This is a genomic window from Microbacterium karelineae, assembly GCF_009745985.1.
Lineage (GTDB): Bacteria > Actinomycetota > Actinomycetes > Actinomycetales > Microbacteriaceae > Microbacterium > Microbacterium karelineae.
On sequence record NZ_WFIX01000182.1, the window covers coordinates 170,471 to 227,099 of the forward strand.

The 56,629-nt window shown below is 71.2% G+C and carries 50 protein-coding genes, 1 tRNA gene and 1 other RNA gene (2 of these 52 cut by a window edge); 21 read left to right on the plus strand and 31 right to left on the minus strand.

The window, feature by feature from the left end; translation table 11 throughout:
- Window positions 1-92, minus strand: partial view of a helix-turn-helix domain-containing protein gene (locus GB932_RS09840; RefSeq protein WP_156760518.1) — the beginning only. The gene continues 481 nt to the left of window position 1, outside the view; only the first 92 of its 573 coding nucleotides appear in the window; it begins with the start codon at window positions 90-92; the stop codon falls past the left edge of the window.
- A gap of 127 nt (window positions 93-219) precedes the next feature.
- On the opposite strand from GB932_RS09840, the gene GB932_RS09845 reads away from it, so the two are divergent.
- From GB932_RS09845 to GB932_RS09855, 3 genes are all read left to right on the plus strand, one after another.
- A complete protein-coding gene (locus tag GB932_RS09845; protein WP_156760519.1) occupies window positions 220-822 on the plus strand; it encodes a DNA-binding protein in 603 nt (200 codons plus the stop codon).
- Window positions 823-904: 82 nt separating this feature from the next.
- On the plus strand, window positions 905-1,486 hold the full coding sequence (locus tag GB932_RS09850; RefSeq protein WP_156760520.1) for a hypothetical protein: 582 nt from the start codon (window positions 905-907) through the stop codon (window positions 1,484-1,486).
- Window positions 1,487-1,502: 16 nt separating this feature from the next.
- A complete protein-coding gene (locus GB932_RS09855) occupies window positions 1,503-2,396 on the plus strand; it encodes a dihydrodipicolinate synthase family protein (protein WP_156760521.1) in 894 nt (297 codons plus the stop codon).
- A gap of 112 nt (window positions 2,397-2,508) precedes the next feature.
- Here GB932_RS09855 and GB932_RS09860 read toward each other — a convergent pair whose 3' ends face one another.
- The 16 genes from GB932_RS09860 to ffs form a co-directional block, all read right to left on the minus strand.
- Window positions 2,509-2,922 carry a VOC family protein gene (locus GB932_RS09860; protein ID WP_156760522.1) on the minus strand — a complete coding sequence of 138 codons (414 nt, stop codon included), beginning with the start codon at window positions 2,920-2,922 and terminating at the stop codon, window positions 2,509-2,511.
- Between the two features lie 10 nt (window positions 2,923-2,932).
- On the minus strand, window positions 2,933-3,355 hold the full coding sequence (locus GB932_RS09865; protein ID WP_156760523.1) for a helix-turn-helix transcriptional regulator: 423 nt from the start codon (window positions 3,353-3,355) through the stop codon (window positions 2,933-2,935).
- A 151-nt stretch (window positions 3,356-3,506) separates the two neighbouring features.
- Complete coding sequence (gene galE, locus GB932_RS09870) at window positions 3,507-4,526, minus strand: UDP-glucose 4-epimerase GalE (protein WP_156760524.1); 1,020 nt, start codon at window positions 4,524-4,526, stop codon at window positions 3,507-3,509.
- A gap of 20 nt (window positions 4,527-4,546) precedes the next feature.
- On the minus strand, window positions 4,547-5,215 hold the full coding sequence (locus tag GB932_RS09875; RefSeq protein ID WP_156760525.1) for a thymidine kinase: 669 nt from the start codon (window positions 5,213-5,215) through the stop codon (window positions 4,547-4,549).
- Window positions 5,216-5,301: 86 nt separating this feature from the next.
- Window positions 5,302-6,747 (minus strand): malate dehydrogenase (quinone), encoded by a 1,446-nt coding sequence (mqo, locus tag GB932_RS09880; protein ID WP_156760526.1) that lies wholly within the window; start codon window positions 6,745-6,747, stop codon window positions 5,302-5,304.
- A 100-nt stretch (window positions 6,748-6,847) separates the two neighbouring features.
- Window positions 6,848-7,918 carry an aspartate-semialdehyde dehydrogenase gene (locus tag GB932_RS09885; protein ID WP_156760527.1) on the minus strand — a complete coding sequence of 357 codons (1,071 nt, stop codon included), beginning with the start codon at window positions 7,916-7,918 and terminating at the stop codon, window positions 6,848-6,850.
- Window positions 7,919-8,063: 145 nt separating this feature from the next.
- Window positions 8,064-8,522, minus strand: coding sequence for a GNAT family N-acetyltransferase (locus tag GB932_RS09890; RefSeq protein WP_156760528.1), 459 nt, complete (start codon window positions 8,520-8,522; stop codon window positions 8,064-8,066).
- Window positions 8,523-8,576: 54 nt separating this feature from the next.
- Complete coding sequence (locus tag GB932_RS09895; RefSeq protein ID WP_156760529.1) at window positions 8,577-9,083, minus strand: GNAT family N-acetyltransferase; 507 nt, start codon at window positions 9,081-9,083, stop codon at window positions 8,577-8,579.
- Window positions 9,084-9,085: 2 nt separating this feature from the next.
- A complete protein-coding gene (locus GB932_RS09900) occupies window positions 9,086-10,390 on the minus strand; it encodes an aspartate kinase (protein WP_156760530.1) in 1,305 nt (434 codons plus the stop codon).
- 86 nt (window positions 10,391-10,476) lie between these two features.
- On the minus strand, window positions 10,477-11,070 hold the full coding sequence (gene recR, locus GB932_RS09905; RefSeq protein WP_156760531.1) for a recombination mediator RecR: 594 nt from the start codon (window positions 11,068-11,070) through the stop codon (window positions 10,477-10,479).
- A 24-nt stretch (window positions 11,071-11,094) separates the two neighbouring features.
- Entirely contained in the window at window positions 11,095-14,400 is a 3,306-nt protein-coding gene (locus tag GB932_RS09910; RefSeq protein WP_156760532.1) for a DNA polymerase III subunit gamma and tau, read from the minus strand.
- Between the two features lie 53 nt (window positions 14,401-14,453).
- Window positions 14,454-16,967, minus strand: coding sequence for a glycoside hydrolase family 65 protein (locus GB932_RS09915; RefSeq protein ID WP_156760533.1), 2,514 nt, complete (start codon window positions 16,965-16,967; stop codon window positions 14,454-14,456).
- A complete protein-coding gene (locus GB932_RS09920) occupies window positions 16,964-17,713 on the minus strand; it encodes an HAD family hydrolase (protein WP_231916109.1) in 750 nt (249 codons plus the stop codon). The genes GB932_RS09915 and GB932_RS09920 overlap by 4 nt, the downstream gene beginning before the upstream one ends.
- A gap of 90 nt (window positions 17,714-17,803) precedes the next feature.
- Entirely contained in the window at window positions 17,804-19,033 is a 1,230-nt protein-coding gene (locus tag GB932_RS09925; protein WP_156760534.1) for an acetate/propionate family kinase, read from the minus strand.
- A 2-nt stretch (window positions 19,034-19,035) separates the two neighbouring features.
- Complete coding sequence (gene pta / locus GB932_RS09930) at window positions 19,036-21,144, minus strand: phosphate acetyltransferase (RefSeq protein WP_156760535.1); 2,109 nt, start codon at window positions 21,142-21,144, stop codon at window positions 19,036-19,038.
- A 46-nt stretch (window positions 21,145-21,190) separates the two neighbouring features.
- Window positions 21,191-21,287: signal recognition particle sRNA small type (gene ffs, locus GB932_RS09935), an RNA gene on the minus strand.
- A 100-nt stretch (window positions 21,288-21,387) separates the two neighbouring features.
- Between ffs and GB932_RS09940 the strand changes: the two genes are divergently transcribed.
- From GB932_RS09940 to GB932_RS09950, 3 genes are read left to right on the plus strand one after another with little or no spacing between them, the layout of a single operon-like run.
- Window positions 21,388-22,362, plus strand: coding sequence for an AAA family ATPase (locus GB932_RS09940; protein WP_156760536.1), 975 nt, complete (start codon window positions 21,388-21,390; stop codon window positions 22,360-22,362).
- The gene (locus GB932_RS09945; protein ID WP_156760537.1) at window positions 22,359-23,489 is read left to right on the plus strand and encodes a DUF58 domain-containing protein; all 1,131 of its coding nucleotides are present in this window, start codon (window positions 22,359-22,361) and stop codon (window positions 23,487-23,489) included. The genes GB932_RS09940 and GB932_RS09945 overlap by 4 nt, the downstream gene beginning before the upstream one ends.
- On the plus strand, window positions 23,486-25,744 hold the full coding sequence (locus tag GB932_RS09950) for a transglutaminase TgpA family protein (protein WP_156760538.1): 2,259 nt from the start codon (window positions 23,486-23,488) through the stop codon (window positions 25,742-25,744). The genes GB932_RS09945 and GB932_RS09950 overlap by 4 nt, the downstream gene beginning before the upstream one ends.
- Here GB932_RS09950 and GB932_RS09955 read toward each other — a convergent pair.
- Window positions 25,737-26,174, minus strand: coding sequence for a hypothetical protein (locus tag GB932_RS09955; protein WP_156760539.1), 438 nt, complete (start codon window positions 26,172-26,174; stop codon window positions 25,737-25,739). The two genes, GB932_RS09950 and GB932_RS09955, sit on opposite strands and share 8 nt — an antisense overlap.
- A gap of 155 nt (window positions 26,175-26,329) precedes the next feature.
- On the opposite strand from GB932_RS09955, the gene GB932_RS09960 reads away from it, so the two are divergent.
- Window positions 26,330-26,417 (plus strand) — tRNA-Ser (locus GB932_RS09960).
- 55 nt (window positions 26,418-26,472) lie between these two features.
- Here the strand turns inward: GB932_RS09960 and GB932_RS09965 are convergent.
- Window positions 26,473-27,312 carry a helix-turn-helix transcriptional regulator gene (locus GB932_RS09965; protein WP_156760540.1) on the minus strand — a complete coding sequence of 280 codons (840 nt, stop codon included), beginning with the start codon at window positions 27,310-27,312 and terminating at the stop codon, window positions 26,473-26,475.
- 99 nt (window positions 27,313-27,411) lie between these two features.
- On the opposite strand from GB932_RS09965, the gene hxlB reads away from it, so the two are divergent.
- From hxlB to GB932_RS10000, 7 genes are all read left to right on the plus strand, one after another.
- Window positions 27,412-27,990 (plus strand): 6-phospho-3-hexuloisomerase, encoded by a 579-nt coding sequence (hxlB, locus tag GB932_RS09970; protein ID WP_156760541.1) that lies wholly within the window; start codon window positions 27,412-27,414, stop codon window positions 27,988-27,990.
- A 49-nt stretch (window positions 27,991-28,039) separates the two neighbouring features.
- Window positions 28,040-28,663: a 3-hexulose-6-phosphate synthase gene (gene hxlA, locus GB932_RS09975; RefSeq protein WP_156760542.1), complete on the plus strand. Its 624-nt coding sequence runs from the start codon at window positions 28,040-28,042 to the stop codon at window positions 28,661-28,663.
- A gap of 131 nt (window positions 28,664-28,794) precedes the next feature.
- Complete coding sequence (locus GB932_RS09980) at window positions 28,795-29,715, plus strand: MurR/RpiR family transcriptional regulator (protein ID WP_156760543.1); 921 nt, start codon at window positions 28,795-28,797, stop codon at window positions 29,713-29,715.
- Window positions 29,716-29,779: 64 nt separating this feature from the next.
- Window positions 29,780-31,198 carry an N-acetylglucosamine/diacetylchitobiose ABC transporter substrate-binding protein gene (gene ngcE / locus GB932_RS09985; RefSeq protein ID WP_156760544.1) on the plus strand — a complete coding sequence of 473 codons (1,419 nt, stop codon included), beginning with the start codon at window positions 29,780-29,782 and terminating at the stop codon, window positions 31,196-31,198.
- Complete coding sequence (locus tag GB932_RS09990) at window positions 31,195-32,178, plus strand: carbohydrate ABC transporter permease (RefSeq protein ID WP_156760545.1); 984 nt, start codon at window positions 31,195-31,197, stop codon at window positions 32,176-32,178. Before ngcE ends, GB932_RS09990 begins: the two co-directional genes overlap by 4 nt.
- Window positions 32,175-33,080 (plus strand): carbohydrate ABC transporter permease, encoded by a 906-nt coding sequence (locus tag GB932_RS09995; protein ID WP_156760546.1) that lies wholly within the window; start codon window positions 32,175-32,177, stop codon window positions 33,078-33,080. Before GB932_RS09990 ends, GB932_RS09995 begins: the two co-directional genes overlap by 4 nt.
- Before the next feature lie 7 nt (window positions 33,081-33,087).
- Window positions 33,088-33,684, plus strand: a complete 597-nt coding sequence (locus GB932_RS10000) for a GNAT family N-acetyltransferase (protein WP_156760547.1) — start codon at window positions 33,088-33,090, stop codon at window positions 33,682-33,684.
- A 7-nt stretch (window positions 33,685-33,691) separates the two neighbouring features.
- On the opposite strand, the gene GB932_RS10005 is transcribed toward GB932_RS10000, so the two are convergent.
- Window positions 33,692-35,062, minus strand: coding sequence for an aminomethyl transferase family protein (locus tag GB932_RS10005; protein ID WP_156760548.1), 1,371 nt, complete (start codon window positions 35,060-35,062; stop codon window positions 33,692-33,694).
- A 97-nt stretch (window positions 35,063-35,159) separates the two neighbouring features.
- Window positions 35,160-36,194: an Rv2578c family radical SAM protein gene (locus GB932_RS10010; protein ID WP_156760549.1), complete on the minus strand. Its 1,035-nt coding sequence runs from the start codon at window positions 36,192-36,194 to the stop codon at window positions 35,160-35,162.
- A gap of 103 nt (window positions 36,195-36,297) precedes the next feature.
- Here GB932_RS10010 and GB932_RS10015 point away from each other — a divergent pair, with 103 nt between their 5' ends.
- Window positions 36,298-37,287, plus strand: a complete 990-nt coding sequence (locus GB932_RS10015) for an aldo/keto reductase (protein ID WP_156760550.1) — start codon at window positions 36,298-36,300, stop codon at window positions 37,285-37,287.
- A gap of 43 nt (window positions 37,288-37,330) precedes the next feature.
- Window positions 37,331-39,424 carry a RecQ family ATP-dependent DNA helicase gene (locus GB932_RS10020; RefSeq protein WP_156760551.1) on the plus strand — a complete coding sequence of 698 codons (2,094 nt, stop codon included), beginning with the start codon at window positions 37,331-37,333 and terminating at the stop codon, window positions 39,422-39,424.
- Between the two features lie 41 nt (window positions 39,425-39,465).
- On the opposite strand, the gene GB932_RS10025 is transcribed toward GB932_RS10020, so the two are convergent.
- From GB932_RS10025 to GB932_RS10040, 4 genes are all read right to left on the minus strand, one after another.
- Entirely contained in the window at window positions 39,466-40,794 is a 1,329-nt protein-coding gene (locus tag GB932_RS10025) for a ferredoxin reductase family protein (RefSeq protein WP_156760552.1), read from the minus strand.
- The gene (locus tag GB932_RS10030; protein WP_156760553.1) at window positions 40,791-41,099 is read right to left on the minus strand and encodes a hypothetical protein; all 309 of its coding nucleotides are present in this window, start codon (window positions 41,097-41,099) and stop codon (window positions 40,791-40,793) included. The genes GB932_RS10025 and GB932_RS10030 overlap by 4 nt, the downstream gene beginning before the upstream one ends.
- A 167-nt stretch (window positions 41,100-41,266) precedes the next feature.
- Entirely contained in the window at window positions 41,267-42,301 is a 1,035-nt protein-coding gene (locus GB932_RS10035) for a carboxylesterase family protein (protein WP_156760554.1), read from the minus strand.
- A 119-nt stretch (window positions 42,302-42,420) separates the two neighbouring features.
- A complete protein-coding gene (locus GB932_RS10040) occupies window positions 42,421-43,887 on the minus strand; it encodes an SPFH domain-containing protein (RefSeq protein ID WP_438616714.1) in 1,467 nt (488 codons plus the stop codon).
- A 243-nt stretch (window positions 43,888-44,130) separates the two neighbouring features.
- On the opposite strand from GB932_RS10040, the gene GB932_RS10045 reads away from it, so the two are divergent.
- The 3 genes from GB932_RS10045 to aqpZ all read left to right on the plus strand — a co-directional run bounded on the left by GB932_RS10045 (window position 44,131) and on the right by aqpZ (window position 46,748).
- On the plus strand, window positions 44,131-44,496 hold the full coding sequence (locus GB932_RS10045) for a YrdB family protein (RefSeq protein WP_156760555.1): 366 nt from the start codon (window positions 44,131-44,133) through the stop codon (window positions 44,494-44,496).
- A 22-nt stretch (window positions 44,497-44,518) separates the two neighbouring features.
- A complete protein-coding gene (locus tag GB932_RS10050; RefSeq protein WP_156760556.1) occupies window positions 44,519-45,916 on the plus strand; it encodes an FAD-binding oxidoreductase in 1,398 nt (465 codons plus the stop codon).
- A gap of 70 nt (window positions 45,917-45,986) precedes the next feature.
- Window positions 45,987-46,748, plus strand: coding sequence for an aquaporin Z (aqpZ, locus tag GB932_RS10055; protein ID WP_156760557.1), 762 nt, complete (start codon window positions 45,987-45,989; stop codon window positions 46,746-46,748).
- 10 nt (window positions 46,749-46,758) lie between these two features.
- Here the strand turns inward: aqpZ and GB932_RS10060 are convergent, their stop codons facing one another.
- Entirely contained in the window at window positions 46,759-47,538 is a 780-nt protein-coding gene (locus tag GB932_RS10060) for a glucosamine-6-phosphate deaminase (protein ID WP_156760558.1), read from the minus strand.
- A 147-nt stretch (window positions 47,539-47,685) separates the two neighbouring features.
- Between GB932_RS10060 and GB932_RS10065 the strand changes: the two genes are divergently transcribed.
- Window positions 47,686-49,242 carry a L,D-transpeptidase family protein gene (locus GB932_RS10065; RefSeq protein ID WP_197517416.1) on the plus strand — a complete coding sequence of 519 codons (1,557 nt, stop codon included), beginning with the start codon at window positions 47,686-47,688 and terminating at the stop codon, window positions 49,240-49,242.
- A 53-nt stretch (window positions 49,243-49,295) separates the two neighbouring features.
- Window positions 49,296-49,748 (plus strand): GNAT family N-acetyltransferase, encoded by a 453-nt coding sequence (locus GB932_RS10070; RefSeq protein ID WP_156760560.1) that lies wholly within the window; start codon window positions 49,296-49,298, stop codon window positions 49,746-49,748.
- A gap of 122 nt (window positions 49,749-49,870) precedes the next feature.
- Here the strand turns inward: GB932_RS10070 and GB932_RS10075 are convergent, their stop codons facing one another.
- The 5 genes from GB932_RS10075 to GB932_RS10095 form a co-directional block, all read right to left on the minus strand.
- The gene (locus tag GB932_RS10075; protein ID WP_156760561.1) at window positions 49,871-51,685 is read right to left on the minus strand and encodes an ABC transporter ATP-binding protein; all 1,815 of its coding nucleotides are present in this window, start codon (window positions 51,683-51,685) and stop codon (window positions 49,871-49,873) included.
- Complete coding sequence (locus GB932_RS10080) at window positions 51,682-53,574, minus strand: ABC transporter ATP-binding protein (protein ID WP_156760562.1); 1,893 nt, start codon at window positions 53,572-53,574, stop codon at window positions 51,682-51,684. The genes GB932_RS10075 and GB932_RS10080 overlap by 4 nt, the downstream gene beginning before the upstream one ends.
- Window positions 53,575-53,686: 112 nt before the next feature.
- Window positions 53,687-55,294 carry a bifunctional phosphoribosylaminoimidazolecarboxamide formyltransferase/IMP cyclohydrolase gene (purH, locus tag GB932_RS10085; RefSeq protein WP_156760563.1) on the minus strand — a complete coding sequence of 536 codons (1,608 nt, stop codon included), beginning with the start codon at window positions 55,292-55,294 and terminating at the stop codon, window positions 53,687-53,689.
- Window positions 55,295-55,325: 31 nt separating this feature from the next.
- A complete protein-coding gene (gene purN, locus GB932_RS10090; protein WP_156760564.1) occupies window positions 55,326-55,904 on the minus strand; it encodes a phosphoribosylglycinamide formyltransferase in 579 nt (192 codons plus the stop codon).
- 9 nt (window positions 55,905-55,913) lie between these two features.
- On the minus strand, window positions 55,914-56,629 hold the 3' portion of the coding sequence (locus GB932_RS10095) for a cell division protein PerM (RefSeq protein ID WP_156760565.1). Its footprint extends 577 nt past the window's final position; 716 of the gene's 1,293 nt are visible here — the last part of the coding sequence; its start codon lies off the right edge, out of view — the gene reads right to left on this strand; its stop codon occupies window positions 55,914-55,916.

A 56,629-nucleotide genomic window follows, 5' to 3' on the forward strand; every position in this document is an offset into this window, starting at 1 on the left:
GCAAGCTGGTCGAGCGTCCAGCCGCGCGACTGGCGGGCGGCGCGGACGCGGGATCCGATCGCCTGGGCGAGCTGGTGGGAGGCATCATCCATAGAGTGCAGAATAGTGCACCATGCGTGCAGTATCGACTCGACCATGACGCCCGAGGCGCACACTGGCGAAACTTGATGATGCAGATTAAACTCATCCATGCTTGCATTTTCAAACGCAAGGAGAGCGATGTTCATCGTGACGGCAGACCAGCGCGACAGCCAGGGCGGCGACGACCTCGTCCCCGCGGGCATCGCCACCGTGGAGCGGACGGCCGCAGACGGGCTCGCGCTTCCTCCCGAGCGCACGGCGGGCGACGAGATCCAGGCGGCGATCACCTCCGCCGACGCGGCCCTCGCGGTCGCGCTCGCACTGACCCGAGCCGAGAACTGGAGCGTCGGGCTCGGGGTCGGCGAGGCCGAGACCCCCTTGCCCCGCGAGGTGCGCGCCGCGCGCGGCCCCGCCTTCGTGCACGCCCGCGACGCCGTCGAGCGCGCCAAGAAGGCCCCCACACGGCTCGCGATCTCGGGCGACGGAGCCGAGGATGCCGAGGCGCTCGTGCGGCTGCTCGTCGAGCTGCGCGATCGCCGCACCGACGAAGGATGGGAGGTGCACGACCTGCTCGCAGAGGGCATCACCCAGCGCGAGGCCGCCGAGCGCATCGGCATCACCGAGGGCGCCGTGAGCCGGCGCGCCTCGACCGCCGCGTTGCGCGCAGAGGAGGCCGCGATCCCCGCCCTCGCGCGCACCCTCGCCGCGCTGGATCCCGACGCGGCCGCGGCAGGATCCTGATCGGGCCGCGCCTCGACGCCCACGCCGGCGGACCTTCGCGCGCCCCGCCGTCCGACGCGAGCGCGCGTGACAGACTGACGCCATGTTCCTCCCGGAGGCGATCGCCCGCACGGTGTTCGGAGCCCTGCTCCTCGCGGCCGTCGTCGCGGCGCTCATCCTCGTGCTCGTGCGGCACCGGCGCCCGGCGTCGGGCCCGCTGCTCGCCGCCGCGGTCCTCCTCGCGCTGAGCCTCGTCGCCGCGGCGATTTCGCCCGTGCAGGCCCCGCTGCCGATCGCGGCCGCGCTCGCGATCGTCGGCACAGCCGTCGCGGTGCTCGGGGGAGACCCCGTCGCCCGGCGCGTGCTCGATCTCGCGTCCGACGACGGCGTCCGCGAGGGGCGCCACGGCGGCATCCTGCTGCGCGCGACCACCCCCGGATCCGCGGCGACGCCGGAGGTCATGCGCGGGGGCGTCACGATCGGCTACCTCGAGCGCGCGGCCGCGGCCCTCTCGATCGTCGTCGGGTATCCCGAGGCCATCGCGGTCGTCGTCGCGATCAAGGGCATCGCGCGGTTCACCGAGCTGGGATCCCCCGAGGCGCGCGAGCGCTTCATCATCGGCACCCTCGCGAGCCTCGGCTGGGCCTGCATCGCGGCGGCCGCCGTGCATCTCGCGATCTGGTGACGCGTAATCTGAGCCCATGCCGTTCACGGGCCTCAGCGCCTTCCCCCTCACCCCGCTCGCCGACGACGAACTCGACGAGCACGCCTACGCGGCGCAGATCGGACGCCTCTCGGGCAGCGGGGTCGACTCGATCACGGCCCTCGGGTCCACGGGATCCTACGCATACCTGTCGCGCGCCGAGCGCGCCCGCGCGATCCGCATCGCCGTCGACAACGCCGGAGACGTGCCCGTGCTCGCCGGCGTGGGTGCGCTGCGCACCTCCGACGTCGTCGCCCACGCGGACGACGCCGAACGCGCCGGGGTCGCGGGGATCCTCGTCGCGCCGGTCTCGTACCAGCCGCTGACGGATGACGAGGTGTTCGGTCTCTTCCAGGACGTCACCCGCTCCACCGAGCTCCCGGTCATCGTCTACGACAACCCCCGCACCACCCGCTACGCGTTCTCGCTCGAGATGTACGAGCGCGTCGCCGATCTGCCGGGGATCGCCTCGATCAAGATCCCCGGCGTGCCGACGGATCCGGCGGAGGCGGGCGCGCACATCGCCGCGATCCGCGCCAGGATCCCCGCCCGCGTGACGGTCGGCGTCTCGGGCGATGCGTTCGCCGCCGCGGGGCTCGACGCGGGCTGCGACACGTGGTTCTCCGTTCTCGCCGGCACGCTCCCCGCGGCCGCGATGCGCATCGTGGATGCTGCCGACCGCGACGCCGCGCACGCCGAGTCCGAGCGGCTGCGCCCCCTCTGGGACCTGTACGCCGAGGCCGGCGGCGGCCTGAGAGTCATGGCCGCGATCGCCGAGCAGCTGCGCTGGGCGACGCGCTCCTGCCTGCCCCGGCCGCTGCACGGCCTCGACGACGAGCAGCGGCGCCGGCTCGCCCGGATCCTCGACGAGCTCGAGCTCCTCCCGCGCTGACTCCCGCCTCTCGCCGCAGCACAACGCAGTCAGATTTCGCGCCGGACGGTCGACATCACCGGATCCCGCCCCGGTCGCCGCAGATCGACTGCGTTGTGTTGGGCGGACGCGCTCAGACCTGACGCAGGCGCACCGTGTTGCCCGCCGGATCGCGGAACGCGCAGTCGCGCACGCCGTACGGCTGATCCGTCGGCTCCTGCACGACCTCGGCGGCCTCGTGCGCCTGGATCCGCGCGAAGTCGGCGTCGACGTCGTCGGATCCGAGCATGATCCAGCCGAAGGTGCCCTTCGCCATCATGTCGGTGATCGTCCGGCGCTCGCCGTCTGCGATGCCGGGATCCGCGAACGGCGGCTGAAGCAGGACGCACGTGTCGGGGCGGCCCATCGGACCGACGGTGATCCAGCGCATCTCGCCCTGTCCGACGTCGCTGCGCACCTCGAATCCGACGGCATCGCGCCAGAAGGCGAGCGACGCCTCGGGGTCGACGTGCGGAAGCTGCGTGGTGTGGATGGTCATGTTCGTCATGACCCTCACGCTATTGCGGGCGCAGCGCGGGCGCTTCTCGATTCCTGACCGGTCTGGCCGCCTGCTTGACGACGCAGCTCGGCAGGTGCTGCGGATCCGTCTTCGCCCGCGCGCGGAACTCGCTCGGTGACATGCCGACGAGCTCGCGGAAGCGCGTGCTGAAGGTGCCGAGGGAAGAGGATCCGACGGCGAAGCACGCCTCCGTGACGCTCACATCACCGCGCCGCAGGAGCGCCATCGCGCGCTCGATCCGGCGGGTCATGAGATAGGAGTACGGCGATTCGCCGTAGGCGCGACGGAAGGAACGGCTCAGGTGACCGGCCGACATGTGCGCGCCGCGGGCGAGCTCGTCGACGTCGAGCGGCTGCGCGTACTCACGATCGATCCGGTCGCGCACGCGACGCAGCGCGACGAGGTCCGGGTCGAGTTCCATGGTCTCCCCTATCCACACAGCACAACGCAGTCCACACAGCACAACGCAGTCGATCCTGTGGCAGAACGGCCGGAATCAGGCGGCCGGGGCGATTCTCCCTCGAATCGACTGCGTTGTGCTGGGAGACGGGCGTGTGCGGCGACGGCGGGATTCAGCCCTCGTAGCCGCCGGGGTTCTTCTGCTGCCAGTTCCAGACGTCGCGCGTCATGTCGTCGATCGTGCGCGTCGCCTTCCACTCGAGCTCGCGCTCGGCCTTCGCGGGCGTGCAGTAGGTCGCGGCGAGGTCACCGGCGCGGCGCGGCTTCACCGACTTCGGCAGCTCGGTGCCCGCGGCCTTCTCGAACGACGCGATCAGCTCGCGCACGCTCACGGGGTTGCCCGTGCCGAGGTTGTACGACACGAGGCCCGGCTCGGCCTTCTCGAGGGCCTTCACGTGGCCCTCGGCGAGGTCGACGACGTGGATGTAGTCGCGCTGGCCCGTGCCGTCGGGGGTGTCGTAGTCGTCGCCGAAGATGCCGATCTCGGGAAGCGAGCCGACCGCGACGCGGGCGACGAACGGCATGAGGTTGTTCGGGATGCCCTTCGGGTCCTCGCCCACGAGGCCCGACGCGTGCGCGCCGACCGGATTGAAGTAGCGCAGCAGCGTGACGTTGACCTCGGGGTTCGCCGCCTGCACGTCGGTGAGGACCGTCTCGTTCATGAGCTTCGACTTCGAATACGGGTTCGACAGCTCGACGAGGTTGCGGGTCGCCTCCTCCGTGAACGGAAGATCAGCGGGATCCGAGTAGACCGTCCCCGTCGACGAGAACACGAACGAGCGGATCCCCTTCGCGAGCCCCACGCGCAGCAGCGCATAGGTCGTGTCGAGGTTGTTCGCGTAGTACGACAGCGGCTTCTCGACCGACTCGCCGACGGCCTTCAGCGCGGCGAAGTGGATGATCGCGTCGAACGGGCCGTGCGCGTCGAACGCGCCCTCGATGATCTCGTCGTCTGCGGCATCGCCGACGACGAGCGGGATCTCGGTGCCCGTGATCTCGGCGATGCGGCTCGTGACGACGCGGCTCGTGTTCGAGAGGTCGTCGAGCAGCACGGGCTCGTGCCCAGCCTCGATGAGGGAGATCGCAGTGTGGGTTCCGACATATCCGGCTCCGCCGGCGAGAAGAACGCGCATGGCTCCACCCTAGCGGGGCGTCACACCCGCGACGGCCCCAGTGCGCCGCCCGACTCGTCGAGGTAGCACGCGCCGCACAACGACTCGTAGGTCACGAAGTGCTCGTCGCGCACGGCCGCCGTCGCCGCGTCGATCGCAACCTGGTCGCCGTCGAAGACGAACTCGCCGCCGATCTTCCGGCCGTTGAACATGGCCTTGCGCCCGCAGCGGCAGATCGTCTTGAGCTCCTCGAGCGAGTGCGCCACCTCGAGCAGGCGGCGGGATCCAGGGAACGCCTCGGTCTGGAAGTCGGTGCGGATCCCGTATGCCATGACGGGGATCCCGTCTTCGACCGCGATGCGGAACAGGTCGTCGACCTGCGGCCGGGCGAGGAACTGCGCCTCGTCGATGAGGAGGCACGCCACGTCGCTCGCGCGGTCGCCGGCGAAAAGCGCGTGCTCCCCCGCGTCCCGCACGCGCGCCCGTTCGCGCGCGACCAGCTCGCGCACATCATCGTCGGGCGCGATGAGGAAGTCGACGGGGCGGGTGACGCCGAGGCGCGACTCGATCTCGTCGGCGCCCTTCGTGTCGATGACCGGCTTCGCGAGCAGGACGGCCTGACCGCGCTCCTCGTAGTTGTACGCCGCCTGCAGCAGGGCGGTCGATTTGCCGGAGTTCATCGCCCCGTAGCGGAAGTACAGTTTGGCCACCGCAACAGCGTAGTCGGCGCAGGGTGAGATGCCGCACGCCCCGGCCGACGAGCGTCGAGCCGGGGCGCGCGAGGAGGCTTCCGCTCCTAGGCGAGCACGCCGAGCTTGTCGGCGGAGGTGCCGGTGACCTCGGCGGCGCGCTCCGGATCGTCGTTGAGCGAGGTGCCGAGAGTGGGGATCAGCTCACGCAGTGTGCGCTCCCACCCGCCGATGCGCTCGGGGAAGCACCTCGAGAGCAGGTCGATCATGATCGACACGGTCGTCGACGCTCCGGGCGAGGCGCCGAGCAGGCCGGCGATCGTGCCGTCGGTCGACGAGACGACCTCGGTGCCGAACTGCAGCTTGCCGCCCTTCATGACCTGGGCGCGCTGGCCTGCCTGGATGAGCTCCCAATCGGCACCGTCGGCGGTCGGCATGAAGTCTCGGAGGCTGTCGACCTTCCGCGCTCGGCTCTTCATCAGCTCGCCCACGAGGTACTTCACGAGCGACAGGTTGGTGGCGCCGACCTTCAGCATCGACAGGATGTTGGAGAACCGCACCTGCTGCACGATGTCGAACCAGCTCCCCGTCTTGAGGAACTTGGGGCTGAACGTCGCGAAGGGGCCGAACATGAGGGATCCCTCGCCGTCGACCATGCGCGTGTCGAGGTGCGGCACCGACATCGGCGGCGCGCCGACGGCTGCCTGCGAGTAGACCTTGGCCTGGTGCTGCTTCACGATGGCGGGGTCGGAGGTCTTGAGGAACTGTCCGCCGATCGGGAAGACGCCGTAACCCTTGATCTCAGGGATCTTCGCGCTCTGCAGCAGCTTGATCGCCCAGCCGCCGGCGCCGACGAACACGAACCGCGCGTTCATGCTGCCCGGCGCGCCGCCCACGCGGTTGCGATAGCGGATGTCCCACGATCCGTCGTTCTTCTTCGTGAGCTTCTTCACCTCGTGATTCAGGCGCATCTCGGCGCCGTTCTCCGTGAGATGGTCGAAGAGCTGGTGGGTGATCGCGCCGAAGTCGACGTCGGTTCCCGCGGGCACGCGCGTCGCGGCGAACGGCTCGCCCTTGCGGCGCTTCTTCATGAGCAGGGGCGCCCACTGGTGGATGACGCGCGAGTCCTCGCTGTACTCGATGCCGGCGAACAGCGGCTCCTTGCGGAGCGTCTCGTAGCGCTGGCGCAGGTACGCGACGTCCTTCTCACCTGTCACGAACGTCATGTGGGGGGTGGCGTTGATGAACGTGCTCGCCTCATCGAGGATCCCGCGGTCGATCAGCGACGACCAGAGCTGGCGGCTCACCTGGAACTGCTCGTTGATGGCGATCGCCTTCGACGGGTCGTCGGCGTTCGGCATGTAGTTGAGCTCGCACAGCGCGGAGTGGCCGGTGCCGGCGTTGTTCCACGGGTTCGAACTCTCCTGCGCGACGTCGCCGAGGCGCTCGAAGACGACGATCTTCCAGTCGGGCTGAAGTTCTTTGAGGAGTGTGCCCAGCGTGGCGGACATCACTCCGCCGCCGATGAGCACGACATCTACGGATTCGCTCACGATCCTCCACCCTACTCTCGGCGCCTGGGTGCCCCGTACCGCGCGCGCACCGCAAGAACCGCCGTTCTTGCGGCGATGTCATGCCCGCGGCGGCCCGGGTTCAGGCGGGCTGGCCGACCTTCGCCGCGACGAGCTCCGCGATCTGCACCGTGTTGAGCGCGGCGCCCTTGCGCAGGTTGTCGTTCGAGACGAACAGCGCGAGGCCCTTGCCCTCGGGCGCGGCCTGGTCGGCGCGGATGCGGCCGACGAAGCTCGGATCCTTGCCAGCCGCCTCGAGCGGCGTGGGGACGTCGGCGAGCGCCACGCCGGGGGCGTCGGCGAGGATCTCACGGGCGCGCTCGGGCGTGATGTCGTCGCGGAACTCGGCGTTGATCGTGAGCGAGTGGCCGGTGAAGACCGGGACGCGCACGCAGGTGCCCGAGACGCGCAGCTCGGGAAGCTCGAGGATCTTGCGACTCTCGTTGCGGAGCTTCTTCTCCTCGTCGGTCTCGCCGAGGCCGTCCTCGACGATGCTGCCCGCGAGCGGGAGCACGTCGAAGGCGATCGGCGCGACGTACTTCTCGGGCGCCGGGAAGTCGACCGCGGATCCGTCGTGCACGAGACGCGAGAGGTCTCCCTGGGAGACGACCTGTTCGACCTGTCCGCGCAGCTCCTCGACACCGCCGAGGCCCGAGCCGGACACGGCCTGGTACGTCGAGACGACGAGGCGTTCCAGCCCCGCCTCCGCGTCAAGGACCTTCAGCACGGGCATCGCGGCCATCGTCGTGCAGTTCGGGTTCGCGATGATGCCCTTGACGGCCTCGTCGATCGCGTGCGGGTTGACCTCGCTGACGACGAGGGGGACCTCGGGATCCACCCGCCAGCCGCTCGAGTTGTCGACGACTGTGGCGCCGGCGGCCGCGAAGCGAGGGGCGTGCTCCTTCGAGGCTGTCGCCCCCGCGGAGAACAGCGCGATGTCGATCCCGCCGAGATCGTCGCTGTTGACGTCCTCGACCACGACGTCCGTGCCTCGGTAGCTCAGTGCCTTCCCCGCGGACCGAGGCGACGCGAACAGGCGCAGCTCGCGAATCGGGAAGTCGCGCTGCTCGAGGATCTCGAGCATCTTGCCGCCGACCTGGCCGGTGGCGCCGACGACGGCGAGCGAGACTCCGGATTCTGCGATGCGAGCCATGAGGATTCCTCGGGGTGTGTCGGGGTTGCACGGATCACCGTGCGCAGGATTCCGAGAAGTCTACCGGGGAGCGAAAGCGCGCGCCTCGCCGCCGCAACGGCACGTCACGAACGCGCGAGCCCGGCTTTTCGGCGTCGTCGTTCTTCTAGGTCGCCGCCGGCGGGGCGATATAGGTCAGGAACGGCACCCGGTCGGCGACGCGGTCGTACAGGCGCTGCGCGTCGAGGTTCGTCTCCGACGTGATCCAGCGCACCTCCATCAGCCCCTCGTCCGCGGCGATCCGCTGGAGATCGGCGATCAGCGCGGATCCGGTGCCCGCGCCGCGCTCGTCGGAGGCTGTGAACAGGTCGTCGAGGAAGATCGCGGTGCCGCCGCGCGACGGGCGGGCGAAGCGCCGCCAGTGGGCGAGAGCGATGGGGCGGCCGGCTCGCACCGCGAGACGGCCCTGCAGCTCGTGCCGCGGATCCATCAGCCACGCCCACACGGCCTCGATCACGCGCTCGTCGTGCTCGAGTCGGTAGAAGTCTCGGTATCCGCGGAACAGCGCGCCCCACGCGTCGAGGTCGGCGGGCTCCACGGGGCGGATGACGAGATCGGTGGTCATTCCGCGAGCCTATGCGTCCGTTCTCCGCGTGCCCGGATGCGCAGGGGCGCCCGGTCAGACGGAGAGCTTGAAGCCGATGTGCGAGGGGGCGTAGCCGAGGCGTTCGTAGAAGCGGTGCGCGTCGGTGCGGGCGGCGTCCGAGGTCAGTTGGATGAGGCGCGCGCCGAGCGCAGGTGCGGCCACGTCCGACGCCCAGCGCATGAGCGCCGCGCCGATGCCCTCCGAGCGGAGGTCGTCTCGCACCCGCACGGTCTCGACCTGGAGCCTGGACGCACCCTGCCGCGCGAGGCCCGGCAGCACGGTCAGCTGCATCGTCGCGATCACCTCGCCGCCGAGCTCGGCGACGAGCTGCGTGTTGCGCGGATCGGCGCCGATCTCGCCGAGGGCGCGCGCATAGTCGTCGCGGTCCTCGCTGGATCCGACGTCGCCGCGGGCGGCGCTGACCGGGTCGTTCGCGATCAGGGCGATCAGTGCGTCGAGGTCGCCGTCCCGTGCGGCCCGCAGCGTGAACGCCCCCGCGCGGGAGGCGAGCTCGGTGGGGAGCGCGAGCTCTGCGAGCATCGTCAGCGGCCGGTGCCGGCGTAGACCGTCGCTTCGACGTCGCCGTCGAGGCCATAGGCCGTGTGCACCGCGCGCGCTGCCTTGTCGAGGTCGGTGTCGCGCAGCACGACCGAGACGCGGATCTCGCTGGTCGAGATCATCTCGATGTTGATGCCGTTGCTGCTGAGCGCGTCGAACAGCGTGAGCGAGACGCCGGAGTGCGAGCGCATGCCCGCGCCGACGACGGAGAGCTTGCCGATCTGGTCGTCGTGCACGAGGCTCTGGAAGCCCAGCTCGTCCTGTTCGGCCTTCAGCTGCTTCGCGACGTCGGGCGCCTGCTCCTTCGGGAGCGTGAACGAGATGTCGGTGTGCCCGGGGCTCGCCGACTGCACGTTCTGGACGATCATGTCGATGTTCGCGCCGCTCTTGGAGACGCGCGTGAAGATCGCGGCCGCGGATCCGGGCACGTCGGGGACTCCGACGACCGTGATCTTCGCCTGACTGCGGTCGATGGCCACGCCGGCGACGACGGGCTCCTCCTTGCCGATGACGTCGGACATGTCTTCTCCCTTGGCGAGGCGAGGGTCTGCCATGCCCTCGCCGAGAACGTATGTGCCCTCGTTCGACGTGAACGTGGAGCGTGCGTGGATGAGTACGTTGTGCCGGCGGGCGTACTCGACCGCGCGGATGTAGAGCACCTTCGCGCCGTTGGCGGCGAGCTCGAGCATCTCCTCGGCGGAGACGACGTCGAGCTTCCTCGCGAGCGGCACGACGCGCGGGTCGCAGGTGAAGATCCCATCGACGTCGCTGTAGATCTCGCAGACGTCGGCGTCGAGCGCCGCGGCGAGCGCGACCGCGGTGGTGTCGGATCCGCCGCGGCCGAGCGTCGTGATGTCGCGGGTGTCGCGGTTGAAGCCCTGGAAGCCGGCGACGATGACGATCGCGCCGTCGTCGAGCGCCTCGCGGAGGCGGACGGGGGTCACGTCCACGATGCGCGCGGATCCGTGGTCGGCGGTCGTGATCATGCCGGCCTGGCTGCCCGTGAAGGAGCGCGCCTCGCAGCCGAGCGAGTGGATCGTCATTGCGAGGAGCGCCATCGAGATGCGTTCGCCGCTCGAGAGCAGCATGTCGAGCTCGCGCGGTGCCGGGCTGGGCGCGACGGCGCGGGCGAGGTCGAGCAGCTCGTCGGTCGTGTCGCCCATCGCGCTGACGGCGACGACGACGTCATTGCCCGCGCGGCGAGTGTCGACGATCCGCTTCGCGACGCGCTTGATGCTCTCGGCATCCGCGACGCTGGATCCGCCGAACTTCTGCACGATCAATGCCACTGTGGTGCTCCCGGGTGATGCTGCGAGGGGCGCGATCCGCCCACCGCACCAGCTTAGAGCGACGGTGGGCGGGGACGAGAATCGGGTTACGCCGAGCGGCGCCCCTCGAAAGCGCGGCCGAGGGTGATCTCGTCGGCGTACTCGAGGTCGCCGCCGACGGGGAGGCCGGACGCGAGCCGCGTGACGGCGATGTCCATGTCGCTCAGCAGGCGGTTGAGGTAGGCGGAGGTCGCCTCGCCCTCGAGGTTCGGGTTGGTGGCGAGGATGACCTCCTGCACCGTCGCGTCGGCGAGGCGCGTCATGAGCTGGCGGATCCGCAGATCGTCGGGCCCGATGCCGGCGATCGGGCTGATCGCGCCGCCGAGCACGTGGTACAGGCCGCTGAACTCGCGCGTGCGCTCGATCGCCGCGACGTCCTTGGCGTCCTCGACGACGCAGATGATCGCCTGATTGCGGCGCGGGTCGCGACAGACGGCGCAGAGCTCGCTCTCGGAGACGTTGCCGCAGCGCTCACAGAACCTGACCCGCTCGCGCACATCCCGCAGCAGCTCGGACAGCCGCGATACGTCGAACGCGGGGGTCTGCAGGATGTGGAACGCGATGCGCTGCGCCGACTTGGGGCCGACGCCGGGCAGGCGCCCCAGCTCATCGATCAGTTCCTGGACGATTCCGTCGTACATCGGTGATCTTTCTCGAGGGATCCGCTACTGGAACCGTGTGGGAGGGGTGTACTCCTCTTCGTGGAGGAAGCGCGCGCCGAGCTTCTGCCGCACGACGGCCTCGCCGTAGCGCTGCACCCCCTCGTCGAGGCGCACCTGGCGCGCCTGCACGGTGGGGGTCGGAGCGGCCGCCGGCTCGTCCGGCGGGTATTCGTCGTCGAGCTCGGGCGGCACGTCGTCGATCACGTCGCCGTCGCGCGGCGACGTCGGCGCACCGCCGGACAGCGCCTCGCCCGGATCCGCGTCGACGGCCAGCGTGGCCGGCCCGGCGAAGGGCGGGGGCGCCGCGGCCGCGGGCGGCGCGGCATCGGCGTTCGGGATGGGCGCGACGGCCCATCCCGCGGCGGGCGCCGCCGCGTACCCGCTCGTCGCGGGGCGCGCCTGGTCGGCGGGCGCCGTTGATGCGGGCGCGGCGGCGGCCGGTTCGGGCGCATCCGCAGCCGCGGGCGATGCGGGTGCCGACGAGGCCGGCCGCGCTTCGCTCCCCGCGTCGGACCGGGCACCTGCCGCCGGGGCAGGCGTCTGGCTCGCGGAGCCCTCGGGAGGAGGCGGGTCATTCGACACGTGGGCACCGGCAGAGGCCGATGTCCCCTGCGCGGGCGACGACGATGGTGCGGACGATGCGGACGCGACCGGGGCCGTCGCGGGTGTGTCCGCGGCGCGCTCGTCGTGACCGGCAGGCCCGGATCCGTCTGTGCGGGAGCCCGCCTCGAGGCCCGTGTCGGTGCCGGGATCGGATGGCGCCGACGGCGCGCTCGAGGCGCCACCGTCGCCGCGCTGTGCGGAAGGCGCACCTCCCGGCGTGGACCCGCGCTGGCCGCCGCTGTCAGCCGGTGCCGATGAACCGCCGCCGACCGCGGGACCGGTCGGCCCACCACCGGGCGCGGGACCGGACGAGTCGCCGCCCGCCACCGGACCGGACGGCCCACCACCGGGCGCGGGCGGCGGGCCGCCTGGTGAGTCCGGTCCGCTCGGGATGTGCTTCGCAAGGAACTTCACGCGGCTTCCGAGGGTCTCGATGATCGCGGCGCGAAGATCCTCGCTCACGCCCGACCCGTCCGGCGCGCGTGTCTTGAACTGACCGAGGTCGGACGGGTTCGTGAAGGCGAGCCCGACGACGTCGCCCGCGACGTGCGCGGGCGCGGCCGACTGCAGCACGAGCCACGACGCGCGGTTCGTGCGCTCGATCGCCGCGAGCACACCGGGCCACGCGGCCCGCAGCCCGTCGAGGGTCAGCTCGTCGCTCGACGCGCCGGCGTTCGCCGCATCCGACCGCGCGGATCCCTCCGGAGGAGCACCCGTCGACGCGGTTGCGCCGTGCTCGGCGGGAGCGCCAGCGGGGCGCGGGCGCGCCTCCGCCTGCGCCCCGGCGACATCGTCGACGGGCGGCTCGTCGTCGGCAGGGGGCTCGTCGTCGATCGGCGGCGCGTCGGCGGGCCGTGCGGCGCCCTGGCCGGGCGCGACGACCGCCCATGCCGCGGCGGGGACGTCGTCGGACTCCGGCGGGCCGGCGGGCGCGACGACCGGAAGGTCGGACGGCGCCCCGACACCCCGGGCGTCTCGCTCGCCGGGGGACACGACGGTGCCCGAGATCGGAGCATCACCTGCCGACGGGGCACCGTCCGCTCGGGCGTCCGACGCGACGGCGGGATCCGCCGTCGGCCGTGCAGTCCGAGATTCCGCGGGAGACGCGGTCGGCGGTGCCGCAGATGCCGCGGTCGGCGATGCGGCGGGCGCAGTCGGAGCGGCGGCAGGCGCGCCCGGAGCAGCCGGAGACCCGGCCGGAGAGGCGGCGGGCGCAGCCGGAGACGCGGTCGGCGCGCCGTCCGGTGCGGCCGACACGGCAGGATCCCCGGAGGGCACGGCCGGAGAGGCGGCGGGCGCCGCAGCAGGCGTCTGGGAACCGCCCGTCGACGCCCCGTCCGGGTCGGCCGCGCGAGGCGCGGCCGTGGGCGGGGCGGTCTCGACGCCAGTGGGATCGGCGGCAGGTGCCCCGTGCGGCGTCGCGGCAGGTGGCCCCGCGGGAGACGTGCCGGGTTCGGCGGTCGGCGACGCGAGAGGGGAAGCCGCGACAGGCGGCGCCGTGGGCGGCGCGGACTGGCCGGCCGCGGGCGACGCGATAGGGGGCCCCGTGGTCGACGCCGCCGCGGGCGCAGGGGCGGGAGCCGCCGACGCGGCCGACCCGGCGGCGCCGTCTTCTGTGAGCACGCGCGCGATCATCAGCTCGAGCTGCAGTCGCGGCGACGTCGCGCCCGTCATCTGGTCGAGCGCGCCGCTCACGACGTCGGCGGTGCGCGACAGCCGCGCGGCGCCGTAGCACTGCGCCTGGCCCTGCATGCGCTCGAGTTCGTCGGACGGAAGGCCCCGGAGCACGGAGGACGCCTGGTCTCCCGTCGCGGCGATGACGATGAGGTCGCGCAGGCGCTCGAGGAGGTCGTCGACGAAGCGCCGCGGATCCTGTCCCGTCTGGACGACGCGATCGACGGCCGCGAACGCCGTCGCCGCATCGCCGCCCGCGAAGGCGTCGACGACCTCGTCGAGGAGCGCGGCATGCGTGTAGCCGAGCAGCGCGACGGCCCGCTCGTACCCGACGGTGGTGCCCTCGGATCCGGCGATGAGCTGGTCGAGGATCGACAGGGTGTCGCGCGGCGACCCCGCGCCCGCGCGCACGACGAGGGGCAGGACCCCCGCATCTGGCTGGGTGCCCTCCTGCGCGCACAGCTGCTCGATGTACTCGAGCATCGCGGCCGGCGGCACGAGGCGGAACGGATAGTGGTGCGTGCGCGAACGGATCGTGCCGATGACCTTGTCGGGCTCGGTCGTCGCGAAGATGAACTTGACGTGCGCCGGCGGCTCTTCGACGAGCTTCAGGAGCGCGTTGAAGCCCTGCGCCGTGACCATGTGCGCCTCGTCGAGGATGAAGATCTTGAATCGATCTCGGGCAGGGGCGAAGATCGCACGCTCGCGCAGGTCGCGCGCGTCGTCGACGCCGTTGTGGCTCGCCGCGTCGATCTCGACGACATCGAGCGAGCCGCCGCCCGCGCGGGACAGCTCGACGCAGCTGTCGCAGGTGCCGCACGGGGTGTCGGTCGGTCCCTCGGCGCAGTTCAGGCAGCGTGCGAGGATGCGCGCCGAAGTCGTCTTGCCGCAGCCACGGGGCCCCGAGAAGAGGTAGGCGTGGCCGATGCGATCCGAGCGCAGGGCCGTCATGAGCGGTTCGGTCACCTGGGACTGCCCGATCATCTCGGAGAAGGTCTCGGGCCGGTAGCGGCGATACAGGGCTGTGCTCACCACCCCAGCCTACGGCGGACCACTGACAAACGACCGGCCCGCCCGGGATCCGCCTACTCGTCGATGTCCTGGAGAACCGCGCCCGCGTCGACCTCCTCCGCGATGATGGCGAGCACGTCCGTCGACGGCGGCACGATCGCGCCCGGCCGGGTGCCGTCGTCGCGCTCTCCGCGCCGCATCGCCGGCCGCCCCGGCTTCACCGGCCCCTGGTCGGCGAGGGGAACGACCACGCGCTCCCCCGCGCGCGCCGTGAACGACTCGCCGCGCACCCCGAAGGGCACCTCGTCGACGTCGCCGCCCGGCCGCACCGCCACGATGAGCTCCTCGCGGTGCAGCGTGATGTCGAGGCGCGTGCCGTGCCAGGTGAGAGGGAAGGCGAGCTCGGGCCACTCGACGGGAAGACGAGGGTCGAAGGTCAGCACGCCGCCGTAGTCGCGCATCCCGGCGAATCCGCACACGAGCGCCATCCACGCGCCGCCCGCCGCCGCGATGTGCACGCCATCGGACGCGTTGCCGTGCAGGTCTGCCAGATCGACGAACAGCGAGTGCTCGAAGTACTCGAGCGCCAGATCCTGGTAGCCGACCTCTGCCGCCATGACAGCCTGTGCGACGCCCGACAGCGTCGAATCGCCCGTCGTCAGGGGGTCGTAGTACTCGAAGTCGGCGAGCTTCTCCTCCTGCGAGAAGTAGCTGCCCTGCAGGAACTCCGCGAGCACGACATCGGCCTGCTTGAGCACCTGGAAGCGGTAGATCACGAGCGGGTGGAAGTGCAGCAGCAGCGGCCGCTGCGACACGGGCGTGTTCTCGAGATCCCACAGCTCCCGCTCGAGGAACAGCGCATCCTGCGGGTGGATCCCCGCCTCCTCGCTGTACGGGATGTGCATCGCGTGCCCCTGGCGCTCCCAGCGTTCGGGCTCATCGGAGCTCAGCCCCAGCCTGTCGACCATCGCGCGGTACTCGATCGGCGCGCGCTCGGCCATATCCCGCACGACCTGGGCGGCGGCGCGCAGGTTGAACCGCGCCATGACGTTCGTGAAGAGATTGTCGTTCACGACGGTCGTGTACTCGTCCGGCCCCGTCACGCCGTGGATGTGGAACGACGTCTCCCGCCAGAACCCGAGCGTGCTCCACAGGCGCGCCGTCTCGACGAGGAGGTCCACGCCCTCCTTCGCCATGAATGCGATGTCGTCGGTCGCGAGCACGTACTTCACGAGCGCATAGGCGACGTCGGCGTTGATGTGGTACTGCGCGGTCCCGGCCGCGTAGTACGCCGAGGCCTCCTCGCCGTTGATCGTGCGCCACGGGATGAGGGCGCCGCCCTCGCTCATCTGCGCGGCGCGGCGCCTGGCCGCCGGGAGCATCCCCGCGCGCATCCGCAGGGCGTTGCGCGCCCACAGCGGCGACGTGTAGTCGAGGAAGGGCAGCACGTACACATCGGTGTCCCAGAAGTAGTGCCCGCTGTACCCCGAGCCCGTCATGCCCTTCGCGGGCACGCCCCAGCCGTCGGCGCGCGCCGACGCCATCGCGACCTGGAGGAGCCCCCACCGTGTCGCCTGCTGCAGGCTGTCATGGCCCGCGATCCTCACATCGGAGCGGTCCCAGAAGTCGTCGAGCCAGGCGCGCTGGCGGGCCCGGTGCTCGTCGGCGCTCGTCGACGTCGAGCGGTCGAGCGTGCGCCGCCCGCGGTCGATGAGCTCGGCGGCGGGCACGCCGCGCGAGGTGTGATAGCTCACGTACTTCGTCACGGTGACGGGGACGCCCGCCTTCGCCTCGACGCGGAAGACGTTCTTGGCGATGTCCGGCTCGATGAGACCGCGCGACTCGTAGGGATTCTCGGTCTCGATCGTGTGATCAGCCACGACAGCGAGCGTCATCCCGCTCGAGGCCGTGCGGTACGAGAGAGTCGAGCGGTTGCCGACCTGCCAGTACTCCTGCGGGACGAGGACGCGCTCGGCGATCCGCTCGGCCTTGCGCGGATCCGGCTTCCCGCTCGTCTTCCGCGCGGCCGCGGGGCGCCCGCCGTAGACGTCCTCGCCGTCCTGCCGGTTGATGATCTGGCAGTTGATGACGACGGGCGCGTCGGCGTTGAGCACCGTCACCTTCATCTGCAGCACGGCGAGGTGCCGGTCGGCGAACGAGATGAGGCGGCTCGACTCGAGCAGCACCTCCTTGCCAGATGGCGTCACCCAGCGGATCCGGCGGTTCTGCGAGGCGTCGCGGAAGTCGAGGCTGCGCTCGTACTCCGTCATCTCCGCGAGGTCGATCGACATCGGCTCGTCGTCGACGTAGACCCGCATGATCTTCGCGTCGGGGACGTTGACGATCGTCTGCCCGACCTCCGCGAAGCCGTACGCGCTCTCCGCGTGCTGGATCGGCCACGTCTCGTGGAAGCCGTTGATGTACGTGCCGTGCTCGTGCGCGTGCCGACCCTCCGGGTAGTCGGCGCGCATGCCGATGAAGCCGTTGCCCGTCGCGAAGACGGTCTCGGTCACCCCGAGGTCGTCCTCATCGAAGCGCGTCTCGACGAGGCGCCACGGGTCGATCGGGAAGCGCTCGCGGTCGATCATGCGGTGGTCTCCAGGAGGTCGGCGAGGTCGGTCACGATGAGGTGCGCGCCGACGTCGACGAGGGCGTCGGATCCGACGCCGCGGTCGACGCCGACGACGAGCCCGAAGCCGCCGGCGACGCCGGAGGCGACACCGGCGAGCGCGTCCTCGATGACGGCGCAGCGGGAGGGATCCGCTCCGAGCCGCCGCGCGCCCTCGAGGAACACATCGGGGGCGGGTTTCGAGGGGAGATTCCGTTCCTCGGCCACGATCCCATCGACGATCACGGGGAAGCGCTCGCGGATCCCCGCCGCCTCGAGCACGGGGACCGCGTTCTTCGAGCTCGACACGATCGCCACGGGCGTGCCCGCCCTCTCGAGCGCCTCCACGAGCGCGAGGGATCCCGGATACGGAGCGATGCCGTCCCGGTCCAGCACGCGCAGGAAGGCCGTGTTCTTGCGATTGCCGATGCCGCAGACGGTCGGCTCCGACGGGTCGTCGGCGGGCTCGCCCCACGCGATCTCGACATCGCGGCTGCGCAGCACGCCCGCGACCCCGTCGTACCGCTTCTTGCCGTCGACGTGCTCGAAGTAGTCGCGGTCCGTATACGGAGGCGCGATGCCCCAGTCGTCGAAGAGCTCGTCGAACACGGTCTGCCACGCGTGCATGTGCACCTCAGCGGTCGGCGTGAGCACGCCGTCGAGGTCGAACAGCACGGCGTCGAGTCCGTCGAGACGCGGCGCAGTGGGGGCGATGCCGTCGGTCACGGGAGGTCTCCGATCAGGTGCGAGGGGTGGGGTGCTCCGGCCAGCATAGGTGCGTGCGGGTTACCGGCTCATGACGCGGGCGGAGCGGCGTCAGGAACAGGCCGCGAGGGTCTGGCGCGCGATCTCGATCTCCTCGTCGGTCGGCACGACGAGCACCGTCACGTCGGAGTCATCGGACGAGATGCGGACGATCTCGCCGCGCGGCGCGCCCTCATTCCGCTCGGGGTCGACCCGCACGCCCGCGAACCCGAGGCGGTCGAGCGCTCCCGCGCGCACGAGCGGCGTGTTCTCGCCGACTCCGGCCGTGAAGCTGATGACGTCGACGCCGCCGAGCTGCGCCATGTAGGCGCCCGCGTAGGAGCGCAGCCGGTGCAGGTACACGTCGAGCGCGAGGCGCGCCCGCTCGTCCCCCTCGGCGCGGCGCGAGACGAGGTCGCGCATGTCGTTCGCGCCCGCGAGGCCGACGAGGCCGCTCTCCTTGTTGAGCACGCGGTCGAGGTCGTCGACGCCGAGCCCCGCGCGCCGCTGGAGGTGCAGGAGGATCGCGGGGTCGAGGTCGCCCGTGCGGGTCCCCATCACGAGGCCCTCGAGCGGTGTGAAGCCCATCGACGTGTCGATGGACCGCCCGCCGTCGATGGCCGTGACCGACGCCCCGTTGCCGAGGTGGAACACGATCTGGCGCAGCTCGCCGAGCGGCCGGCCGACGTGCGCCGCGGCCGCCTCGCTCACGAACTTGTGGCTCGTGCCGTGGAAGCCGTAGCGGCGGATCCGGTGCCGCTCGGCGAGGTCGCGATCGAGCGCGTAGGTGTATGCCTCCGGCGGCATGGACTGGTGGAAGGCCGTGTCGAAGACCGCGACGTGCTCGATGTCGGCGAACGATCGGCGGGCGGCGCGGATCCCCTGCAGCGCGCCGGGATTGTGCAGCGGCGCGAGGACCGACAGCTCGTCGATGCCCGTCTCGACGAGGTCGTCGATCGGCGTCGCCGCGAAGAACCGGGCGCCGCCGTGGACGACGCGGTGCCCGACCGCGGTGGGCGGGTGCGCCTCCAGCGACGGGCCGTGCGCGGCGAACGCGTCGAGCATCGCCTGGAACCCGGCGGTGTGGTCGGGGATCCGCCGCCCGATCTCGCTCGTCGCGCTCTCGACGGCCGGCGTCGGCTCCCCCGGATCCGCGTGCACGTGCACCGTGTGCCGCGCGCGCCCCTGCGGCTCGCCGATGCGCTCGACGAGCCCCGAGGCGAGCACCCGCTCTCCGGCCATATCGATGAGCTGGTACTTGAACGACGACGAGCCGCTGTTGACGACGAGCACGACCGACATGGTCACCCCTCTGCCTGCGCCTGGATCGCGGTGATCGCGACCGTGTTCACGATGTCGTCGACGAGCGCCCCGCGAGACAGGTCGTTGATCGGCTTGTTCAGCCCCTGCAGCACCGGACCGATCGCGACCGCGCCCGCCGAGCGCTGCACGGCCTTATAGGTGTTGTTGCCCGTGTTCAGGTCGGGGAACACGAAGACGGTCGCGCGGCCGGCCACGGCCGACTCGGGCATCTTCGCGCGCGCGACGGCCGCATCGGCCGCGGCGTCGTACTGGATCGGCCCCTCGATCGGCAGCTCGGGCGCGCGCTCGCGGGCGAGGGCCGTCGCCTCGCGCACCTTCTCGACCTCAGCGCCCGAGCCCGACTCCCCCGTCGAATACGACAGCATCGCCACGCGCGGCTCGATCGCGAACCGCCGCGCGGTCGCGGCCGACGAGACGGCGATGTCGGCGAGCTGCTCGCTCGTGGGATCCGGGATCACGGCGCAGTCTCCGTAGACCAGCACGCGGTCGGCGAGCGCCATGAGGAACACGCTCGAGACGACCGAGACGCCGGGCCGCGTCTTGATGACCTCGAACGAGGGGCGGATCGTGTGCGCCGTCGTGTGCGCCGCGCCCGAGACCATCCCGTCCGCCTCACCCAGGTGCACCATCATCGTGCCGAAGTACGACACATCGGTGACGAGGTCGGCGGCCTTCTCATACGTCATGCCCTTGTGGGCGCGCAGCTTCGCGTACTCCGTCGCGAAACGGTCGACGTGCACGGGATCGAACGGACTGAGCACCTCGGCCGCGCCGATGTCGAGGCCGAGCTCGATCGCGCGCGCCCGCACCTCGAACGGTTCGCCGAGGATCGTCAGATCCGCGACGCCGCGCTCGAGCAGGATCGCCGCGGCGCGCAGGATCCGGTCGTCGTCGCCCTCGGGCAGCACGATTCGGCGGCGGTCGGACCGCGCCCGCTCGAGCAGCTGGTACTGGAACATGAGCGGCGTGACGACGGTCGCGCGCGCCACGCCGAGCACGCGGGTGAGCTCGTCGATGTCGACGTTCTGGTCGAACAGGCTCAGGGCGCGGGCGTAGCGCTGCGCGCTCGACGCCGCGAGGCGCCCGCGCGTGCTCATGACCCGCACGGCCGTGTCGTAGGTGTCGCCCGGCGCGCGGATGATGGGGATCCGCGACGCGAGCCCCTCGATGAGTCGCTGCATCACCTCGGGGATCTCGAAGTCGCCGTTGAGCACGATCCCGGCGAGCGACGGGAACGTGCCCGAGCTGTTGGCGGTCAGCGTCGCGAGGAGCGCGTCGCCGCGATCCGCGGGGATGATGACGACGTCGCCCTCGCTGAGCCGCGGCAGCACGTTCACCATCGACATCGCGGCGACCGTCACGCCGAGCGCCTCGCGCCCGAGCAGCTCCTCCTCGCCCTTGACGAGCTCGCCGTCGACCGCGCGCAGGATGTCGCCCATCGTGGGGGCGACGAGCAGGCGGTCCTCCGGCAGCGCCCAGACGGGGCTCGACGGCGTGTGCTCCCGCACCGCCGAGGCGATGTCCGCCGCGCGTTCGCCGTCGGCGCGGTTGACGATCGTCGCCGCGATCTCGGCGCGGGCGCGCACGAGCTCCGCGACGGCGAGCGACGCGATCTGCCCCATCTGCTGCGGCGAGCGCGGCATCTGGGATCCGAGGGCCTCGACCTGGCCGTGCTGCTGGCGCCCGCCGAGGACGAGCAGGACGGGGGTCCCGAGGTTCGCGGCGATGCGCGCGTTGTAGGCGAGCTCGGCGGGGCTGCCGACGTCGGTGTAGTCGCTGCCGAGGACGACGACCGCGTCGCAGCGGCCCTCGACGCGCTTGTACCGCGCGACGATCTCGGCGAGGGCGCCCTCGGGATCCGCGCGGACGTCGTCGTAGGTCACGCCCACGCAGTCGTCATACGGCAGGTCGACGCCGTCGTGATCGAGCAGCATCTCGAGGACGTAGTCGCGCTCGTTCGTCGAGCGCGCGATCGGGCGGAACACCCCGACCCTCGGCGTGACGCGGCTCAGCGAATCGAGAACGCCGAGCGCGATGGTCGACTTCCCCGAATGGCCCTCTGCGGACGTGATGTAGATGCTTCTCGCCACGTGTCACAACCTACCGGCGTGCGGGGAGAAGGGCATGCCCGGAGAAAGAAAAGACTCTCCGCGTACCCGGCAGAGCCCGGTTACCCTTGCTACGTTTCCGTCCTGGGGGAGTTGGCCTGGATGCCGTCACGCGGAGAGCTGACTCGAGTCTATCAGCGATGACGGAGTGCTCGGTCACGGGCTCGGGTGTCACACGACGTCGTTAGGCTGACCCCAGATCGAGACCGCCGACCGAGAGTGGACATGCCAGACACGACGATGACGCCCGAGGAGTTCCGCGAGACGACGAATCGGATCGCGGACACCGTCCGTCACGTGATCGACGGCAAGGAGCACGCGATCCGCTCCGCGCTCGTCGTGCTGCTGGCCGAGGGACACCTGCTCGTGGAGGACGTTCCGGGCGTCGGCAAGACCATGCTGGCCCGTGCGCTCGCGGCGTCGATCGACGCGGACGTGCGGCGGATCCAGTTCACACCGGATCTGCTGCCGGGCGACGTCACGGGCGTATCGGTGTACAGCCCCGCGAACCGCGAGTTCGAGTTCACGCCGGGCGCGGTGTTCGCGAACGTCGTCATCGCCGACGAGATCAACCGCTCCTCCCCCAAGACCCAGTCGGCGCTCCTCGAGGCGATGGAGGAGCGCCAGGTGTCGGTCGACGGCCGCTCACACCCGCTCCCCGCCCCGTTCCTCGTCATCGCGACGCAGAACCCGCTCGAGATGGACGGCACGTACGCGCTTCCCGAGGCCCAGCTCGACCGGTTCATGATGCGCATGTCGATGGGCTACCCCGACGCCGAGGCGGAGGCGCTCATGCTGCGCCAGCGCGACACCCGCAACCCGCTCCTCGAGGTGCGCCCCGTCGTCACGCTCGACGGCGTGGCGCAGCTCATCGACTTCGCCCATCGCGTGCACGTCGCGCCCGTCATGGAGCAGTACGCCGTCTCGCTCGCACGGGCCACGCGTGAGCACCCCGATCTGCGCCTCGGCGCGAGCCCGCGCGCGACGCTGCAGCTCGTGCGCGCCTCGAAGGCGTGGGCGGCGCTGCAGGGCCGCGAGTTCGTCATCCCCGACGACATCTCCGGCCTGGCCCGCTCGGTGTTCGGGCACCGCCTGATCCCCACGCGCCACGCCGCCGCGGGCCGGCGCTCGGCGGATCCCGTGCCGCGCATCATCGACCAGATCGTCCAGTCGGTCGCGGTCCCCGTGGCGGGTCGGTGACGAGCGCCCGGGCCGGAAGACCCGCGCGCGGCCGGCTCGTCCCCACCGGCCGCGGATTCGCCCTGCTCGCCCTCGGCGCCGCGCTGCTCCTCGGGGGCGCCGCGCTCGACCGCGTCGAACTGACGTACCTCGGCGTCGTGCTGTGGGGCGTCGTCGTGCTCGGCGCGATCGTGCTGATGGTCGTGCCCCCTCCCTCGTCCGTCGCGCGGGTGCTGCACGAGGAGATCGTCGCGGTCGGCGAGCCGCTCGCCGTGACGACGACGCTGCACGGCGGCACCGCCTTCGTCGACGCGTGCGAGGATCTCACCTCGCCCGGCCTCGCCCGCGCGGAGGCCCCATCCGATGACGACAGGACCGTCACCTGCACGGTGACGGCCGCGCGGCGCGGCGTGCACCGGGTCGGCCCCCTGCGGGCGAGCCTCGTCTCGCCGTTCCGCGTCGTGCGCCGCCTCCGCGACATCGGGGGCCTCGACGAGGTCGTCGCGGTGCCGCCCGTCGTGCCCCTCGCTCCCCTGCGCGCCACCGGGCTCGATGGGGGCGACGAGGCCGCGCAGATCGAGCGAAGCGGGCAGGGCCACGACAACCTCATCCCCCGTCCCTACGCCGCGGGCGACTCGATGCGCCGCGTCCATTGGCGCGCCTCCGCGCATCACGGCGACCTCATGGTGCGCGAGGAGGAGCGCGAGTCGACGCCGACCGCGATCGTGCTGCTCGACCTGTCGCCGGACGCCTGGCGCGACGAGGCCGCGTTCGACACGGGCGTGAGCGCCTGCGCCTCCGTCGTGGCGCGGCTGCTGTCCGACGGGTTCGTCATCGACGTCGAGGCCGCCGACGGATCGCTCCTCGCCACCGTCGATGGCCGCGCGTCCTTCGATGCGTTCCTCGCGATCTGCGCGAGCCTCGAACCCCGCGGTCAGGGTGAGGCGGGGGCCTCGTCGACCGTCCAGGCCGGCGTCGTCGTCGCGGTCGGGCGCGCCGTCACGCCGGTCGCATCGCCGGCGCCGCACGTGCTGCTGTCGTCGGAGGATCCGGGGGCATCTGGCGCGACGCGCGGCTGGCACGCCGCCGCCCTGCGCGACGACATCGCCGGATCCTGGGCCGACGCGATCGAGGGAGGCGCGCGATGAGGGGATCCGCGCCCGCGCGCCCGCGCGCCGCCGCGCCCTTCGCCGTCGCCGCCGCGATCGTGACGGCGGCCCTCCCCCTCACGACCCTGCTCGCACCCCCGTGGTTCCTCCCCGCGAGCGCGGCGGCGATCCTCGTGGTCGCAGCCGGCCACATCGCCCGGCGGGTCCATCGCGGCTTCGCGCTCGCCGCCGAGCTCATCGCGTGGATCCTCGCGACGGCGCTCGCCTTCCCCGGCCCCACGGTCGGCGGCCTGCTGCCGTGGGGCTCCGAGTGGGGGCTGCCGGCCGTCGTGGCGTCCGCGGGGGATCAGATCGTCACGGGGGTCGCCCCGGTGCAGGTCGGCGCACCGCTCGCCTTCGCGCTGATCTCCGCGATCGCGCTCCTCGCGGTGGTCGTCGACCAGGTCGCCGTCGCGGCGCGTCTGCCCGTGATCGCGCTGGTCCCCCTCATCGCGGTGTTCATCACCCCGCAGCTCGCCGTCCCTCGCGACGACCACCTCCTGCTCGCCGTGCCGTTCGCCCTCGCGCTCCTCGCGCTCGTGGCGACGGCGCGATCATCTCGGTCGCGCTGTCGGCGCGTGCCCCCGCGCACCGGCGCCGCCACGGTCGCCGTCGCGCTCGTCGCCGTGCTCGGGGCGATCGTCGTGGCGCCGCGCCTGCCCGTCCTCCCGAGCGCCGATTCGGGGCTGCTCTCACGGCCGACGAACGTCGACGTGTCGATCGACCTCGGCGACGACCTGCGCAACGCGTCGAACGCGGAGATGCTGCGCGTGCGCACGACCGCCGGGGCCGCGCCGTATCTGCGGCTCGCGACCCACACGCGATTCGGCGCGGACGGCTGGGAGCTCGATGCGGGCGGGATCCGCCCGCTCCGCCGGGGCTTCGAGGAGGTGCTCTTCTCAGGCGTCGTGGGCGAGGTCGAGACGCGGAGCGAGCGCACGTGGATCGGCGACGTCGCCCTCGACGCCGAGTTCCTACCTGTGCCCGACGACGCGGTCGCGGTCGCCGGCGCCGCGGGCGAGTGGAACGCGCTCCTCGAGAGCCGCACCGTGCGGTCGACGTCGGCGTCGGCCGAGGGCGAGACCTACCGCGTCGACACTGCGCCCGCGGCGCCGACGCGCGACCAGCTCGACGCCTCGCCGTGGGTCGCCGACGGCGATGGCGGACGCTTCCGCGTCGACACGGCGACCCGGGAGATGACCGTCTTCGACACCGTGCCACCGGCCGCCCTCGAGGTCAGCGGCGCCGTCGCCAACGGGGCGATCGGCAGTGCGGCCCGCTCGGCCGCGGGCGATGCCCCGACACCCTACGCCGCGGCGCTCGCGCTGCAGGAGTGGCTGCGCGGATCCGAGTTCGCCTACTCGCTCGAGACCCCCGTCGAGCAGGACTTCGACGGCAGCGACGTCACGGCCGTCGAGCAGTTCCTCGAGGTGCGCGAGGGCTACTGCGTGCACTTCGCGTCGGCCTATGCGCTGATGGCGCGCGCGCTGGGGCTCCCGACGCGCATCGTCGTCGGCTTCCTGCCCGGCGCGGCGGACGGCAGCCGCGTGGACGACATGGACGTCTACTCCGTCGCCGCCGATCGCCTGCACGCGTGGCCCGAGGTGTACCTCGTCGGCATCGGGTGGACCCGCTTCGACCCGACCCCCGGCGTCGCGCAGGCGCAGGGGATCGTGGTCGACGCCGCGGATCCGACCGCCTCGCCGGAGGCGACCGCGGAGCCGAGCGAGGAACCGGAGGAGTCGGCGGCACCCACCGCGACGCCGACGATCGCGGCGGACGACGAGCAGGCGACGGGATCGTCATCCGACCGCGGCGCCGGATCCGCCTGGCTCGCCGTCGTGGGAATCGTGCTCGCCGCCGGGCTCCTGCTGCTCGTGCCGGCGATGCTCCGCCATGCGCTGCGCGTGCGACGGCTGAGCGCAGCCCGCCGCGGCGATGTGCTCGCGGCGTGGCGCGAGCTCACCGCCATCGCCTTCGACGCCCGGCTCGACCTGCACGCCGCGGAGACGCCGCGCGCGCTCGGGGCGCGGCTCGTCGCGCTCGGCGCCGCGGAGCCCGACGTGGATCGCATCGTCGCCGCCGTCGAGCACTGGGCGTTCTCGCCGGATCCCGACACGCCTGCCGACCTCGCGACGCCGCTGCGGGCGGTCGCGCGCGCGCTCCGGGCTGAGGCCGCAGGCGACCGCGCGCGTCGGTTCCTCGCGCCGCGCTCCCTCTGGGCGCGGGCGAGGACCGACGACATCGTCAGCTGACGGCGCGGCGCACGAGCTCGCGGATCCGCTCCTCGGCCGCGTCGGTCATCTCGATGACCGCGAACGATGTCGGCCACATCTCTCCGTCGTCGAGATTCGCCGTGTCGTCGAAGTTGACCGTGCCGTAACGGGTGTCGAACTTCGACGCCGGCTGGTAGAACACGACGACCTTGCCGTCGCGTGCATACGCGGGGAAGCCGTAGAACGTCTTCGGGGCGAGCTCGGGGGCCTCCTCGGAGACGATCGTGTGCAGGCGCGTCGCGACGGCGCCGTCGACACCGTCGAGCCCGTCGATCGCCTTCACACACGCCTCGAGTTCGCGGGCGAGCTTCGCCGCTCCCTTCAGCCCCTTCGTCGATCGCAGCTCCTCGGCGCGCTGCTTCATCGCGGCGCGCTCGTCGTCGCTGAACCCGCTCTTCGTGTCGGCCATGTCGGTGCTCCCGTCGTCGTTCCGGATCGTGCATCCCTCACGCTACGGGTGCCGCGACGCCGGCGCTTCTCGATTCCTGATCACCTGGACACGCGCTCGATTGGTCGAGGCGGACCGAGACGGGTAACATTGTCCGAGGCCCGTTTTCGGGCTGAGGAGGATTCGCCTAGCGGCCTATGGCGCACGCTTGGAACGCGTGTTGGGTGCAAGCCCTCGGGGGTTCAAATCCCCCATCCTCCGCCACAGGATCCCCTGGTCAGATGCATTTCCGACCAGGGGATTCCGTCGTCCCCACCCCCTATCGAGCTGCCGGCGCCGCGCCGTACAGCGCGGCGAGCTCTGCACGGTTGCGTGCGCCCGTGCGCTTCAGGAGCTTCGAGATGTGGAACTTGACGGTGTGTGCGCTGATCCTCAGCTCGCGCGCGATCTCGTCGTTGCGCGCGCCAGCGGCGAGGTGATGCAGGACGTCTCGCTCGCGTGCCGTGAGATCCGTCAGCTCGTCGCCGTGGCTCGCCGCCGGCGCGGGATCCAGCGGGATCGCGATGGACAGATCGGTTCCCCATCCGGGCGTCGAGGCCACCTCGAGCCGTCCGTCGAGCGCGCTCACGTGCTCGGCGATCGGCCGCAGGGTGTCGTCGTGGGCGTGCAGCTCGCCGCGTCCGTCGTCGCGGATCGCGATGAGGAGGTGGAGCCCGTCGCAGTCCCATTGGATCCGCACACGCCGCGCCTCCGCCGCGTCGACGAAGGCCAGGACGGCGCTGCGCACAATCGCGCGCGCCGACTGCGCCACGTCGCCCGGCAGGGCCCGCCCGTTCGACGGCGGCTCGACGAACTGCACATCGAGCTGACCGAAGCGCACGAGCGGGCGCAGATCGCGCTTCAGCCGCTCGAAGGCCCCGACGACGGGTTCGAGGAGGTCCTGCCGACGCACATCGGCCGCGGTGCGCACGTCGACGAGGGCCGCGGCCGCGACGTCGACGGCAGCCTGCCGCGCGGCGCGGTCGTCGAGGCGCGAGGATCTGAGCGGCGCGAGGATCGATTCGAGCACGACGGCGTGCCGGTCGGACTGCTCCGCGAGTGCCCGCGCCTGCTCCGAGAGGAGCACACGAGCCGATCTCGAACCCGGGGGTCTCGTCATCGCGCCATCCTATCCGTCCGGCGAGCACTGACCGAACGGCTAGTCGGTCTATCCGTCCGGCGGAGGGCGTGCGGGCCCCGACGCCTGCAGGATCGATCCATGACCACGACGCAGACCGCCGCCGCCGCGGCCGTCGACCGGCTCTCCGACGAAGTGGGCCGCACCCTCGCCGACATCGCCTCCTCTCAGGATGAGCCCTTCGCCCGACTGGCGGACTCCGTCGTGTCGGCTCGCCGCGTCTTCGTCCTCGGCGCCGGGCGATCCGGTCTCGCGCTGCGGATGACGGCGATGCGCCTCATGCACCTCGGCCTCGCCGTGCACGTCGTCGGCGAGACGACGACGCCCGCGATCGCGTCGGGGGATCTGCTCCTCGCCGCGAGCGGATCGGGCACGACGGGCGGCATCGTCCGGTCCGCGACGACCGCACGCGACGCGGGGGCGGCGATCGCCGCCATCACGACCGACCCGTCCTCGCCGCTCGCCGAACTCGCCGACATCGTCGTGCGCGTGCCGGCCGCGGGCAAGCTCGACCGCTCGGGATCCGCCTCGGCGCAGTACGCGGGCAGCCTCTTCGAGCAGACGGTCGTCCTGCTCGGAGATGCGCTCTTCCACGGACTCTGGCAGCGGGGAGGCGCCTCGGCGGACGACCTCTGGCGCCGCCACGCGAATCTCGAATGACCTCCGCCGGCACCCTCACCGCGCCGGCGACACCACAGAAAGCAGGAGCATGAAGATCCAGTTCGCCATCGACACCCTGACGACCGAGAAGGCCCTCGAGCTCGCGGCGGCCGCCGCCGAGCACGTCGACATCCTCGAGCTCGGCACACCCCTCATCAAGAGCGAGGGCCTTTCCGCGATCACGGCGATGAAGGAGGCCCACCCCGACAAGGTCGTGTTCGCCGACCTGAAGACGATGGATGCCGGCGCGCTCGAGGCCGACATGGCGTTCACGGCCGGCGCCGACCTCGTCACGGTCCTCGGCGCGGCCGACGACAGCACGATCCTCGGCGCCGTCGAGGCGGCGAAGGAGCACGGCAAGGGCGTCGTCGTCGACCTCATCGGCATCGCCGACAAGGCCGCGCGGGCGCAGCAGGTCGTCGCGCTCGGCGCCGACTTCGTCGAGATGCACGCGGGCCTCGACGAGCAGGCCCAGGAGGGCTACTCGCTCGACGGGCTCCTCGCGGCCGGTCGCGCATCGGGGGTGCCGTTCTCGGTCGCGGGCGGCGTGAACGCGTCGTCGATCGCCGCCGTGCGCGAGTCCGGGGCGCAGACCGCCGTCGCCGGCGGCGCGATCTACGGTGCGCCCGATGTGTCGGGCGCCGCCGCGGCGCTGCGGGGTGCTCTCGCCTGACGCTCCGCTCAGAAGGATCCCCGCGCCCGACGAGGGCGCGGGGATCCTTTCGTAAGGAGACTTGACCTAACCCCTGAAAAGAATTATTTTCAGAGGACCCACTCATCGGCGAGTGTGTTTTCAAAGGGGCGATGGTGTCACAGACCGTGGACGACGACAGCAACCTGCTGATCGCGCAGCGAATCGACACGACACGTGTCGATATGTCGGCGGCGATGGTGAAAATCGCCGATCTGCTGGGCGAGCGACCAGCCGCCCCGGTCGAGTGGACGATCACCGAGCTCGCGAAGCGCGCCGACGTCTCCCCCGCGACCGTCACCCGCTTCTGCCGCCTGCTGGGGTTCCCCGGCTACATCCAGTTCCGTGTCGCGGTCGCTTCGGAGGTCGGCCGGGGCGATGTGAGCGAGTCATGGACCGCCGACATCGGCCGCGGCTTCCGCCCCGAGGACGATCCGCAGACGATCGCGCGCACCCTCCTCGCCGCCCACACACAGGCGCTCCAGGCGACGACCGAGCGGATCGACCTGGAGAGCCTCACGCGCGTCGCCCGCGCGATCGCGGAGTGCCGCCACCTCGACATCTACGGCGTCGGCGGCAGCGGGGTCATCGCCGACGAGCTGCAGATGCGCCTGTACCGGATCGGGATCCACGGCCACAGCTGGTCGGACGTGCACAGCGGGCTCGCGAGCGCCGTCCAGCAGACGGCCGACTCGGTGGCCATCGGCATCTCGAACACCGGACGCACCGACGAGACGCTGCAGATGCTGTCGCAGGCGGGATCCGTCGGCGCCCTGACCGTCGCCCTCACCTCCGAGCCGGAGTCGCCGCTCGCCCGCGAGGCCGACGTCACGCTCGTGACCGCGGGTCCCGGTCCGTACCTGCAGCCCGACGACCTGTCGGTGAAGCACTCGCAGCTGCTCGTGGTCGACCTCATCTACCTCATCACCGCACAACAGGACTTCGGCGGCATCGCCACGAAGCTCGCCGCATCGGCCATGGCCGTCTCCGACCATCGCCGCCCCACGGGCCCGCCGCGCGCGGCGCGGCGCTGACCTCTCGCGCCACGACGGCGCCGGAATCCGATCGATGACGATCGTCGACAGAAGGGAACACACAATGGATATCGACAAGGCACGGGTGAGCCGCCGCAATCTGCTGCGCGGCGCCATCGCGACCGCTGTCATCCTGCCGTTCGGCGCCTCGCTCGCCTCGTGCGCGGCGCCCGGCGGCGGCGGCACGACGGGCGGCGAGCAGCCGCAGGGCGATGTGACGGCCGACAACCCGTTCGGCGTCGCGGCCAACAGCACGATCGACGCGGTCATCTTCGACGGCGGCTACGGCGTCGACTACGTCGAGAACGCCGCGGGGATCCTCGCCGGAGTCCACAACGGCGTCACGGCGGAGGTCTCCTCGTCGACGAAGATCGCGCAGGAGCTGCAGCCGCGCTTCGTCGGCGGCACGCCGCCGGACCTCATCGACAACTCGGGCGCGAACTCGATCGGCTTCAACACGATCCTCGACCAGCTCGAGGACCTCTCCGACGTGTTCGAGGCCGTGAACCTCGAGGGCGAGAAGATCGCCGACACGCTGTACGGCGGCGTCACAGCGCCCGGCACGTTCGGCGACAAGTTCGCCGCCATCAACTACGTCATGACGACCTACGGCCTGTGGTACTCGCAGAGCCTGTTCGCCGACAACGGCTGGGAGGTGCCGACCAGCTGGCAGGACCTCCCCGCCCTCGGGGCGAAGGCGAAGGAGGCAGGCAAGTACCTGTTCCTCTGGGGCCAGGAGGCCGCCACCTACTACCAGACCCTCGTCTACGACTCGGCGATCATCCAGGGCGGCGACGAGGTGCGCCTCGCGCTCGAGAACCTCGAGGAGGGCTGCTGGTCGCATCCGGTGATCCAGGACATCCTCACGATCTTCCACGAGCTCATCGAGTCGGGCTACGTCAAGCCGGGCGGATCCGGCACCCAGTTCACCCAGGCGCAGGCGCAGTGGTCGAACGGGCAGGAGGCGCTGCTGTACCCCTCGGGATCGTGGATCGAGAACGAGATGAAGGACCAGACGGCCGACGGCTTCGAGATGGCGGGCATCGCCGAGCTGCCCCTCGACGGCAGCCAGACGACGCCGAAGGGCACGATGCGCGCCGAGGCCGGCGAGCCCTTCATCGTGCCGTCGAACGCGAAGAACCCGGCCGGTGGCAAGGAGCTGCTGCGGGTGATGCTGTCGAAGGAGGCGGCGACGTACTTCGCCCAGGAGAAGCTCTCACCGCCGATCGTGAAGGGCGTCGTCCCGGCCGACGGGTTCGGATCCACCGCTCTCGTGTCGCAGACCCAGATGCTCGAGGCCGCGGGCGAGAACGTCTTCACGGTGAAGTTCGTGAACCTCTACGGTATGAACTCCGATCAGCTGCCCATCTGGAACTCGTTCCTCGACGGGAAGATGAGCGTCGAGGAGCTCACGAAGGAGCTGCAGGCGATCACCGACCGGATCCGCGAAGACGACTCGATCGAGAAGATCCCCGCGACATGACGCTCGTCTCCTCCCCCACGGCGGGGCGCCGTCAGGCGCCCCGCCGCCGGCGGCGCCGTCTGACGGTCGACTACGTGAGCTTCCTCGCGGTCTTCCTCGGGCTGCCGCTGGCGATCTTCCTCGTCTTCGTGATCTCCCCCTTCGCGCAGGCGGTGTACTACTCGCTGACGAACTGGACCGGGTTCTCCCCCGAGATGGGCTTCGTCGGCATCGGCAACTACATCCGGCTCTTCCAGAACCCGACGTTCGTGCAGTCGATGGGCAACAGCCTGCTGCTCGCCCTCGTCGTGCCCCTCGTGACCCTCACGATCGCCCTGATCTTCGCGTCGCTCATCACGGTGGGAGGCCCCAGCCATGGCCAGGTGCGCGGCCTGGGCGGCGCGAGCTTCTACCGCGTCGTCTCGTTCTTCCCCTACGTGATCCCGGCGATCGCGATCGGCCTGCTGTGGAGCCAGATCTACTCGCCGAGCGGCCTGCTCAACGGGATCCTGCAGACGATCGGCCTGAGCGTCGGCGACTTCCCCTGGCTCGGCGACGAGCGCACCGCGATGGGCGCGTCGATCTTCGTGATCGTGTGGGGGATGGTCGGCTTCTACATGGTCCTGTTCATCGCGGCGATCAAGGGGATCCCCGCGGAGGTCTTCGAGGCGTCGCGCCTCGACGGAGCCAGCCGGTTCCGCACGACCATCTCGATCACGCTGCCTCTGATCCGCGACAACGTGCAGACCGCGTACATCTACATCGGGATCCTCGCTCTCGACGCCTTCGTCTACATGGCGGCGCTCAACGCGACGGGCGGCCCCGGCAACTCGACGCTCGTGATGTCGCAGTACCTGTTCCGCACAGCGTTCGAGAAGGGGCAGTTCGGCCTCGCGAGCGCCATGGGCGTCATGCTCGCCGTCGTGACACTCGTCTTCGCGGCGATCGTGTTCACCGTCAGCTGGGCCACGGGCGGCCGCGACAAGGGAGGACGCGCATGACCGACACCACCCGCTCGCTCATCGCGATCGATGAGCGCGCCGCGCGGCGGATCCGGCGCGAGCAGCGCACGAGCCGGGGCGACCGCGCCGTGGGGATCACCTCGCACGCCGTCCTCATCGTCTGGTCGATCGTCGTCATCCTGCCCCTCGTGTGGACCGTGATGTCGTCGTTCAAGACGACCGCGGAGATCTTCTCGTCACCGTTCCAGCTGCCGGCCCGGTGGAGCCTCGACAACTACGTCTCGGCGTGGGCCGAGGACGACTTCGGCCGGATGTTCCTCAACACGGTCGTCGTCGTCGGATGCGCTCTCGTGCTCGTGATGATCCTCGGCTCGATGTGCGCCTACGTGCTCGCGCGCTTCTCGCTGCCGGGAAGCAGGGCGATCTACTACCTGATGCTCGCGGGGCTCACCTTCCCGGCGTTCCTCGCGATCGTGCCGCTGTTCTTCATCCTGCAGAACATGGGCCTGCTGAACACGCTGCCGGGCCTCATCCTCACGTATGTGGCGTTCGCGCTGCCGTTCACGGTGTTCTTCCTGTTCTCGTTCTTCAAGAACCTGCCCGACGAGATCCAGGAGGCGGCGTACATCGACGGCGCGAGCGAGTGGCGCACCTTCTTCCAGGTGATGCTCCCGCAGGCGAGGGCCGGGCTCGCCGCCGTGGCGATCTTCAACTTCCTCGGGCTGTGGAACCAGTTCCTCCTGCCCGTGGCGCTCAACACGGATCAGGGGAACTACGTGCTCTCACAGGGCCTCGCGGCCTTCGCGTCGTCCGCCGGCTACGCCGTCGACTTCGGATCCCTTTTCGCCGCCGTCGTCATCACGATCGTGCCCGTGCTGATCGTCTACGTGTTCTTCCAGCGCCAGCTGCAGGGATCCGTGGCGCAGGGCACGTCGAAGTAGGCCGCGGATGACGAGGATCCGTCCCTGCCGCCCCGCCGACCGCGACGCGCTCTCCGAGGTCTGCGTCCGGACGGCCGACGCGGGGTCCGACGCGCGCGGCCTCGCCGACGACCGCCTGTGGGGCGACGTCTGGGCCGTGCCCTACGCCGAACGCGACCCCGGCCTGTGCTGGGTGGCAGAGTCCTCCGACGGGCGCGTCGTCGGGTACCTCGTCGCGACCGACGACACCGAGGGATTCGCGGCCTGGTTCCGCGACGCGTGGTGGCCGGCGCGGTCGGCGCGGTACGAGGTGTCCGAGCCGACCGCGCGGCACTCGTGGATCCTGTCGTACGCCGCCGCACGCGGCCCGGGGCGCGAGCCGCACGCGGCGACGCACCCCGCGCACCTGCACATCGACCTGCTCCCCGAGGCGCAGGGCCAGGGCCTGGGGCGCCGCCTGATCGGCACGCTGTGCGCCGAGCTGCGCCGCCGGAGGGTCCCGGCGGTGCACCTCGTCGCGAGCGCGGCGAATCACGGCGCCGTCGCGTTCTACGAGCGGCTCGGGTTCGCCCGGCTGCCGTCCGACGGCGCCGACACGGCGCCGTTCGGGCTCGTCCTCGCCTGACCCCCGCTCAGCCGTTGTCGCGGTAGGCGGTCCGCGCGTAGTCGTGATACGGCGCGGGCGCCACCGTGGCACGGATCCTCACCTGGCGGTGCGCGGCGTCGACCTGCGGCTTGCGCGAGATCGGATCCTCGCCCCACACGACCTCGACGACCTCGCCCTCCGCGATGTCGGCGTCGACGGTCGCGAGCGACATGTAGAGCTGGTCGTACGCGATGTAGCCGGCGTCGGTCGAGATCCCGACCTGTACGCCGCCGCGCTCGACGAGGTCCATCTGGTAGAAGCCGTATCGCGCCTTCGGGAAGTCGAGGAACTTCGCGGGGGTGCCCGGCTCGAGCTGCGAGCGGACGACCGCCGCGACGTCCTCAGAGTTCCACAGCAGTGTCACCTTGCGGCGCGCCGGATCCTCCGCGATCCGCTCGAGCGCGGCGCGGCCGCGGAAGTCGTGGTCGAAGCGCACCGAGCGCCCGAGGCCGATGTCGAACGGCGTGACGTAGTAGTCGCTGATGTCGGTCGAGTACAGGGATCCGCCGATCGAACCGGCGCGCGCGGCCGGCAGCCATTCGCGGTACTCGGCGAGGTCGTCGCCGAAGATCGCCGGGAGGGGCGTCGGCACCCACCCCGACTCGAGCGGCGACGACGAATAGGCCTTCGCGCCGACGCGCCGCACGCCGAGCTCGGCGCCGGCCTCGAGCATCGCCCCGAGCACGGCGGGCCCGTCGGCGTAGGCGCCGTAGAACTCGAAGCCGGGTTGCCCCGCCATGCCGTGACGGAGTGCCTTGACCTTCTTCCCCGCGATCTCGAAGTCGGCGATGTGGAAGAACTTCACCTCGGGAACCGGCCCGCCGATCAGCGTCTCCATGACGCGATCGGCGCGCGGGCCCTGCAGCTCGTAGCGGAAGAAGGTCGGATCGCCCACCCGCATATTCGAGTTCGCCTCGAGCCGGTGGTGCACGTCCTGCCCCGCCGACGCCGCCTTCTCGACGGTGAACCGCACCCAGTCGATGAGGATGTGGTGGCCGATGAGGACGATCCCCTCCGGCCCCTCGTCGTTATAGAAGAGGATCCCATCGCCGATGAGGAAGCCGTCCTCGTTGACGCTGATGAGCTGCTTCGCGACGCCGGGGCGGAACGTGCGGAACGTGTTCGGTGAGATCGACTCGATCAGCGGGATCAGATCGGATCCGTGTAGGAACAGCTGGGTCATGTGGTGCGACTGGTCCATGATCGCGACCGACTGCGACCACGCGCGCTGCTCGTCGCGCCAATTGGTGAACTCGGCCTGGATCGGGAACGTGATCGCCGGCCAGTCCTGGTTGCGCAGCAGCTCGACGGGGTTCCCGGCGCGCGCGATCGCCTGTGCGAGAGTCTCTGACGTCATCGTCTTCTCCTTGCGTGGGTGCGTTGCGGCGAGTGTAGGCACCGCCGCCCCGGGCGCAGGCAGGGGTTTCCGTTGATCCGAATGCCGGCCGCGACCGCTAGAACAGGGTCGGCTGCGGGCTCGGTGCGAGCGTGGCGGCGGCGACCCGCGCGGCGCGGCGCACCTCGGGTTGGTCCTCGTCGTCCCGCGGATCGAGGCCGTACCGCCGGAGGAGCGGCCGCATGCGAGCGGACAGCTGGCGACGGTACGCGGCCGGCGCCGATGAGCGCGCTCCGTAGAAGCGCCGGTATCCCTCGGCGAGCGCGGTGTGCTCGCGCGCGATCCACTCGAGGAACCACTCCTTCGCGCCCGGGCGGAGATGCAGCGCGCCGAAGACGACCCGCGTCGCACCCGTCTCGGCGATGCGCGCGACGGCGTGCTCGAGCTGCACGGGCGAGTCGGTCAGCCACGGCATGATCGGCATGAGGAAGACGGTCACGCGGAATCCCTGCTCGACCGCCTGCCGCACGGTCGCGAGCCGCGCCGCCGCGGACGGCGTGCCCGGCTCGACGGACGCCTGCAGCTCGTCGTCGAACACGGCGATCGACATCGCGATGTCGACGGGGACGTGCGCGGCCGCGTCGGCGAGCAGCGGCAGGTCGCGCCGCAGCAGCGTGCCCTTCGTGAGGATCGAGATCGGCGTCGCGCTCTCGCCGAGCGCGCGGATGATCCCGGGCATGAGCGCATATCGCCCCTCGGCGCGCTGATACGGATCCGTGTTGGTTCCGAGGGCGACGAGCTCACGTCGCCACGACCGCCGCGCCACTTCCGCCCGCACCACCTCGGCCGCGTTCACCTTCACGACCACCTGCCGATCGAAGTCGTCCCCCGCATCGAAGTCGAGATAGCGGTGCGTCGCGCGAGCGAAGCAGTAGACGCACTGATGGCTGCATCCCCGATACGGGTTGATGGTCCAGCGGAACGGCATCGGGCTCGCGTCGGGGACGCGGTTCAGCGCCGACTTCGCCATGACCTCGTGGAACGTGAGCCCGGCGAACTCGGGCGTGCGGACGGTGCGCACGTATCCCGGCATCGGCAGGAGCGCAGGGGCGGCGACGGACATGTCATCGATCTTCTGTCCACTCCACCGCATGTCGACATTCGAACATCTCTTCGACTCATTGTCAACGGCACCGCCCCGATGTGTGCGGTCGGTAGGCTGATTCCCCACGCTTTCACGACCATGAGGAGCAGCTGTGGAACACAGGATCCTGGGACGGACGGCCCGCGAGGTGTCGGTCGTCGGGCTCGGCACGTGGCAGCTCGGCGGAGACTGGGGCGAGGTCGACGAGGTCGCCGCGCTCGACGTGCTCGACGCCGCGGCCGAGCGGGGCGTGACGTTCTTCGACACGGCCGACGTCTACGGCGACGGCCGCAGCGAGCAGCGCATCGCGTCGTGGCGGCGCGCGAACCCCTCGTGGAGCGGCACCGTCGCGACCAAGATGATCCGCCGCGCGCCCGTGCCGTCGCTCCGCTACGCATCGCTCGACGCGTTCCGCGACTGGACCGACCGTTCGCGCCGCAACCTCGGCGTCGACACGCTCGACCTCGTGCAGCTGCACTGCCCGTCCGACGACGTCTTCGCCTCCGACGGCGTGTTCGACGACCTCGACGTCCTCGTCGAGGAGGGCGCCATCGCCGCGTACGGCGTGAGCGTCGAGACCTGCGAGCAGGCGCTCTCCGCCATCGCGCGCCCGCACGTGGCGAGCGTGCAGATCATCCTCAACGCCTTCCGACAGAAGCCGCTCGAGCGCGTGCTGCCGGCCGCCGTCGAGGCGGGCGTCGGCATCATCGCCCGCGTGCCGCTCGCGAGCGGGCTCCTCTCCGGCCGCTACACGGCCGAGACGACGTTCGCCGCCGACGACCACCGCTCGTACAACCGCGACGGCTCCGCGTTCGACGTGGGCGAGACCTTCGCCGGCGTCGACTTCGCGACGGGCGTCGAGGCGGCCGCCGAGTTCTCGGCCCTCGCTCGCGGCATCGGCGTCGAGCCCGCGGCCGCGGCCCTCGCGTGGGTGATCCGGCAGCCGGGCGTGACGACCGTGATCCCGGGCGCACGGAGCGAGGCGCAGGCGCGCGGGAACGCCGCCGCGGCCGACGTGGGGCCGCTGACCGCGGAGTTCCTCGACGGCGTCCGCGCGATCTACGACGAGAGGATCCGCCCGCAGGTGCACGACCGCTGGTGACGCTCGCTCCTCCTCTGTCGGGGGTCGGTGACAGGCTGAGGGCATGACAGACGATTCCCTGCACGCAGACGCGCTCTCCACGCTCCGGCTGCTGGTCGGGCGCGACGACGCCGCGTTCCACGACGGTCAGTTCGAGGCGATCGAAGCGCTCGTCGGCGAACGCAGCCGCGCGCTCGTCGTGCAGCGTACAGGGTGGGGCAAGTCGGCCGTGTACTTCGTCGCGACCGCGCTCCGGCGCGCACAGGGCGCGGGGCCGACGATCCTCGTCTCGCCGCTCATCGCGCTCATGCGCGACCAGATCCAGGCGGCCGAGCGCGCGGGTGTGCGCGCGGTCGCCATCAACTCGACGAATGCGCACGAATGGGGCGAGGTGCGCGCCCGCCTCGACGCCGACGAGGTCGACGTCCTCCTCGTGTCCCCCGAACGGCTCAACAACCCGGCCTTCCGCGATGAGCAGCTGCCGGCCCTCGTGCGGCGCATCGGCATGCTCGTCGTCGACGAGGCGCACTGCATCAGCGATTGGGGCCACGACTTCCGGCCCGACTACCGGCGGCTGCGCGACCTCATCGCGCAGATGCCCGAGAGCGTGCCCGTTCTCGCGACGACCGCGACGGCGAACGCGCGCGTCGTCGCGGACGTCGTCGATCAGCTCGGGTCCGACCGCGTCACGACGATTCGGGGCCCGCTCGCCCGAGCGTCCCTGCGCCTCAGCGTCCTGAACCTCCCTGACGCCACCTCGCGCCTCGCGTGGCTGCTGAGCCACCTCGACGACCTGCCCGGCTCCGGCATCATCTACACCCTCACGGTCGCCGCAGCGGTCGACACGGCACGACTCCTGCGCGAGCACGGGCACGCGGTGCGCGCCTACACGGGGCAGAGCGACGCCGACGAGCGCGAGGAGTCCGAGGGGCTCCTGAAGCGAAACGAGGTGAAGGCGCTCGTCGCGACGAGCGCGCTCGGCATGGGCTTCGACAAGCCCGACCTCGGCTTCGTGCTGCACCTCGGCGCGCCGTCCTCGCCCGTCGCGTACTACCAGCAGGTCGGTCGAGCCGGGCGCGCGACCGCGTCCGCGGATGTCGTGCTGCTGCCGGGCCCCGAGGACGCCGACATCTGGCACCATTTCGCGACCGTCTCGATGCCCGACCAGGATCGCGCGGAGCGGGTGCTGCGGGCGCTCGGGGCCTCCGGCGCGCCCCTGTCGACCGCCGCCCTCGAGACGATCGTCGACATCCGCCGCACGCGGCTCGAGCTGCTCCTCAAGGTGCTCGACGTCGACGGCGCGGTCCAGCGCGTGAAGGGCGGGTGGACGGCGACGGGCGAGCCGTGGGCGTACGACGCCGAACGCTACGCGCGCATCGCCGCCGAGCGGCGCGCCGAACAGGACGACATGCTCGCCTACGAGCGCACGACCGAGTGCCGCATGGAGTTCCTGCAGCGCCGACTCGACGACGAGACGGCGACGCCGTGCGGGCGCTGCGACAACTGCGCCGGCGCCTGGCTGCTCGCCGACATCGCGCAGGAGTCGGCGTCGGCCGCGGCATCGGCGATCGACCGCGTCGGCGTGCCGATCGAGCCGCGACGCCAGTGGCCGACGGGGCTCGACCGGCTCGGCGTGCCCCTGAAGGGCCGGATCCCCGCCGACGAGCAGGCCGCGACGGGCCGGGCCCTCGCGCGCCTGACCGACCTCGGCTGGGGCGGGCCGCTGCGCGAGCTGTTCGCCGCAGGAGCGCCCGACCAGGAGGTCCCCGCGCGCCTCCTCGACGCGTGTGTGCGCGTGCTCGCCGAGTGGGGGTGGGACGAGCGCCCCGCCGCCGTCGCGGCGGTGCCGTCGCGCACGCGGCCGATTCTCGTCCGCTCCCTCGCCGAGGGCATCGCGCGCATCGGTCGTCTGCCGTCGCTCGGCGCGCTCTCGATCGCCCCCGCCGCTCCCCCGGCCCGGCCGGGCGGGAACAGCGCCTTCCGCGTCACCGACCTGCAGGGGAGATTCGGCGTCGACGGCCTCGTGATCGCCGAGGGGCCGATCCTGCTCGTGGACGACCTCGTCGACAGCCGCTGGACGATGACGCTCGCCGCCCGCGAGCTGCGCCGCGCCGGCGCGGACGACGTGCTGCCGTTCGCGCTCGCCCTGCGCGCCTGACGGCGACGCCCCACCCGTTCTCGACGTTCGGGCGAGCCCCTTCAGAAGGCGAACTCCTCCTGATGGACCTGCTCCTGCGGAACGCCCGCCTCGCGCAGCAGAGCCCGAATCGCCCGCCCGAGCCGTGGTGACGCGCAGATGAAGACGTCCCGCGTATCGAGCCCCGGCACGAGCTCCCGCAATCGCTCAAGAGTCAGCTCGTTCGGTCTCTCCCTCGAGCTGCCGACCAGGTAGTGCACCTCCGCACCACGAGCAGAGGCGATCGCATCGAGCTCCTCGCGGAACACCACGTCTTCGGGGGACGATGCGCGGTACACGAGCGTGAGCGGTGCGGCCTCGACAGGAATCGTCTCGAGGAGAGCCCGCATGGGCGTGATCCCGATGCCGCCGGCGACGAGGAGGACGCCGTGCCCACGTCGCCGCGCCGCCGTCATCGCACCATACGGCCCCTCGGCCAGCACTCGCGTCCCCTCGGTCAGCCCGGCGAGCCGACGCGTCCCGTTCCCCACCTCCTTCACGGTGAGCCGCAGAAAGTGCCGCGAAGGCGGCGCCGAGAGGGAGAACGGATGCGCCGATGCCCAGGTCTCCTGAGTGAGGAACCTCCAGCGGAAGAACTGCCCCGGGTCGGCCCCGAGCTCGTCGAGATCGCGTCCGGTCACGATGATCGTCGTGACGCGCGGCCCCTGCTTCAGCACGCGGTGGACGCGGAGATCGTGCTGCAGCGCGGTGAGCAGAGGTGCCAGGATCCGATATCGCATGAGAAGGGCGAAGGTCACGGTGTAGAGAGCCGTCCACGCGATCTGCAGGGCGGGGCGTCCCGCGATGTCGGGACCTGCCAGCTGGTGTGCGAATCCGAGGCCGACTCCCACGTACATCGCGAGATGGATCCCGTGCCAGGTCTCGTACCGTACGCGCTTCCGCGCCGCTCGCGCCGACAGCATGCCCGCCGCCATCATGAGCACCGTGCCGACCGTCGCCGTGACGATGTCCGGCAGTCCGAGCACGATGCCGACAGCCTCGGCGCCCGACGCGCCGATCGCCTCCGCGACCGCGTACACGGCGAACACCGCGTGGACGCAGACCAGCAGGAGAAGCGTGCGTCCGCCATGCGCGTGCCACCGCGTGAGCCGGTCCGCGCCGACGCGCCGCTCGAGGAACGGCAGCCGTGAGACGAGAAGGATCATCACCGCCGCGCCATATCCTGCGAGCATGCCGCTCAGATGAGCGACGAAGGGGACGATGTCCTGCGGCCAGGGTGCTCCCAGGATCGTCTGCATGATCACGAGAGCCGCCCCGATGCCGATGACGGCGAGGACGCTGCGCTCCGCGGTCACGCCATGGACCGAGCGCCGCGCCGCCTCCTCGCTCACCGGCCGTCCTCTCGTCCCCGGCCGTCGCCGTCACGGTCGAAGCCGCCGCGCGAGCGATCGAAGGGGTCGTCTGCGACCCCGTCGGCCGAGGAGCCGTCCGTCGACGGATCCGTGGAGACGCCGAGCGCCGCGGGATCGACCGGCGAGATATCGGGTGCTGCGAGACCCACGTCGATCGCCAGAAGCAACGCTCCGCTCAGCAGCACGAGAGAGGTTCCCACGCCGACGACGCGTCGTATCGTCGCCGCGCGCGGACGGATGCGACCGGAGAGCTCGGCACGTGTGGGGTTCAGTGTCATCGACATCGTCGGGTCCGTTCTGACGGGCGGTGGTCGGACACCCACCTTGTATGGGCCGCCGATGTGCGCCGCATGTCCCTTCGATGAGCCGACTGGGAGAGACCTGACGAGACGTCGAGACGGCTCCGCCCCGGTCACCGGGACCGGGGCGGAGCCGTCTGTACGGACTGTCGTCAGTCGGCGTCGGTCTGCGCGAGAAGCCAGTCGCGCAGGGCGCCGATGCGATACGCCGGTTCGAACGACGCCATGTGCTCCATCGCCATCGCGTCGGGATTCGCCTCGAGGACCGTGCCGGCCTCGAAGGTCGCGAAGTTCGCGCTGTAGCCGTTCGAGAGAAGCTCGAGCGCAGCCGCGTTCTGCGCATCCTCCGAGTCGGTCGCATCCCAGGTCGCCGTGCCGTACGCGACTCCGGCGTCGTCGAGCATCGCCTCGACATCGGCCTGCCCGCCGGAGGCGTTCTCGTCGCCTGCGGCGGCGATGTAGAAGAAGTCCTCCTCGGAGAGGCCCTCGAGCTGTGTGATGTCCCACTGTCCCGAGACGAACAGCTCCGCGGTGAAGAGGTCGGGGTTCTGCGCGGCGAGGTACAAGATGGTCATGCATCCCATCGACTGACCCGTGCCGTATACGCGGTCCTCGTCGACGCTGTACTCGTCGATGATCGACTCGAGGAACCGCTCCGTCATGTCGACATACTCGGTCGTGGTGTAGCTGTCGTGATCGTCGAGGATCACCTCGGGGTATGCCGGCACGACGACGATGCTCTCCTGCGTCGCCTGCTGTTCCTCGCTCGCCCAGATGAGTGCGCCGTACTCGCCGAGCGGGGCCGTCACGTCGTCGCCGACGAGACTGGAGTCGGGGATGTAGAGGACGACGGGGTACTCCTGCGACTCGTCGTAGTCCTCGGGGAGATAGATGTTGTACGGCAGCGTCTCGCCCGTCTCCTCGTCGACGTACTCGGCCTGATCGAACAGCGGCTGGACGTCGGCGACGAGATCCTCGAGGTCCGGGCTCGACGTCGCCTCGCTCGAGACCGTCTCGGTCGTCGAATCGTCCGTCGTCGAGCTGTCGGTCGTCGTGCTCTGGCTCGTCGTCTCGTCCGTCGAGGCCACGTCATCGGTCTCGCCCGTGGTGCTGCAGGCGGCGATCGAGCCGACGAGGATGAGGGAGGTGGCAGCCGCGATCGCGGCGCGTGTCGTGATGGTCGTCATGCTCCGAACACTAGGCGCGCATCCTCTGCGTGATCGTTCCCACACCTATGCGAAACCTATGAACGATGAGCGGCCCTCCCCGATCGGTGCGATCAGGCAGGGCCGCTCGACGTCTGGCGTCAGCCTTCTGCGGGAGCCTCCGGCTCCGCGGGAGGGGCCTGTGCGGCCGGAGCCGCCTGCTCGGCGCGCGCCTGCGCCTGGCCCGACGCGATCCCGCGGCCCATCGCATTGCCCTGGATGACGCCCGACAGGTCGATGCCCGTCGCCTCGCGCACCGTGTCGAACATGGCGCGCATGCCCATCGCGGCCTCGCCGGCCATGTGGCTCGTCGCACCGCCCTCGCCCGATCCGGACAGGACCGTGACGTTGCCGACGTTCGCGTAGCCCTTCGCGAACTCGGTCATCATCGGCACGAGCACGTCGAGCGAGCGCTGCGCGAGCACGGCCTCCTGGTTCTTCTTGAGCGCCTCGGCCTCGGCCTCGATAGCGGAGGCGCGCGCCTCACCGGCGAGGCGGATCGCGTCTGCCTCGGCCTGCGCCCTGGCGCGCTCGGCGTCGGCCTCGGCCTGCGCCTGCACGCGGATCGCCTCGGCCTCGCGCTCGGCCTTCTGCGCGTCGGCCTCGGCGGCCTTGATCTGCGCGTACGCGTCGGCGTCGGCCTTCTTCTGGCGCTCGTACTCGTTGATGTCGGCCTCGCGGCGCTGCACATCGGCGGCGGCCTCGGCGTCCTTGATGCGCGAGTACGCGCGCGCGTCGGCCTTCTTCTGCTCCTCGTACTGCGCGGCGTCGGCGACGCGCTTGACGTCGGCGTCGAGCTGGGCCTGACGGTTGTCGGCCTGCTGCATGAGGACGCCCTGCTCGGCGCGGGCACGGGCCAGGGCCTCGGCCTGCTCGGCCTCGGCGCGCGCCTCGCCGACGTCGGCCGCGGCGGCGGCCTGGTTCTTGTCGTATGCGGTCTGCTCGACGAGCGTCTCCTCGCTCGTCGAGATCTCGCGGGCCTTGATCTGGCGCTCCGCGTCGATGCGGGCGATCTCGGCCTGGCGCTTGACCTTCGAGACCTCTTCCGCGCCGAGGGCGTGCACATAGCCGTTCTCGTCGGTGATGCCCTGGATCTGGAAGCTGTCGAGCACGAGGCCCTGCTCCTCCAGGTCGCTCTTGATCAGGGTCGCGATCTGGTCCGACAGCTCCTGCCGGTCGCGCATGAGCTGCTCGACGGAGAGGGTCGCGACGACGCCGCGCAGGGCGCCCTCGAGCTGCTCCGTCGTGAAGACCTCGATCGCCTTGTCCTGCGACACGAAGCGCTCGGCGGCACGCGCGATCGACTCATTGTCGGATCCGACCTTGACGAGCGCGACGCCCGTGACGTCGACCGTGACGCCCTGGATCGACTGCGCGGTCGGCTGCACCATGATCTGGCGCGCGCGCAGCGACAGCGTCTCGGCGCGCTGCGTGATCGGGTTGACGACCGCGCCCCCGCCGCGGATGACGGTGACGTTCGAGATCGGTCCCGTTCCGCCCTTCTTCTGCTTGCGCCCGACGATCACGAGCGCCTCGTCGGCCCGCGCGACCTTGTACCAGGCGCGCATGAGCAGCGTGACGATCAGCGCGATGATGGCGGCGACGACGAGCAGGACGATGATTCCGATGACGATGGCGACACCGCCTGCGGCGCCCAGGATTCCACCCACGATTGCGACTCCCCTTCTCTCGCCCGCCCGCGCGTCCCGGCGACGCCGCGCGACGGACTCCGTCCACTCTATTCACAGGCACCGCCCGGCGCATGCCACGCTCCAGAGAGTTCTCGGGTGCGCGTTCGTAGACTGGACGACATGTCCGAGATCACGTCGCCCGACGCCGCCCACCCGCGCATCACGGCGCTCGACGTGCTCCGCTTCCTCAGCGAGATCCTCGCGTTCGGGTCGCTGGCGCTGTGGGGCTTCCTCGCGTGGCCGCTGCCCTGGAGCGTCGTGTTCGGATTCGGCGCGCCGATCGTCGCGATCGCCGTGTGGGCGCTGTTCCTCTCCCCGAAGGCCGTCTTCCACGTGCACCGCGACGTCCGCACGGTCGTCGAGCTGCTCGTGTTCGCCAGCGCGACCCTCGCGCTGTGGGCGCTCGACCTCGCCTGGGCGGGCATCGCCGTCGGCGCGTTCTGCATCGTCGTCGGCGTCCTCCACGGCCGCCGCACCGTCCGCTGACCGCGCGGCGATACTGGGAGGCATGACCGACACCGCCGCTCCCGTCGTCACCGCGCTGACCGCCGCTCTCGGGGGCCGTGTCGACACCGATCCCGACGCGCTCGACGCCGCCCGCCGCGACCGATCGGGTCACGCCGCCGCGCACCCGCCGCTGGCGGTCGTCCGCGCCGAGACCGTCGACGACGTCCGGGCGACGATGCGGATCGCGAGCGAGACGGCGACTCCCGTCGTGACTCAGGGCGCCCTGACGGGTCTCGCGGGCGCCGCGAACGCGGGCCGCGGCGAGATCGCCCTGTCGGTCGCGCGCATGGACCGGATCCTCGAGGTGTCGGCCGACGACCAGCTCGCGGTCGTCGAACCAGGGATCCTGAACGCCGACCTCAACGACCACCTCGCGGCGCACGGGCTGTGGTGGGCGCCGGATCCGGCGAGCCGCGAGATCTCGACCGTCGGCGGCAACATCGCCACCGGCGCGGGAGGCCTGCTCTGCGCGAAGTACGGCGTCACGCGCGACGCCGTCCTCGGCGTCGACGTCGTGCTCGCGGATGGGTCGCTCATGCGGATGGGGCACCGCAGCGTGAAGGGCGTCACGGGCCTCGACCTCACGAGCCTCATGATCGGATCCGAGGGGACGCTCGGCGTGATCGTCGGCGCGACGCTCAAGCTGCGCCGAACGATCGCGGGCGAGGTGTGCACCCTCACCGCGACATTCCCGACCGTGCGCGACGCGGCAGCCGCATCCGCGGCCGTGACGGCGGCGGGGATCCAGCCGGCGATCATGGAGCTGATGGACGCCACGAGCCTCGCGGCCGCCAGCGCGGTGCTGGGCCTCGCCGCGCCGACCGACGGCGCCTCGCAGCTGACGATCCAGACCGACGGGCCGGCCGCCGCGGCCGAGGCCGAGGCCATCGCCGAGGTGCTGCGCGAACGATCCGCGGACGTGCGCCTCACGCGCGACCGTGTGGAGGGCGAGGAGCTCCTCCGCATCCGCCGCGCGATGCACCCGGGGATGGCATCGCTCGGCACGACCCTCATCGAGGACGTCTCGGTGCCGCGCTCGCGCATGGCCGAGATGTTCGACGAGATCGCGCGGGTCGAACGCGCGCACGACGTGCGGATCCCGACGGTCGCGCATGCGGGAGACGGCAATCTGCACCCGAACTTCCTCTTCGACGGCGAGGAGGTGCCGCCGGCGATCTGGGCGGCCGCCGACGACCTCTTCCGCGCGGCGGTCCGCCTCGGCGGCACCCTCACCGGGGAACACGGCATCGGCGTGCTCAAGAGCCGCTGGCTCGAGGAGGAACTCGGCGAGGCGCAGTGGCGCCTCCAGCGCGACATCAAGCGCGTGTTCGACCCGCGGGGGCTGCTCAACCCCGGCAAGGTCTTCGGTCCGCGCGACGAACCCCATCGACAGGCGTAGACAGACCCCTCGGCCGGCGCTACTTTGAGCGTGTCGCGACCGCGACGCACGTCCTGACGAAAGGCTGACCATGGGGGACACCAAGACCGAGGCCTCGCAGCCCGCCACCTCGTCCGCGCTCATCGCCGAGCTGCTCGGCACATTCCTGCTCGTCCTGGGCGGCGTCGGGGCGGCGCTGTTCGCCTCCGACTTCGGCACGGGCGCCAACGGCTCCAGCCTCGGCATCGGCTTCGTCGGGGTCGCACTCGCATTCGGCCTGACGGTCGTGGCGGGCGCATACGCGTTCGGCCCCGTCTCGGGCGGCCACTTCAACCCCGCCGTCACGCTCGGTGCGGCCGCCGCGGGCCGCATCTCGTGGAGCGCGGTGCCCGGCTATATCATCGCCCAGCTCGTCGGCGGCATCGCCGCGACGAGCGTCATCGCGCTGATCGGATCCTCGCAGGACGGCTGGGTCGCGGCGGCGCGCGACTCGGGCTTCGCGAGCAACGGCTGGGGCGAGATGTCGCCCGGCGGGTTCGGGATGATCGGCGCGATCGTCGTCGAGATCGTCTTCACGGCGATCTTCCTCTTCGTGATCCTCGGCGTCACCGATTCGAAGCGCGGCAACCCCGCCCTCGCGGGCCTGGCGATCGGCCTCACGCTGACGCTCATCCACCTCGTGACGATCCCCGTCGACAACACCTCCGTGAACCCGGCGCGCTCGCTCGCCGCGGCGGTCTACGGCGGCGGCGACGCGCTCGCGCAGCTCTGGGTCTTCCTCGTGTTCCCGATCGTCGGCGGCCTGCTCGCCGGGTACCTGTACGGTCCCCTGCTCGGCCGCGAGAAGAGGTAGCGGACGGGGCTCAGATCCCCTGCCACTCCGGCTTGCTCGCGAACGTGTCACGGTAGTAGTCGGCGAGGCGCAGCCGCGAGGCCGCCGCCTCGTCGACCACGACCGTCACGTGCGGGTGCAGCTGGATCGCCGATCCCGGCAGCATCGCCGTGACCGGCCCCTCGACGGCGCCCGCGACGGCCTCCGCCTTGCCCTCGCCGAATGCGAGGAGGACGAGGTGGCGCGCCTCGAGGATCGTGCCGAGCCCCTGCGTGAGGCAGTGGCGGGGCACCTCGTCGATCGCGTCGAAGAACCGGGCGTTGTCCGCGCGCGTCTGACGCGTCAGGGTCTTCACCCGCGTGCGCGAGGCGAACGAGGATCCGGGCTCGTTGAAGCCGATGTGCCCGTCGGTGCCGATCCCGAGGATCTGCACGTCGACGCCGCCCGCGGCGCGGATCGCCTGGTCGTAGCGCTCCCCCGCCGTCGCGAGATCGGCATCGTCGGCGGGCGGGGTGCGGATGAGGTCCGGCGTCAGGCCGAGCGGCTCGACCACCTCGCGTGCGATGACCGACGCGTACGACTCGGGGTGCGCCGGATCGATGCCGATGTACTCGTCGAGGGCGAAGCCGCGCACCCGCGAGACATCGATGCCCGCGAGACGCGCGCGCAGCGCCTCGTACACCGGGAGCGGCGTCGATCCCGTCGCGAGCCCGAGGACCGCGTCGGGTCGCCGGGAGATGAGCGCCGCGATCTCCGTGGCGACGAGATCGCCGGCGGATGCGCGATCAGGAACGATGACGACCTCGGCCATGAGGATCCTCCGTGGGCTCGCGGATGAATGGTCGACATCGATCCTGTCAGATGCGACCGGCGCCGCGCCCGCCGATCGTGAACTGTTCGTGATCGATATCCGGTGTGATCAGCAGGTCCGCCGTTTACCATGAGGAGGAACTGCGCGATGCGCCGCGCGACCATGGGGGAGACCACGATGACCGACCTGGCGACCGAGCCCACGCCGACCGAGACGGCCCAGACCACCGAGCCGCACGTCGAGTGGGTCGCACCCGCGCCGAAGAAGCGTTCGGCGAAGAAGCTGTGGCTCGGCATCGGCATCCCCGTCGTCGCGGTCGCCGCCGCCGGCGCCCTGGCCTTCGTCGGCACGACGTTCATCGCCCCGGGCACCACGGTCTTCGGCGCGGATGTCGGGATGCAGCGCGTCGGCGACGCGCGGTCGACGATCGCCGCGCACATCGACGAGATGCCGATCACCGTCTCGGTCGACGGCGCGCCCGCCACGTTCTCCGGCGCGGATCTCGGCCTCGCGGTCGATGCCGAGCAGGCCGCCCAGCAGGCCCTCTCGGAGGTCCCCGCGTGGCAGGTCGGCGAGTGGAACGCGGGCGACATCGACGCCGACCTCGCGGTCGACCCCGACGCGATCCACGCGGCGCTGGCCGACGAGTTCCCCGATGCGTACGCCGATCCCGTGAATGCGAAGATCGAGTACGTCGACGGCGCCTACGCGGTCGTCCCCGCGAAGGCCGGGCGCGGCATCGACGTCGACGCGCTCGCCGCCGAGATCGGCGAGCAGCTGTCCGCCGAGCAGGGGGTCCAGGCGATCGCCTCCGGTGAGACGCTCCTCGCCGCGTCCTCATCGTCGATCTCGGTCGACGCGACCGTGACCGAGCAGACCGCCGCGTTCACGACGGCCGACGCGGAGAAGACGGCCGAGAAGCTCAACACGACCGTGAGCGGCGTGTCGTTCACCCTCGACGGCGATGTCGTCGACGAGGTCCCCGCCGAGAAGGTCGCCGAGTGGCTCGACGTCGCCGTGACGGACGAGGGAGAGGTCGACGTCCAGGCGAAGTCGGGCGAGATCCAGAAGTACGTCGACGCGCTTCCCGCCGCGGTCGATCAGGAGCCGGTCGACGGCGATGTCGTCGTCGACGCGGCCGGCGTCGTCAGCAAGGTCCTCACGGAGGGCCAGGACGGCTACCAGGTCACCTCGACGGACGGCATCGGCGAGCAGATCGCCGCCCAGCTCACGTCGCTCGCCCCCGCCGAGGTCGCCCTCACGGGCGAGAAGGTCGCGCACGAGACGACCGAGCGCCTCCGCAGCGCCGTCGTCGTGAAGAGCGAGGGCATGGCCTACTTCTACGAGTCGGTGAACGGCGGCGACAAGCAGCTGAAGAACAGCTTCTCGATGGCGATCGGGAAGCCCGGCTACGACACCCAGGTCGGCGAGTTCACCGTGTACGGGCAGCTGACGATCCAGAACATGGGATCGTGCGACGCAGAGGGCAACCTCGTGCCGGGCGGCAAGTTCGACTACTGCACGCCGAACGTCCCGTACCCCACGTACTTCAACGGCGACCAGGGCTTCCACGGCACCTACTGGCACGACAACTTCGGCCCCGGCGCCCGCATGAGCCACGGCTGCGTGAACCTCACCGTCGGCGCGTCCGAGTGGGTCTACTCGTTCCTCCAGATCGGCTCGCCGGTCTCGGTCCGCGCATGACGCGCGTGTGACGTTTCTTCCCTCACCCCTCGCGCGTGCTCTACGCTGACAGCATGAGCGAGCTGCACGTCGAAGAGCTGTCGGCCGACACGATCGTGGCGGCGAACAGCCTCACCCTCAAGCCGGGCCAGGAGGAGTTCATCGCCCCGACGACCTACGCCGTCGAGATGGTGGTCGCCGACCCGCAGAAGACCTGGCAGCGCGTCGTCCTCGACGGCGACGACGTCGTCGCGTTCGTGCGTGCGTACTTCGACCCCGACGCCACCAGCGAGCACCTCCGCGCCGCGCTGTGGCGCATCAACGTCGACGCCGATACCCAGGGTCGCGGCGCCGGGCGCTTCGCGGTCGATGCGGTCATCGCCGAGGCACGCAAGCGCGGCTACGACCGCCTCACGGTCGTCTACGAGGCGGGAGAGCTCGGCCCGGAGGCCTTCTTCCGCCGTGTCGGCTTCACGCCGGTCGACGAAACCGAGTACGGTGAGGTGGTCGCCGAGATCACGCTCTGATCCGGCCCACAGACTGGCGGCGGGACCCCGGACTCCCTCCCCCACCGAGGTTCCGCCGCCATCCTCATGCGCGAGGCCCGCATCCCATCGGGATGCGGGCCTCGTCGTCTGAAGGCCGCGGGTCACACGAGCGAGTCCTGCCACGCCTGGTGCAGGCGGGCGAACTTGCCCGTCCCCTGCTTCAGCGCCTCGGGAGCGTCGTCCTCGATGATGCGGCCGTGCTCCATCACGAGCACGCGGTCGGCGATCTCGACCGTCGACAGGCGGTGCGCGATGATGATCGCCGTGCGGTCGGCGAGCAGCGTCTGCAGGGCCTGCTGGATCATGCGCTCGGACGGGATGTCGAGCGACGCGGTCGCCTCGTCGAGGATCAGGACCGCCGGATCCGCGAGGAACGCGCGCGCGAACGACACGAGCTGGCGCTGGCCCGCCGACACGCGCCCGCCGCGCTTGTTCACGTCGGTGTCGTACCCGTCGGGCAGCTCCTGGATGAACTCGTGCGCGCCGACCGCCTCGGCCGCGCGCACGACCTCCTCCATCGACGCCCCCGGCCTGCCGAGCGCGATGTTGTCGGCGACCGTGCCGCTGAACAGGTACGCCTCCTGCGTCACCATGACGATCGCGCGGCGCATGTCGTCCGGCTCCAGCTCGCGCAGGTCGACGCCGTCGAGCGCCACGCGTCCCTTCGTCGGGTCATAGAAGCGCGAGACGAGCTTCGCGAGCGTCGATTTGCCGGCGCCCGTCGTGCCGACGATCGCGACCGTCTGGCCCTCCGGGATGTCGAGGCGGAAGTCGGGCAGCACCGTCTCGCCGTCGCCGTACGCGAAGGTGACGTCGTCGAACAGGAGGTGCCCCTTCGCGGCGGGCAGCGCGACCGGCTTCTCGGGATCCGCGACGGACGGCTGCTCCTGCAGCACGCCCGAGACCTTCTCGAGCGCGGCGGAGGCGGCCTGGAACGAGTTGATGAACATCGCCACCTCCTGCAGCGGCGTGAAGAAGTTCCTCACGTACAGGACCGCCGCGAGCAGCAGGCCGACCGAGAACTCGCCCCACGTGATCCGCACGCCGCCCCAGAGGACGACCGCGCCGATCGCGAACGCCGAGATCGCCATGAGGCCCGGCTCGAACGTGCCGAAGAGCCGGATGACGCGCATGTTCGCGTTGCGGTAATCCCACGCGAGCGCCCCGAAGAGCTTCTCATTGCGCGGCTCCGTGCGGAACGCCTTGCCCGCGCGAATCCCCGTCATCGTCTCGACGAACTTCACGATCACCTGCGCGCTGATGACGCGGGTCTCGCGGTACGCGAGCTGCGAGCGGCGATAGAACCACCGCATGAGGAAGGCCAGCGGCACGCAGGCCAGGACGATCACGACGCCCGACTGCCAGTCGACGATGACGAGTGCGATGAAGGTGAAGACGCCGTAGAGCACGCCGTTGATGAGCTGCTGGAGCCCGCCGTTCATCAGCTCGCGGATCGTCTCGAGATCGCTCGTCTGGCGCGAGATGATGCGGCCCGAGGTGTAGGTCTCGTGGAACTCGAGGCTGAGCCGCTGGGTGTGGCGGAACACGCGGCGGCGCAGGTCGAGCAGCACGGTCTGGGTCAGGCGCGCCGAGAGCATGTCGAACCACGCGAGCAGGGCCGCGCCGACGATCGCCGTCAGCGCATACGCGCCCGCGATGATCCATGTCGGACCCCAGTCGGCGCCGTCGAGCACCGCGGGGAGCGCCTCGTTGAGGCCGAGGCCGAGCAGCGCCGGGCCGAGCACGCGCACGGCCGTCTGCGCGACGACGACGATCGCGGTGAGGATCACCTGGGCCTTGAGCGGCGTCAGGAGCGACAGGAGCAGGCGCCATGAGCGGCGACGGATCGCCCTGCTCTCCTCCCGCGTGTAGTCGTTGCGGTCCTCGCCGGTGACGCCCTGGACGGTCGAGCTCATCGTGCGATCTCCTCGTCTGCCTCGGCGGCGTCTGCGGCCAGGATGTCCATCTCGGATGTGGGGTTCGGATCCCTGCGCACCCGCTCGGCCTCGCGCTCCTCCGCCTCGATGCTCGAGATGACCGAGCGATAGCTCGCAGAGCTGATCATCAGCTCGTGGTGCGTGCCGACGGCGACGATGCGCCCCTGCTCGAGCAGCGCGACGCGGTCGGCGAGCGCGACCGTCGAAGGGCGGTGGGCGACGACGAGGGCCGTCGTGCCCGCGAGCACGCGCTTCAGCTCGTTCTGCACGCGCTCCTCCGTGTTGACGTCGAGGGCGGAGAGCGGGTCGTCCATCACGAGGACCTTCGGTCGGGCCGCGACGGCGCGCGCGAGGGCGAGGCGCTGGCGCTGTCCACCGGAGAGGCTCATACCCTCCTCGCCGATCGTCGTCTCGGGTCCGTCCGGCAGCTCGTCGACGAACTCGGCCTGCGCGACGGCGAGCGCCTCGCGCATGACGCCGTCGGCCTCCTCCGAGAACACGTCGAGGTCGTCGCGTCCGAGCAGCACGTTCTCGCGCACGGAGGCCGAGAACAGCGTCGCGTCCTCGAACGCCGTCGCGATGTGGGTGCGCAGCTCGACGAGCGCCATGTCGCGCACGTCGACGCCGTCGAGCGTCACGCGGCCCTCGGTGACGTCGTACAGGCGCGTGGGCAGCGTCGTGAGGGTCGTCTTGCCGGATCCCGTCAGGCCGACGAGCGCCATCGTCTCGCCCGGTTCGAGCGCGAGATCGATGCCGTCGAGCAGGTCGCGCTCGTGCTCGCGCGCATCCTGATAGCGGAAGTGCGCGCCCTCGAAGACGAGCGCGCCGCGCGGGTGATCCAGCGATGTGGGCTCGGCGGGGTCGGTGATCGTGTCGACGGCGTCGAACACCTCGAAGATGCGATCGGTGGCGGTGCGCGCGTCGAGCATGAAGGCGAAGAGGAAGCCGATCGACTCGATCGGCCAGCGCAGGATCGTCGCCATCGCGAAGAAGGCGAACAGCTGCGAGATCGCCACCTGCCCGTCGACCGTCAGCCAGATGCCCGTCGCCAGGCATGCGGCGAACGCGAGCTCGGGCATGAGCACGAGCACGAAGTCCACGACGGCGATCTCGCGGGCCTTCCGCATCTCGGTGCCGCGCAGGCCCTCGGCCTGCCGCGTGAAGCGATTCAGGGCGTGCGGGCCGCGGCCGAACGCCTTGAGCACGCGGATCCCGTGCACGCTCTCCTCGACGCTCGTCGCGAGATCGCCCTGCTGGTCCTGGCTCTTGCGCGTCAGCAGGCTGTACGCACTGTGGAACCGGTATCCCTGGATCCACAGAGGAATGCCCGAGACGACGAAGATCGCCCCCAGCAGCCAGTGCCACTGGAACAGGAGGACGGACCCGATCACGACCGTCAGCACGTTGACGACGAGCATGATGAAGCCGAACGCCATCCACCGGCGGATGAGGCCGATGTCCTGCATCATGCGGCTCAGCAGCTGGCCGCCCTGCCACCTGTCGTGGAACTCGATCGGGAGCTTCTGCAGGCGGTTGTAGAACGTCGCCCGCACGTTGTACTCGATGGCGGTCGCCGGTGCGAGCACGAGCCAGCGGCGGAGGTACACCATGAGCGCCTCGACGAGGCCGAGGCCGAGCACGGCGAGCGCGCCCCAGACGACGGCGGACGTCGCGCCGCTCGAGATCGGGCCGCCGACGATCCATTCGAGGGCGGTCGGGATCAGGAGCGCGACGACGGAGGCGCCGAGGGCCGAGAGGCCGCCCAGCGCGATCCGGGGAAGATCCTTCTTTGCGAACGGCACCAGGCGCAGCAGCGCGCGGTGGAGTGGGAGGCGCGTGGGCGCGCCGGGTGAAGTATCAGCAGACATCTCAGCCTCGAAACGGAACCTCTGCCGCGAACGCGACAGCCCTCCAGCCTATGACAGAGCTGGAGGGCTGTGGGCGGATACCGCCACCCCTTCGGCGACGAGATCCAGTTGCCTAATGAAAAAAGTGCCGCTCGCCCGTGAAGTACATGGTGACGCCGCGGGCCTTCGCGAGGGCGATGGTCTCCTCGTCACGGACGGATCCGCCGGGCTGGATGATGACCTTCACGCCGGCGTCCATGAGCACCTCGGGGCCGTCGGAGAAGGGGAAGAACGCGTCGGAGGCGGCGATGCTGCCCTCGACGCGGTCGCCCGCGCGTTCGACGGCGAGGCGGCACGAGTCGACCCGGTTGACCTGCCCCATGCCGATGCCGACCGTGGCGGAGGAGCGAGCGAGGACGATCGCGTTCGACTTGACGGCGCGGCACGACTTCCACGCGAAGACGAGGTCGGCGAGCGGGACGTCGGGCTCGTCGCCCGCGACGCGCTCCCAGTTCTTCGCGACCGACTCGAAGTCGTCGTCGGGGAAGAGGTCGGCGTCCTGCAGCAGCAGGCCGCCCGAGACGAGGCGCACGTCCATGCGCTCCTGCCGCCAGTTGGCGGGCAGCTTGAGCACGCGCAGGTTCTTCTTCGCCGAGAACAGCTCGAGCGCGGCGGGTTCGAAGTCGGGCGCGACGATGACCTCGGTGAAGATGTCGCGGAGGTTCTCGGCCATCTTGAGCGTGACGGGACGGTTCGCCGCGATGACGCCGCCGAACGCCGAGAGGGGGTCGCATTCGTGCGCGCGCAGGTGCGCGCTCGCGATGGGGTCGAGCGCCTTGGGGTCGGCGATCGCGAGGCCGCACGGGTTGGCGTGCTTCATGATCGCGACGGCCGGCATCACCATGTCGTAGGCGGCGCGCAGGGCGGCGTCGGCGTCGGTGTAGTTGTTGAACGACATCGGCTTGCCCTGCAGCTGCTCGGCCTGGGCGATGCCGTGCCCGCCGACGCGGGTGTAGATGGCGGCGCGCTGGTGCGCGTTCTCGCCGTAGCGCAGGTCCTCGATCTTGTCGGCCTGCACCGTGAGGTGCTCGGGGAGCTCCGTTCCCCCGCCCATCGTCTCCTCGGCGAACCACTGCGCGACGGCCGTGTCGTAGGCCGCGGTGTGGGCGAAGGCGCGGGCGGCGAGCTGCTTGCGGGTGTCGAGCGTCGTACCGCCGTTCGCGAGGGCGTCGATGATCGTCGGGTACGAGTCGGGGCTCACGGCGATCGCGACGTTGGCGTGGTTCTTCGCCGATGCCCGCACCATCGCGGGGCCGCCGATGTCGATCTGCTCGACGACGTCGTCGCCCTGCGCGCCCGAGGCGACGGTCTCGACGAACGGGTACAGGTTCACGACGACGAGGTCGAAGGGGAGGATGTCGTACTCGGCGAGCTGCGTCTCGTGGTGCTCGAGGCGCAGGTCGGCGAGGAGGCCGCCGTGCACGTTCGGGTGCAGCGTCTTCACGCGCCCGTCGAGCATCTCGGGGATTCCGGTGACGTCGGCGACGTCGGTGACCTCGTGGCCGCCCTCGCGGATCCGGCTCGCCGTCGAGCCCGTCGAGACGATCTCGACGCCTGCATCGGCGAGCGCCTTCGCGAGCGTGAGCAGCTCGGTCTTGTCGCTGACGGACACGAGAGCCCGCGTGATCGGCACCACGTCGCGGTGGCGGTAGAGCGAGGGGTCGTGGCTCGGGCCGGCCATGAGGTCTCCTTGTGCGTGTCGGTGTGGGGGTCTACGAGAGATCGATGTCGCCGGTCGCGATGCGCCGCACGACGTCGATGAGCAGCCGGCGCTCGACGGGCTTGATGCGCGCGTGCAGGGTCGTCTCGGTGTCGCCGGGCTCGATCGCGACGCGCTCCTGCGCGAGGATCGGGCCGGTGTCGATGCCGTCGTCGACCTGGATGATGCTCGCGCCCGTCTGCCCTGCCCCGGAGGCGAGCGCGTCGCGCACGCCGTGCGCCCCGGGGAACTCCGGGAGGTAGGCCGGGTGGGTGTTGATGATCTGCGGCCCGAACTCGGCGACGACGTTCTCGGGCAGCAGGCGCATGAGTCCGCTGAGCACGACGAGGTCGGGCGACCATGCGCGCAGCTGCGTCGCGAGCTCCTCGCCCCAGGTGTCGCGCGACGCGTAGGCACGATAGGGCACCGAGAACGAGGGGATGCCGAAGTCGGCCGCGTGCTGCAGCCCGTCCGCGTCGCGATCGGCGCCGATCGCGACGATGTGGGCGGGGTAGTCCGGCTCGTCGGCCGCATCGAGCAGCGCGCGCAGGTTCGATCCGGCACCCGAGATCAGGACGGCGACGTTCAGCACGCGTCCAGTCTACGCACGGCCCGAGGGAGCCTCCGACGCGGCGGGCTCGTCGTCATCTCCCAGCTCCGCCCAGTCGGCTTCTGTGATCGGCCGGCGCATGGGGGCGAGCAGGAGGATCGCGGCGCCGACGAGCGCCTCGAGCCCGATGGTCAGGGCGACAGGGCCGGGATCCGGCCCGACATCGGCGAGGCGCCCGGGCCCCATCGCCCCGGATGATGCGGCCGCGATGATCGCCGCGGCGGCGCCGGAGCAGACGGCGATGCCCGCCGCGATCGCGACCCGCGGCGAGAAGTGCTCGTGCCCATCGCCGTCGAACGCCCAGTCGTGCGCGTATGCCCGGCGGGCGATCCATCCCGCGAGCGCGCCGAGAGCGACCGGAAGGAGGACGGCGAGCAGCATCCACCCGGATCCGCTCTCGGGCAGCACTCCGAGGATCGGCACGCCGGGCACCACGCCGAGCGAGGTGCCGGATGGCGAGACGGCCGTTCCGGTTCCGAGCGCGAATCCCGGGCCGGCGAACCAGGCCACGCCCCACCCCAGCAGGGTCGGCACATAGGCCAGCTGTGCGAGGGTGAGCGCGGTCGCCCCGACGGCGTCGACCTGCGCCCGCTCGAAGAGGCTGATCATCTCGCCGCCGCGCAGGGCGACGAGCGCCGCGAACAGCAGGGCGGCCGCGCCGACGAGGCCGACGATCACGACGGTCGCGCCCTTCACGACGAGCGCGG

What these genes read in the sequence shown, in the direction of transcription:
- GB932_RS10035 (WP_156760554.1), bottom strand. Translation starts at nt 42,301, where the DNA reads ATGACGACCATCACGACACGCGCCGCGATCGCGGCTGCCACCTCCCTC.
- GB932_RS09955 (WP_156760539.1), bottom strand. Translation starts at nt 26,174, where the DNA reads ATGGCCGACACGAAGAGCGGGTTCAGCGACGACGAGCGCGCCGCGATG.
- GB932_RS10040 (WP_438616714.1), bottom strand. Translation starts at nt 43,887, where the DNA reads ATGCGCGCCTGGTACAAGGTCGCGCGGGCCGACGAGGCGCTCGTGATC.
- GB932_RS09845 (WP_156760519.1), top strand. Translation starts at nt 220, where the DNA reads ATGTTCATCGTGACGGCAGACCAGCGCGACAGCCAGGGCGGCGACGAC.
- GB932_RS09850 (WP_156760520.1), top strand. Translation starts at nt 905, where the DNA reads ATGTTCCTCCCGGAGGCGATCGCCCGCACGGTGTTCGGAGCCCTGCTC.
- GB932_RS10010 (WP_156760549.1), bottom strand. Translation starts at nt 36,194, where the DNA reads ATGCGGTGGAGTGGACAGAAGATCGATGACATGTCCGTCGCCGCCCCT.
- GB932_RS10030 (WP_156760553.1), bottom strand. Translation starts at nt 41,099, where the DNA reads ATGTCGATGACACTGAACCCCACACGTGCCGAGCTCTCCGGTCGCATC.
- GB932_RS10020 (WP_156760551.1), top strand. Translation starts at nt 37,331, where the DNA reads ATGACAGACGATTCCCTGCACGCAGACGCGCTCTCCACGCTCCGGCTG.
- purH (WP_156760563.1), bottom strand. Translation starts at nt 55,294, where the DNA reads ATGGCCGGCCCGAGCCACGACCCCTCGCTCTACCGCCACCGCGACGTG.
- GB932_RS09990 (WP_156760545.1), top strand. Translation starts at nt 31,195, where the DNA reads ATGACGCTCGTCTCCTCCCCCACGGCGGGGCGCCGTCAGGCGCCCCGC.
- GB932_RS09940 (WP_156760536.1), top strand. Translation starts at nt 21,388, where the DNA reads ATGCCAGACACGACGATGACGCCCGAGGAGTTCCGCGAGACGACGAAT.
- GB932_RS09865 (WP_156760523.1), bottom strand. Translation starts at nt 3,355, where the DNA reads ATGGAACTCGACCCGGACCTCGTCGCGCTGCGTCGCGTGCGCGACCGG.
- GB932_RS09890 (WP_156760528.1), bottom strand. Translation starts at nt 8,522, where the DNA reads ATGACCACCGATCTCGTCATCCGCCCCGTGGAGCCCGCCGACCTCGAC.
- GB932_RS09895 (WP_156760529.1), bottom strand. Translation starts at nt 9,083, where the DNA reads ATGCTCGCAGAGCTCGCGCTCCCCACCGAGCTCGCCTCCCGCGCGGGG.
- galE (WP_156760524.1), bottom strand. Translation starts at nt 4,526, where the DNA reads ATGCGCGTTCTTCTCGCCGGCGGAGCCGGATATGTCGGAACCCACACT.
- GB932_RS10045 (WP_156760555.1), top strand. Translation starts at nt 44,131, where the DNA reads ATGTCCGAGATCACGTCGCCCGACGCCGCCCACCCGCGCATCACGGCG.
- GB932_RS10000 (WP_156760547.1), top strand. Translation starts at nt 33,088, where the DNA reads ATGACGAGGATCCGTCCCTGCCGCCCCGCCGACCGCGACGCGCTCTCC.
- GB932_RS09950 (WP_156760538.1), top strand. Translation starts at nt 23,486, where the DNA reads ATGAGGGGATCCGCGCCCGCGCGCCCGCGCGCCGCCGCGCCCTTCGCC.
- GB932_RS10070 (WP_156760560.1), top strand. Translation starts at nt 49,296, where the DNA reads ATGAGCGAGCTGCACGTCGAAGAGCTGTCGGCCGACACGATCGTGGCG.
- GB932_RS09995 (WP_156760546.1), top strand. Translation starts at nt 32,175, where the DNA reads ATGACCGACACCACCCGCTCGCTCATCGCGATCGATGAGCGCGCCGCG.
- aqpZ (WP_156760557.1), top strand. Translation starts at nt 45,987, where the DNA reads ATGGGGGACACCAAGACCGAGGCCTCGCAGCCCGCCACCTCGTCCGCG.
- GB932_RS10065 (WP_197517416.1), top strand. Translation starts at nt 47,686, where the DNA reads ATGCGCCGCGCGACCATGGGGGAGACCACGATGACCGACCTGGCGACC.
- GB932_RS10005 (WP_156760548.1), bottom strand. Translation starts at nt 35,062, where the DNA reads ATGACGTCAGAGACTCTCGCACAGGCGATCGCGCGCGCCGGGAACCCC.
- GB932_RS10060 (WP_156760558.1), bottom strand. Translation starts at nt 47,538, where the DNA reads ATGGCCGAGGTCGTCATCGTTCCTGATCGCGCATCCGCCGGCGATCTC.
- hxlB (WP_156760541.1), top strand. Translation starts at nt 27,412, where the DNA reads ATGACCACGACGCAGACCGCCGCCGCCGCGGCCGTCGACCGGCTCTCC.
- GB932_RS10080 (WP_156760562.1), bottom strand. Translation starts at nt 53,574, where the DNA reads ATGTCTGCTGATACTTCACCCGGCGCGCCCACGCGCCTCCCACTCCAC.
- ngcE (WP_156760544.1), top strand. Translation starts at nt 29,780, where the DNA reads ATGGATATCGACAAGGCACGGGTGAGCCGCCGCAATCTGCTGCGCGGC.
- GB932_RS09855 (WP_156760521.1), top strand. Translation starts at nt 1,503, where the DNA reads ATGCCGTTCACGGGCCTCAGCGCCTTCCCCCTCACCCCGCTCGCCGAC.
- GB932_RS10050 (WP_156760556.1), top strand. Translation starts at nt 44,519, where the DNA reads ATGACCGACACCGCCGCTCCCGTCGTCACCGCGCTGACCGCCGCTCTC.
- GB932_RS10075 (WP_156760561.1), bottom strand. Translation starts at nt 51,685, where the DNA reads ATGAGCTCGACCGTCCAGGGCGTCACCGGCGAGGACCGCAACGACTAC.
- GB932_RS09860 (WP_156760522.1), bottom strand. Translation starts at nt 2,922, where the DNA reads ATGACGAACATGACCATCCACACCACGCAGCTTCCGCACGTCGACCCC.
- recR (WP_156760531.1), bottom strand. Translation starts at nt 11,070, where the DNA reads ATGTACGACGGAATCGTCCAGGAACTGATCGATGAGCTGGGGCGCCTG.
- GB932_RS09885 (WP_156760527.1), bottom strand. Translation starts at nt 7,918, where the DNA reads ATGGCTCGCATCGCAGAATCCGGAGTCTCGCTCGCCGTCGTCGGCGCC.
- GB932_RS09980 (WP_156760543.1), top strand. Translation starts at nt 28,795, where the DNA reads ATGGTGTCACAGACCGTGGACGACGACAGCAACCTGCTGATCGCGCAG.
- GB932_RS09915 (WP_156760533.1), bottom strand. Translation starts at nt 16,967, where the DNA reads ATGATCGACCGCGAGCGCTTCCCGATCGACCCGTGGCGCCTCGTCGAG.
- GB932_RS09965 (WP_156760540.1), bottom strand. Translation starts at nt 27,312, where the DNA reads ATGACGAGACCCCCGGGTTCGAGATCGGCTCGTGTGCTCCTCTCGGAG.
- hxlA (WP_156760542.1), top strand. Translation starts at nt 28,040, where the DNA reads ATGAAGATCCAGTTCGCCATCGACACCCTGACGACCGAGAAGGCCCTC.
- GB932_RS09925 (WP_156760534.1), bottom strand. Translation starts at nt 19,033, where the DNA reads ATGTCGGTCGTGCTCGTCGTCAACAGCGGCTCGTCGTCGTTCAAGTAC.